Genomic DNA, 55,308 nt, shown 5'->3' with positions numbered 1-55,308 from the left:
CTCGCTCTACGGCCTGATCGTGACGCGGGAGCAATTGCCGCAGGCGGCGGCCCAGTTGATCCTGGGCCTGACGACCGACCCTTCCATGGTGCTGATCCTGTTCCTGGCGGTCTATCTGCTGGCCGGCATGCTGCTGGACCTGGGCGCCAACATCATCATCCTGGTGCCGGTGCTGTGGCCGGTGACCCAGAAGCTGGGGATCGACCCGGTCCAGTTCGGCATCGTGACGGTGATCGGCCTGGCGATCGGGCTGGTGACCCCGCCGGTGGGCGCGAGCCTGTTCGTGACCTGCGGCATCGCGAAGGCCAACCTGATCGAGGGCAGCCGGGCTGCGGCGCCCTTCATCCTGGCGCTGATCGCGGTGGTGCTGCTGATCATCTTCGTGCCGGGGATCGCGACCTGGCTGCCCTACAGCGCGAAGGGCTGAGGGGGTTTCCGGGTATTGCCACAGATGGACGCGGATGGGCTCGGATGGGTTGATCATCCGGACCATCCGCGGCCATCGCGTCCCAGGCGGCCAGGGCGCAGCGGGCGATGCCGTCGGCGCAGGTCGCGGCGCAGGTCGGGGCCGACGGCCGGCGGAGCATGATGGCGATCCCGCGATACGGCGATCCGGACGATCTCGCCGCGATGGTCGCGTGGCTGGCCGGGCCGGAGGCGCGGGGCGTCACCGGCGCCGGTTTCGCGGTGGACGGCGGCACCAACGCGTGACGGCGGGGCGGCGGTCAGGCGGTGAAGCTCTCCACGGCGGCGCCGGCGGCGAAGGCCAGGGCCGCCGCGGCCATGCCGATCGCCAGGGTCTCCAGCCCGGACCGCCACCAGGCCGACAGCGACCACAGGCTCTTGACCGACCCGATGGCGAAGAAGACGGCGGCGGTCGAGCCGGTGGCCAGCGCGACCGGCGCCGGCAGGCCGAGGACGAAGGGCAGCAGCGGGACGAACCCGCAGATCAGGAAGGCCAGGAAGGTGCTGGCCGCCGCCTTGACCGGCGAGCGCAGGGTCGCGGGCAGCCCGTACTCCTCCGCCAGCATGGTATCGACCCAGCGGCTGCGGTCGGCCGTGATGACCTGGACCGCGCTTTCCAGGATATCGCCCTCGAAGCCCTTGGTCCGGAAGATCTCCCGGATCTCCTCCAGCTCGCCTTCCGGGACAAGGTCGATGTGCCGCTCCTCCACCGCGCGGAGCCGGTCCTTGTCGTCGCGCTCCGTCTTGGTGCCGCTGTAGTTGCTGGCGGCCATGGAGAAGCCGTCCGCCAGCAGGTTCGCGGCGCCCAGGATCAGGACCGTCCGGGCCGACAGGCCGGCGCCGACGACGCCCGCAACCACGGCGAAGGTGGTCACGGCGCCGTCGATGCCGCCATAGACCCAGTCGCGCAGGTAGCTCTGTTCCGGCCGGACGGACAGCCGCCGCCGGATCGCCTCGGGGTCGTGGTCGTGCTCCATCGGATCCTGTTCCTCGCATCGTCGATGGGCCCTGGTTCTCCGGGCGCCGTTTACCGGGAATCATGCATCGGATCGGGCAGCTTGCGCCTTGATGAAGATCACGATGGATCGACGAATCACGTCCACAAGGAATACGCCCTCCGGCGTGGATCGGAATCCCTTTACCGTCGGATATATTATTTGTTTTATTTGTCCTGCAAAGCAAGAATACTGACTTCCAGACCGGAAAAATCGAATGAAACGTATCTTGTGCCCGGCTTTGTGCGCCGGGCTGCTGGGCTTGGCGAGCAGCGGGGGGGCTGCGCAGACGGGCGGCGGCGCGGACCTGTTCGCCGACTGGTCGAAGGAGGACAAGGCGCTGGCCCTCAACCTGGGCGTCGGCGCGGCGGTCCTCGGGTGGGGCTTCGCCAACTGGGACTACGGCACCGGCGGCCCGCGGTTCCAGGACGAGGGCTGGTTCGGCCGGGACACCGACGAGGGCGGGGCAGACAAGCTCGGCCATCTCTACACGACCTATCTGTTCACCCACCTGTTCGCCGGCCAATACGAGCGCTGGGATTTCGAGAGGGACGAGGCGATCCGGTGGGGCGCCCTGTCCGACCTGGGGGTGAGCACCCTGATCGAGGTGGGGGACGCCTTCAGCGACCGCTACGGGTTCTCCTACCAGGACATGGTGTTCAATACGCTGGGCGCCGCGGCGGGATATCTGCTGTGGGCCCATCCGGAGCTGTCGCGGAAGATCGACCTGCGCCTGGAGTACAACCCGTTCCTGGACGGCGACCACCAGTTCGACGTGACGACGGATTACGACCGCCTGGGCTACGTGATGGCGATCAAGGCCGACGGGTTCGATTTCATCGAGAACGAGTACCTGAAGTACCTGGAACTGCATGTCGGGTTCCGCGCCCGGAACTACGACGACTACAGCGACCGGCCCGACATCGACCTGCGCAAGCAGTTCGTCTATGTCGGGATCGGCCTTAACCTGTCGAAGCTGCTGGAACCATACCTGGACGTCCCGGTCTTCAACTATCTCCAGGTGCCCTACACCTACGTTCCCGCGACCGTCCGGATTTCCGGCCCGCCCTGAAGCGGAGCGGTCCGGTCCGGTCCAGGATGAAGCGGGTGCGCGGTTTCCCCGCGCGGCACCCCGGGGTTAGGATACGGCAAGGAACATGAAGAGGACGAAAGGGAGGAAAGCCATGCCGGCGACACCGGAACCATACCGGCTCCATGTGCCCGACGAGGCGATCGAGGATCTGCGCGAGCGGCTGGGCCGGACCCGTTTTCCCGACCAGGCGCCCGGCGAGCCCTGGGCCTTCGGGACCGACGTGGAGTGGATGCGCGGCTTCACGGCCTATTGGCGGGACGGTTTCGACTGGCGGGCGCAAGAGGCGCTGCTCAACGGGTTTCCCCAGTACAAGGTGCCGATCCACGGGATCGACCTGCACTTCCTGCATGTTCCGGGGAAGGGCGCCGGCGCGATGCCGCTGCTGCTGTCGCACGGCTGGCCCGGATCGGTGTTCGAGTTCCTGGACCTGATCCCGCGCCTGACCGACCCCGCGGCCTTCGGCGGCGATCCGGCCGACGCCTTCACCGTGGTGGCGCCGTCCCTGCCCGGCTTCGGGCTGTCGTTCGCGCCCGGCCAGAAGCGTTTCGGCGCGGAGGAGATCGCCGACTGCTTCGCCGGGCTGATGACCGGGGTGCTGGGATACGACCGGTTCGGCGCGCAGGGCGGCGACTGGGGGTCCTTCATATCGTCGCGGATCGGCTATGCCCACCGGGACCGTGTGGCGGGCATCCACCTGAACCTGCTGCCGCTGCGGCGCGATCCGTCGATGGCCGGGTCCCCCACCCCGGAGGAGCGGCGCTACCTGGAGGAGCTGAAGCTCTTCCTGAAGGAGGAGACGGGCTACCAGTGGATCCAGGGGACCCGGCCGCAGACCCTGGCGTTCGGCCTGACCGACAGCCCGGCCGGGCTGGGCGCCTGGATCGCCGAGAAGTTCCGGGCCTGGTCGGACTGCGGGGGCGACGTGCTGTCGGTGATCGACCGCGACCGCCTGCTCGCCAATATCGGCCTGTACTGGTTCACCGGGGCGATCGGGTCCTCCTTCTGGCCCTACTACGCCCGCATGCACGGCCCCTGGCCGATCCCGGAAGGCGGCACGGTCGATGTCCCGACCGGCTATTGCCAGTTCCCGACCGAGATCCTGCGCCCGCCGAGGTCCATGGCGGAACGCACCTTCACCGACATCCGGCGCTGGAGCGTGATGGAGCGCGGCGGCCATTTCGCGGCGATGGAGCAGCCCGACGCCCTGGCCGCCGAGATCCGGGCCTTCTTCCGGCCGCTGCGCGGCTGACCCCGGGGAGCGGCGGTCAGCGTTTGAAGGGGAACTCGCCCAGCGGCTGCCACGGCCCGCCCAGATAGCGCCACAGCAGCAGGCTTTCGCCGAGCATGCGGAACGGCTCGAATCCGGCTTCGAGCCGTTCCAGCAGGGCGCGCGCCTCGGCCGGGGCGGCCTTGTTCTGGATCGTGACGTGGGGCCGGAACGGCTGCCGGTCCTGCGGGGTCAGATAGGCCGTCCAGCGGGCCGCCAGCGCCGCCCGGACCTCCGCCAGGGCGGGAGCGTCGAAGCCATAGGCGACCCCCTTCCCCAGGAAGCGCAGCCCCGTCGCCCGGAGGAGGGGCCGGGAGCGGCCGGCCTGCACCTCCCGCAGTCCGGCGGCGATGCCGGCCGGATCGTCGCCGGGAAGGTGGTGGAACAGGGTGAGATGCGCCGGCAGGAAGTTCCTCTCCGGCGGGAAATGCGCCCGCCGCAGGGTGTCCAGCCGGGCGAAGGAGTCGCCGTCCATCCCGAGCGTCAGGATCAGCGGCGCCGGACCGCCCGGCGCCGTCATGGCATCCTCCCCGTCGGAATAGCCGCGGTGAGGCGTCCCATGAATTCGCCCAAGGCAATACCATGGCGAGCAATGCCTATTCCTTCGGCAAGATAACAGCATATATCAATTTTTCGGTATATGACTCGGCTATGCTCTGGCATGTCGGGGCGATTCTCTCGAAAACTTGAAGGCATTAACTGCTCGTCAATTCATTCCTTATAAATTGAAGCTATCGCAAGACAAAGAGCCCGAAAGCCATGCCCTCCCCAGCCTCACAATCCTCCTCGGCCACTCCCTTCCCCGCCGCCTCGCCGGTCGATCAGCTCCACGCCGAGTATGCGGCTGCCCGCGACCAGATCCTGCGGCAGACCAACTCGACCCATGTGAGCGAGTGCCTGGACGCCATCCGCCCGCTATGGGCCGCGTACCAGGCGAAGCTCGCGGCGCTGGCCTCTGTCGCGCAGGCCTTCGAGCCGGCCGCCGAGGAACCCGTCCTGGTCCGGCTGTCCGCCTGACAGGCGATATGGGCCGCTTTCCGGCGAAGGCCAGGCCCCTCCCCTCATCGTCTTGACCGGGCTCGACCCGGTCATCGCTTGCAGGCTTCATCGGCGCCGCCGTGCAGGAAGATTCCCGAATCAAGTCCGCGGCTGTCCGGCACGGTCGTTGCGCGCTGCTCGCAAGCCTGAGCTAGAGCTGTACCCGATCAGGTCGATCCGCCCGAGACAGCCGATCCGATGCGTTGCGCCATGGGCGCAACCTACGACCGTCGGTCTGTATCACCTCCGCCCTGCATTGAGCCGTAGGTTGCGCCCGTGGCGCAACACAGCGCGCCGAGTGGAACAGCCGGCTGCGAGAGCCGGACCGGTTCAACCTGATCGGGAACCGCTCCAAAGGCAGAAGCACTCTCTTTTCGTCATGGCCGAACTTGATCCGGCCATCTTTCGCGGGATGCATCGAAGCCTCCGTGCCTTGAGATCCGCGGGTCAAGCCTGCGGATGACGAACCGAAGGGATCGTGTCCCCAGACGTGGTGTAGGATTGGCGTCACCAATCATCCTGGTTCCCAGCAGTCTGGCCGGGTTGCTCATGCCCCTGCGGCGGGCAGCATGATGGGGCTATCATCGCCGAGTGGAGCGATAGTTTCCAGTGTCATGTAGCGGGCGCGCTGGACGGCCCATTCATCGTTCTGCTCCAGGAGAATAGCGCCGATGAGGCGAGTAATGGCGTCCTCGTTCGGAAAGATGCCGACAACGTCGGTCCGGCGCTTGATCTCGCCATTCAGGCGCTCGATCGGGTTTGTCGAGTGTATCTTGACCCGATGTTCCTTTGGGAACGTCATGTAGGCCAGCACGTCGGTTTCCGCCTCGTCCAGGAGGGCTGCCAGCTTGGGAACTTTGGCGCGGATCTGATCGGCGACTTGGCGCCACTGGACTTTGGCGGCCTCGGCGGTGTCCTGGGCGAAGGCGGTGGCGATGAACGCGGCGAAGAGGCGCTTGCCCTGCTTGCCAGCATGCGCCATGGCGTTGCGCATAAAATGCACCCGGCAGCGCTGCCATGTCGCCTGGAACACGCGCTGGACAGCGGCCTTGATGCCTTCATGGGCGTCGGAAATCACCAGCTTGACGCCGGCGAGACCGCGACGCTTGAGCTTGCGCAGGAATTCGAGCCAGAAGGTCTCGGCCTCCGATGCGCCGATGTCCATGCCCAGCACCTCGCGCCGGCCATCGGTGTTGACCGCCACCGCGACGGTCACGGCGACAGACACGATGCGTCCCTGCTGGCGCACCTTGACGTAGGTCGCATCGATCCAGAGGTAAGGCCAGTCGCCTTCGATCGGACGGTTCAGGAACGTCTTGACCCGGTCGTCGATCTCTTCGCACAGGCGGCTGACCTGGCTCTTGGAGATGCCGCTCGTGCCCATGGCTTTGACCAGATCGTCCACCCCGCGGGTCGAAACGCCCTGGATGTAGGCCTCCTGGATCACCGCCGTCAGCGCCTTCTCGGCCATCCGGCGCGGCTCCAGAAATCCTGGAAAATAGCTGCCCTTGCGCAGCTTGGGGATGCGCAGTTCCACCGTGCCGGCTCTGGTTTCCCAGTCGCGATCCCGGTAGCCATTGCGCTGTGCGAGGCGGTCAGCCGAGCGCTCACCGTGACCGGCGCCGGTCACCGCCTGAACCTCCATCTCCATCAGCCGCTGGGCGGCAAAGCCGATCATCTCACGCAGCACATCCGCATCTGTGCCCTTTTCAAGCATCGAGCGAAGCGTCATCATCTCGTCGGTCATCGTGGTCACCTTGGATCAGGTATGTGTTGTGGTGACCAGACTTTACCCGAGAACCACGATGACCGCCCGTTCCGGGGCAGGCCCTCCGGTCGGCTACGCCTCCCTGCGGGCCTGCCCCGGAACGGGCGCTCCTACACCACGCCTGGGGACTTGATCAACCGAGAAGGAGGAAACGTTCTTCCGGAACGCTCTAAGATTTGATCGGCAACGACCGCGCCAAATCGCGGCCCTTCCTATCCGGATCGACGCCCGGCTGGCGGCATGGTTCCCCCCTCGCCATTCGCCACCGAGGGACGAACCAATTTCCCGTCGACTCGGCCATGCTTCTCCTATGCACTATCGACCTGCATGACAAGACAATGAGGAACCAAAGGTTAAGTCAAAATCTTCAACGGCCGAAAAATCTCCAAATAGTTGCGCATCAAATAATACTTCGCATGCAATCGCATGTTTTTCTATTAATTTTAGTATCATTACTGTGGATCATGATAATATTTATTGCCAAGTAACGGCAGGACTTTCGTTATTACGAGTATAGGAATATGCCAAACCTTCCAGCCGGCCCAGCCATGCGCCGAACCGGGGGCAGGCTTTGCGGATCGCCGGCAGGCCAAGACGGACGGCGAGCCCCGCTCCATGGCGGACCTTCGTCCTATCCGAGTATCGCATGTGGACGGGCGCATGACGCTCGGTCCACTGCTCCAGCCGTTTCGACGGCGCCGTCCGGGGCGAGTCGTTGACCCGCTCGGGGCCGCCGGCCCTGGAAACGGCATCGGCGACCAGTGCTGCCAACTTGCCGGCCTCGAAATACAACGCGGTCACTAGCCTTGGTGCCGTTGGCGTTGCGGCCCAGGGCGCCACCTCCTCCTCGGTCAGCCGGCGGAAGCGGGAGGCATCCTCGACTCGATCGGCGACGATGATCACCGAAATAGCACGTCCGGCGGCATCCGCCGAGCGCTGATGCGGTGTGCCGGGCTCACCCCCCGTCATGAACCTCCCCGTCCACCCGCCCGGTCCCGGATCGATCCGGGACCGGGCGGGTGCGCCGCGGCCTTGGATCGCGACGGGTTCAGGCCGCCGGCAGATTCGCCGGCATGGGGAGATAGCGCCGCTCCAGCTCGGCCAGCAGGACGCTGAGCCTGTCCGCCGTCTCCTGCACGCGATCCGGCGTGGTCCAATCCGGAAGGTCTTCGCGCGGCACAGGCGGCGTCGCGCCGACCTGCACCAGGTTCACCGCTTCGGTGGGATCGTTGATCAGGTCGTAAAGCTCCCACTGGTCCGCTTTCCCGCCCGACGGGTCGAAGTAGCGGGACAGCTTGGCATCCTCGGTCCTGACGCAGCGGATGTGGTTGGGCTGGCACACCGGGCCGGACGCCAGGTTCGGCACGGGTCCCTTGCCGTCGGAGCCCAGCCGCACCGAGTCCACCACGGCCTTGAACAGCTCGTAGTTCGCATATCCGCTGGGGTTGGTCTCTTCCGCACCGGGCAGCGGTTCGGTGATCTCGTCGTCGGTGATGAAGAGCACGCCCTGGCGCGGCGTGCCGTCCGCCTCGGTCACGGTCTCGCTGTCGCCCTGCAGCAGCGGCGCCAGGTCGGCTCCGGGCAGCGGCGGCACGGGATGATGCGTCTCGGACAGCTCGCGGCCGATCTTCTCCCGCTGCGCCGGGCCGACTCCGGCGAGGCCCAGCACGGTCGGCACGATGTCGGCGTGGCTGGTCACGGCGTCCACCTGCCGCATCGAGCCGTCGCCGTCGCGGTCTTCCGGCATCAGGACGACCATGGGCACGCGCACCGCCTCTTCATAGGCGATGTGCCACTTCTCCATCATCATGCCGTGCGCGGCGCCGAGTTCGCCATGGTCGCTGGTGAAGATCACGATCGTGTTGTCCGCCTGGCCGGACTCCTCCAGGGTCTTCAGCACCCGCTCGATATGGGGATCGACGGCCGAGAAGGTCCAGCCGTAGAACTGCAGGAACCGGAGGGAAGCCTGATCCTTGTCCGGGTACAGCGCGAACGGGATCGAGAACCGCAGCGCCAGATCGACGCCCGCCTCGGTCCGGACCCCGTCGTCCCGGCCGGCCGGCGCGAGCGTGCCGTAGGCCGACACCGACGAGAGGGTCAGCCCGACCTTGTACGCGGAGTCGAAGTGGCAGTCGGGCTTGTTGTTGGCCGGCAGGTCCTCGTCCTGGGTCGGCGAAGCCGTGGCGCAGTCCTGCGGGAAGCCCAGCGGGTTCAGCGGGACCTGCATGGTGCCGTTGACCGGCGGCATCGAGAGGTCGCCCTGCGCCGGCACGGTCAGCGGCCCGAAGATCGACTGGGTCTGCGGCGCCGGCACCGTCCCCGGATCGGCGTCCGACGGCAGCGCCATCGCGATCACCGTCGGATATGTCGCGATGTCATGGGGATTGGTGAAGGAGACCACGGCGAGCCAGGGTCGGTCCGTAAGGTCCTCCGCGGGGGAATCCGACCCGTCCTCGGCCTTGGAGGCGACGTAATTGTAGTTCAGCGCCAAGCCCTTGCGGTGCAGGAAGCTGCATGCCTCGTCCGCGAAGCCGTAGTCGCGGTAGACGCCGAGATTGTTGGGGCTGGCGCCGTGGGGGTCGGGATAGCAGGTTTCCCAATTGCTGAAGCCGTAGGACTGGAGCGACGAGGACGAGTGGTGCAGATGCCATTTGCCGAAATAATGGGTCGAATAGCCCGCCCCCCGCATCCAGTCGCCCAGGGTCGGAATGCCGTCGGCCTTCAGCCAGTGGAAATCCGGCTCGTCGCCGCTCTTGAACATGCCGTCGGTCTGGGTGACTCCGGTGCGGGTGCCGTATTGCCCGGTGAACATCACGGCGCGGCTCGGAGTGCAGGCGCTCGACGCGATGGTGTGGTTGCGCAGCACCACGGCGTTCTTCCTCAGCCGGATCAGGCCGGGGAAGAACTTGGCGAAGGGGTTGGAGTCGTCCACCTCGCCCCGGAAGCCGAGGATGTCGTCGAGTTCCTCCGGAAACCCGCCCTGCGGACCGTCGAAGCAAGGATACCGGTACTGATCACACATGATCAGCAGGATGTTGGGGCGGGTGTCGGTTCGTGAGCCGGGCATGGAGAACTCCATCGGGCAAGGTCTTTGGGAGCGAAGGATATACGATCCAAGAAATAGAGTAATCATGACGTTGACTGAAATGAATTTCAAGTTGAATTTACCCTGTCAGGCCCTTCATAAACTTGAGTATCGAATTAATAATTGATTTTCCTTGGAATGGTTACCTTGGTATGTTTTTGGAATAACTCGCCCACTTGAAGTTGTTTGAGTAAAGTCGAACCATAATTCCAACCATCTCAAAAGCTAGATTTCAGCATCATCGGAGAATGGACTTCGGCGCCTTCTTCGTGCCGGAAGATCGGCTTGAACCGTTCCGGGTTCCACCCGCCGCACCGTGTTGCGCCATGGGCGCAACCTACGCTCGACGCAGGGCGGAGGTGATGCGGGCCGACGATCTTGGGGTGCGCCCATGGCGCGAGGCATCGGATCGGCTGCCCCGGCGCGCCCCACATTTTGCATGCATATGAAACTTTTAAAGATATTGGGGTATACAGTATAACGGCATCGACGTCCCGCCGAAGATAGTATTTCTAGTCCCCAAGGTGTCTTCTTGCTCTCGCCTCTTTGTCCCTGCTGCCGGAACTCCGGGTATCCGATCGGTCAAATCGATCTGGGGGAAAGTTGCAACGACGCTTTCGAAGGGCGTCGGATGTTTCCCGACACGGGCACGATGATCCGATACTCGGCCTGCCTGGCCTGCGACCATATCTGGACCACCTGCCTCGACCATTGGACTTCGGCCGACTTTCAACGGCACATCTACAATGACGATTACGCGCTCGCCGACCCGCCGTTCACGTACGACCGTCCGGCGCGCAACGCGGCGCTGATCGACGGGATGGTCGGTTCCATGAAGGAAACGGTCGATATCCTGGACTGGGGCGGCGGAAACGGCCTCATGGTGCGCCTGCTCGCCGAGCGCGGCTTCCGTCACGCGGTCTCCTGCGACCCCTTCTACGGCGACGGCAGGCCGGCCCCGGGACGGAGATTCGACCTGGTGACCTGCTTCGAGGTGATCGAGCACGTTCCCGACCAGCAATCGCTGTTCGCCGAGCTTGCCCGCCTGGTCGCCCCGCGGGGAGCCCTGCTGCTGAGCACCCTGGTGCAGCCGGACGACATCCACCGGACGGGATTGGGCTGGTGGTACGCACGCCCCCGCAACGGACATGTCCGCCTGCACAGCACGGTCAGCCTGGAACACTGCCTGGCGGTCGTGGGGATGGAACTGGTGTCGCTGTCGGCAGAGCTGCACGCCGCGTTCCGGACGGCGGACTCACCGCTCGTCCAGGCGCTGCTGGCGGCGGAGGTCCATGAGCCGTCTCTGCCCGGCTGAACCGTTCAGGAAAGCGACCGGGAGACCGGGACCGCCGCGCCGACGAGCGCCCGTTCGGGCGGCAGCTCGACCACCACCTCGGTGCCGCTGCCGGGCTCGCTCGACATCCGGACGGTGCCGCCGTGGCGCTCCACGAGCTGGCGCACCAGCGGCAGGCCCAGCCCGGTGCCCTGGGCCTGGCGGGCATGCCGGCTGTCGGACTGCTCGAACGGCTGGAAGACGCGCGCGAGGTCGTCCGGCGGGATCCCGATGCCGGTATCCGTCACGACGATGACCGTGCGGCCGTCGGCGGGCCGTTCCAGCGAGACTCCGATCAGCCCGTCGGCAGGCGTGAACTTGATGGCGTTGGACAGCAGGTTGTCCAGGACCTGCCGCAGCCTCAACCGGTCAGCGAAAACGCCGATATGGCCCAAGGCCGGCTCCAGCTCCACCCTGACCTCCGCGGCGCGGGCGGCTTCCCGCAGGTCGCGGATCGCCTCAGCCGCGACGGCGACCAGGTCGACGGCCTCCTCCCGAAGCTCCAGCTTGCCGGCCTCCAGCTTGGCGAGGTCCAGGATGTCGTTGATCAGCGACAGCAGCCTCTGGCCGGCATGGTGGATGTCGCCGATATACTCCGCCTGACGCTCGCCCAACCGCCCGAAGATGCCGGTCATGAGGGCTTCGGAGAACCCCAGGATCGCGTTCAGCGGCGTGCGCAGCTCGTGGCTGACATTGGCCAGGAAGTTGGACTTGGCCTCGCTGGAGCGCACGGCGGCGTCGCGCGCGGCCACCAGGTTGCCGGTCAGGTCCAGGAGCTGGCGGTTGGTGGCGCGCAGCGTCGTCTCCGAACGCATGTGGCGGCGCATCAGCCAGCCGAGCGCCAGCAGCAGGACGACGAAGCCGACGCCGTAGCCGAGCAGCTTGACCTGGAAGGCGCTCACCTGGGACTGCATCCGGCCGATCAGCGCGTTCTGCCGTTCGACCACGGCGAGCGACATGCGCCGGTGGACGACGATGGCCTGCCGGACCCCGTCGTCGGCGACCCGGCGGAACGCGGCCGGGTCCGACGCCAGCAGCGGCAGTGCCCGGTCGATCAGGTCGACGGCGCGGCGGACGTCGGCGACGCCTTCCTCGGACCTGATGCCCCGGGTGTGCCATTCGGAGCTGCCGGTCTCCGGCAGCGAGTTGATCCGGTTGAAGACGTTGTCCAGCCGGAGATTGATCTCGTCGACCTGCGCGGGGTCGGCCGATTCCGGCGTCACGTCGGGAGGCAACCCTCGGATGGCGACCTGGAGGCGCAGAAGATCCCCGGCAAGCTGCCCGTCGTACCAGATGTCGGCGCCGCTGGCGATCTCCACCGACCGCTGGATGGCGATCAGATCGAAGACGAGCATCGGCGAACTGCACAGCAGCAGCACGAAGGATACCGTCCAGACGATCTTGCCCAGGTCCATGAAACGCTCCCTGGCAGCCATCAGCGGGTACGGGGTCGCGGCGGCTTGCGGACGGGACCGCGACGCAGGTTCACGCCGTCCGTCATTCCACCATGATCGATTTCAGCTGCCAGACCCAGCGCGACAGGTAATCGCGCTGGCCCAGTTCCGGAAAGGCGTGCTGCGGATAGATCACCCAGACCGGGCCGCGGTCGCGCCGCGACATGTATTCGCCGTCCCGCTTGAGGGCCAGCATGACGGGCCAGGTGCGGGCGTCGGCGGCCGGGGTCGTGCTCTCGAACTCGTTGAGCGCGATCAGCCTCAGCGTGGCGGCGGCCGGATCGGCGCCGACCGCCTCGAGCAGCGACGAGAGCAGGACCCCCTCGAACACGGAGGGTTCGACGGTCCAGCTCGTCAGGGTGGTGAATCGGACCAGCCCCAGGGATTCCAGGGCCGGCAGGTCGAAGCGGATCGGTCCGTCGGCGGCGATCTTGCCACCGATCGTCAGGATGACCGGACCCTTCGGTTCCGGGAAGTCCATGCCCGCTTTCAGCGTCGGCTCGGTGACCCGCTCGTAGACGGGCGAGGGGGCCTGCGCCGCGGCCTGCCGGGGAGCCGTCGCGAGGCCGATGGCCATGAGGCAGGCACACGCCCCGGCAAGCAGGCGCTTGAGGACACGAGGATTCGGCAATGATGATGATAAAGCGAAATGCTGCGCCACGGCGAGACTGCCCATGTCCGGGGGACGAGTTGAAATACTATATGCACCGGTAGCGGTGCATCTGTTATCAAATTTGGTCATTCATTACTTAAGATCCGATGAAAAACCCGCTTAGCTTGGCATCTGATATCCGCTGCGGACCTTTGTGGTAAAGCATCGGCGTGTTCTAGTTCTAAATTCGTATGACCAATGGCGGGACGATCCCGAAGCCGTGGCCGAACAGGTCGATCCGGTGCGTCGCGCCGTGGGCACAACCTGCGATCGTCGGTCCGAACCGCTTCCGCCCTGCGTCGAGCCGATCCGGTACCGCGCCTACAGCAGGATCGTCTCGCCCTTGCGGCGGACCCGGAACCAGCGGCAGCCGTAGCGGTCGAGGTCGATGCTGACCTCGCCCTCCTTGCCCAGGTCGAAGTCGCCGTGGCCGAACAGGTCGATCAGGCTGTCCCAGCCCAGCGCGTTCTCGACCTTGAAGGTGGCGCCGCATTCCTTGCCGCCCAGGTTGTGGATGGTCAGGACGGTCCGGCCTTCCCAGTCGTAGCGGAGCGCGAACACCGCGGGATCCGTCACCGGGACGATGCTCCAGGTGCCGAAGGCGATCTCGGGAGTCTCGTTGCGGCGGCGGATCAGGCGTTCCATCCAATTGAGCAGGGAGGCATCGTCGCGCCGCTGGCCCGCGACGTTGACGCCGGCCGGCCCCCAGCGCTTGCCCGAGACGACCGGGCGGCGGAGGTCTCCGGGCTTCGCGGTCGAGAAGCCGCCGTTGATCTCGTCCGACCACTGCATGGGCGACCGGACGCTCAGGCGGCCGGGAATGTCGAGGTTCTCGGACATGCCGATCTCCTCGCCGTAGAACAGGACCGGAGCCCCGGGAAGCGCGAACATCAGGCTGTAGGCCATGTGGATCCGGGCCGGGTCGCCGTCCAGCATGGTCGGCAGCCGGCGGCGCAGGCCGCGGCCGAACAGCTGCATCTCCGGCTTGGGGCCGAATGCCCGGAAGACCTCCTGCCGCTCCGCCTCGGTCAGCTTGTCGAGGGACCATTCGTCATGGTTGCGGATGAAGTTGCCCCACTGGGCGTCGGGCGGCAGCGACGGCAGCGCCTTGAGGCCGTGGATCAGCGCGCTGGCGTCGCCCCGCGCCAGGGCCATCGCGAAGGACTGGTTGAGGTTGAAATTGATGCACATGTGCAGCTCGTCGCCGTCGCCGAAGAAGCGGCGGACCTCTTCCGGCTCCAGGTTGACCTCGCCCATCAGGAGCGCGTCGCCCCGGCGCCGGCCCAGGAAGGCGCGCAGCTCGCGCAGCCAGTCGTGGGGCGCTATGTCCATCCGCCCCTGGATGCCGATCGTCTCCAGCAGGAAGGGCACCGCGTCGACCCGGAATCCGGCCAGGCCGAGCTGGAGCCAGAAGCCGATGATCTTGCGGATCTCGTCGCGCACGGCGGGATTGGCGATGTTGAGGTCGGGCTGGTGCTTGTAGAAGCGGTGCAGGAAATACCGGCCGGCCTGCTCGTCCCACTCCCAGTTGCTGTCCTCCTTGTCGGGGAAGACCAAGCCGTCCTTGCCGTCGCCGGGAGGGATCCTGTCGCTCCAGACGTACCAGTCCCGATAGGGCGAGTTGGGATCGGACCGGGCCGATTGGAACCAGGGGTGCTCCTTGGAGGTATGGTTGACCACCAGGTCGGCGATGACGCGGATGCCGCGGTCGCGCGCGGTCCGGATGAATTCAACGAAGTCGCCCAGCGTTCCCAGCCGGGGATCGATGCCGTAATAGTCCGTGATGTCGTAGCCGTCGTCGCTGTTGGGCGTCGGGTAGAACGGCATCAGCCACAGGCAGGTGACCCCCATCCCGGCCAGATAGTCGATCCGCTGGATCAGCCCGGCGAAATCGCCGACTCCGTCCCCGTCGCTGTCCTGGAAGGTCTCCACGTCGAGGCAGTAGAAGACGGAATTCTTCCACCAGGTGTCGCTGGTCCGGGTGATCGCCATGATGGTCCCTCCTCTCCCTGGTGGCCGCCCGCGACGCGGGCATCCCCATGGAAAGGCCGGCGGCGGCGATAGGTTCCAGCCGCCCGCGCGGGGTCAGGTCAGGCCTAGCCGGCCTCCCCGGCCCTCCTCCGCCGTCGGCGCAGCAGGAACGGCACCAGGACGAGCAGCAGCGCCGTCACCAGGAGCCCCAGCGAGATCGGATGGGTGAAGAACACGGTCGGGTCGCCCTGGCTGATCGCCAGCGCCCGGCGGAACTGCTGCTCGGCCAGCGGCCCCAGGATCAGGCCCACGACGCAGGGCGCCACCGGCACGTCGAGTACGCGCATGCCGAAGCCGATCAGCCCGATCACCCACAGGATGACGAGATCGACCACGTTGTTGTTGAGCGTGTAGGCGCCCAGGGTGGCGAACACCAGGATGCCGGCATAGAGCCAGGGACGCGGGATGGTCAGCAGCTTCACCCAGATGCCGACCATGGGCAGGTTCAGCATCAGCAGCAGCACGTTGCCGATATAGAGGCTGGCGATCATGCCCCAGACCAGCTCGGGGTTGGTGTCGAACAGCAGCGGTCCCGGCTGGAGCCCGTACTGCTGGAAGGCGGCCAGCATGATCGCGGCCGTCGCCGAGGTCGGCAGGCCCAGCGCCAGCAGCGGGGCGAGGGTCCCGGCGGCCGAGGCGTTGTTGGCGGCCTCCGGTCCTGCGACCGCCTCGATGGCCCCCTTGCCGAACTCCTCCGGGTGCTTGGACAGGCGTTTTTCCGCCAGGTAGGACAGGAAGGTCGGGATCTCGCTGCCGCCGGCCGGCAGCGCGCCGATCGGGAATCCCAGGAAGGTGCCGCGCAGCCAGGGCTTCCACGACCGCCTCAGGTCTTCCCGGCTCAGCCATTTGGACCCCTTGAGGGCGTAGATCTCCTCCGTCTCGAAGCGGTAGCGGGACGCGACGTAGAGCGTTTCCCCGACCGCGAACAGCCCCACCGCGACCACCACGGTATCGATCCCGTCCAGCAGCTCGGGGATGCCGAGCGTGAAGCGCGCCTGCCCGGTCTGGAGGTCGATGCCGACCAGCCCGAGCGACAGGCCGAAGAACAGGCTGGCGAGGCCGCGCGGCAGGCTGTCGCCCAGAACGGCGGTGACGGTGACCAGCGCCAGCACCATCAGCGCGAAATACTCCGCCGGCCCGAACAGCAGGGCCATCTGAACCATCAGCGGCGCCACGAAGGTCAAGGCTATGGTGGCGATGGTCCCGGCGACGAAGGAGCCGATCGCCGCGGTGGCAAGCGCGGTGGCGCCGCGCCCCTGGCGCGCCATCTCGTGCCCGTCGATCGCGGTCACGATGCTGCCGGACTCGCCCGGGGTGTTCAGCAGGATCGCGGTGGTGGAGCCGCCGTACATGGCACCGTAATAGATCCCGGCGAACATGATGAAGGCGGAGGTCGGTTCCAGGTTGTAGGTGACCGGGAGCAGCAGGGCCACGGTCAGCGCCGGGCCGATGCCCGGCAGCACGCCGATCGCCGTGCCGACCGTCACGCCCAGGACCGACCAGAGCAGGTTGTAGGGTGTCAGCGCCACGGCGAAGCCGTGGCCGAGGGCCGCGAGGGTTTCCATCGGTGTCCGCCTATTCAGCCGCCGGCTCGGCCGGGGCAAGGAAGTCCTCGATCGCCTCGCCGGGGAGGCCGCCGGGCAGGCCGAGGTCGAGGCCGTAATTGAAGACGACGAAGGCCAGGACCGCCAGCCCCAGGCCGAGCGCCGCGTCCACCAGGATCCGGCGGCTGAGGAAGGCCCGCGCGACCAGGACGAACAGCAGCGTCGCCGCGACGATCCAGCCCGCATACTCGATCAGCAGCATCTCGACGATCAGGCCGGCCGAGACCAGCGCCACGGCGCGCCAGTCCAGCTCGATCCCGCGCTCGTGGGCGATGCGACCGGCCAAGGCCTCGCGCAGCAGGGTGGCCCCGATGGCCAGCAGCCCCGCCGCGATCAGGAAGGGGAACAGCCGGGGGCCGACCGGCGCGCTGCCTCCCACGCCCCCCAGCATCCAGGTCTCGATCCCGATGAACAGGCCGAGCGCCAGCACCGCCCCGCCCAGCACCGCCTCGCCCAGGCGCAGGCCGCGTCCCGTCGTCATGTCTTCCCCCCAGGTCTTCCGCCGTTGTGGTCCGGCTTTGCATGCATAATCCCGCCAGCTTACCGCCGAACTGGGCCGTGGTCACCATGCCGCGAGGGGACGCCCGGGCGGGAAGGAGGAGACCATACGGCGCACCGGCTTCGAATAGTTTCACTCACAAGCATTCATCCAAGTATCCGATGAAATCATAATGGGCGTCTATAATGAGTTATCGACCAGATAGAGGGTTATATTACCTGTATTACAAACTAAAATCCGCGCGTTGCTGCACATGATGATCATCTTCCACCATGGGACGGTAGAACATGTCGAAGGCAGATCCGATTTTTTTCTGGAACGATGTCTCCCTTGAAGTACACCGTCGTGATTTCACTCCCGATGAAGTACCGGCCGGGGACCACAAGTCCAAGGCGTGGATGGACAGGCAGATGACCGGGCCCGAACAGGGCGGCCCGACGCGGACCTCCCGCGCGCTGGCGATCGTCCACCTGGCCATGCACGACGCCTGGGTCGCCTACGAAACGCCCGATGCCCGTTACCATCCGGATCCCGTCCTGGCCCTGGCCGAAGCGGGTACGGACGGCGGCTATGCCGCGGTCGGCGAGGCCGCGGCCATGACCCTGACCGCGCTTTTCCCGAGGCAGAGCCCGTTCATCCATGGCAAGTGCCATGAGTGGACCAACCTGATCGCCCACCTGGACGCCGACGCCCTGAGCAAGGGGGCCGTCTTCGGCACCGCCGTGGCGATGATGCATCTGGCGAAGCGCGAGATGGACGGTTCCAAGATACCCGGGACCTACAGGGTGGCGGGAACTCCCGGAGCCCATCAGCCCGACCCGTACGCTCCCGGCCAGGGCTTCCTGACGCCGGCGTGGGGACAGGTCCAGCCGTTCACCAGCGATCAACCCGTCCAGGGGGAGGCTCCGTTCGGCCTGGATCTCGAAAAACTGGCGGGGAAGGACCTCTCGCCCATCCTGACTCATGAGGACTGGCACAAGGAGGTCGAGGAGGTCCGGATCAAGGGCGGCGCCCCGGGAACGCCCGGGCTGACCCGGACGGCCGAGGAGACCCTGATCGGCATCTTCTGGGGATATGACGGTGTTCGCAACCTGGGAACGCCGCCCAGGCTCTACAACCAGTGCATCCGGTCCATTTCCCGGCAGCTCGGCCTCGACGTTACCGAGAACGCGAGGCTGTTCGCCCAGGTCAACATGGCGATGGCCGATGCCGGGATCGCCGCCTGGAAGCTGAAATACGAGTGCAACCTGTATCGTCCCGTCATCGGCGTGCGCGAAGCCGCCGCCGGATACGGCAAGTACGGAAAGTCGTCCGACAAGACCTTCGCCTCGCCTCTCGAGATGCCGGTGCCGGACGACGTCAAGGCATGGCTCGCGGTCGAGCCGTCGGACCGATCGACCCGCTACCATACGGAGCCCGCCGACGTAAGCCGGGGAACACCGGAGCGGCACTTCGACGGCGATCCTTCCTGGCGGCCGCTCGGCGCTCCGCAGACCAACGATCCGCAGAAGTTCCACCGCAGCCCGCCCTTCCCGGCCTATCCGTCGGGGCATGCGACCTTCGGCGCGGCGTGCTTCCTGACCGCCTATCATTTCCTGGCGGCCAAGGGCATGACCGAGCAGGAACTCGCCGAGCTCTGCTTCACCTTCACGTCGGACGAGTTCAACGGCGTCAACGAGGATCCGGACGGGTCCGTCCGGCCGCGGCACACGCGGACGATGACGCTAGCCCAGGCGATCCACGAGAATGCCGTCAGCCGGATCTATCTGGGCGTCCACTGGAGGATCGACGCCATCGAAGGCGTCCGGCTGGGGCGGATCATCGCGGAGCAGGCCGCGAGCAAGCTCCGCCCGCCCAAGCCGGACGAAGCCGAGCGGGTCGCCGGATCTTCGGCGAGGACGGTCCAGGGCCTGAAGGAGTCGCTCCTTCCGGGAGAATGATGCCATGGGCATGGCCCGGATTTCCGATGGAGGTCCGGGCCATGCCGGCGGGGACGGCGCGGGTGCGGGCCGGTCAGCCTGCCCGCACCCGCGCCATCCGCTCGACCGCGTCGGGTTCGCCCAGGATCAGGGGCCGGCGCCAGTTTCGCAGGTCGGGGACACCGCCCGCGGCCGCCGCGACGGGCTCCAGCCGCTCCAGCGGGGTCCAGCCCCGTTCGTCCCGGTACCGGACCTGGCCGCCGGCGGCCAGGACCAGCGGGATGCCGCCGGCGACGTCCCAGACGTTGGGGCGCTCGAACCGGGCCACCCGCAGCAGCCCGGCCGCCACGAAGGCGCATTCGACCGCGGCGGAGCCGGTCTTGCGGATGTCCCATTCCAGCGCCGCGTCCGGCGTCGCCTCGGGCTCGCCGGCGAGGCGGCGGCGGACGGCGGGATTGGGCCTCGGGTCGAGCGCCTCCTCGTCGAAACAGAGGGGGCCGCCCGTCCTGGCATGGTAGACGCCGGGACGGAGCGCATGGCTGGTGCTGCACCAGACGGCGCCGACCACCGGCCTTCCCCGGTGAAGCACGCCGACCGACCCGGCGAACAGCGGGAATCCGTTGACGAAATTGGTCGTGCCGTCGATCGGATCGACCGCCCAGACGAAGTCGTGGTCGCGGCCCGGCCGCTCGTCCATCTCCTCGCCCAGGATGTCGTGTTCGGGGAAACGGTCGCCGAGCCGGGCGCGGATCAGCACCTCGACCTGGGAATCGACTTCGGAGACGGGGTCTTTGAGGGACTCCCCGGCCGCGGGCATGCCTTCGGCATTGCCCTTGTAGCGGACTTCGAGGGTGCGGCCGAGGGCGGCGACGATCTCGGTGCCGGCCAGCCTGGCCAGTTCCACGGCCACGCGCTCGATGTCGCGCAGCAACTCCTGCGAGGGGACCCCGTCGGGGCCGCCCATGGCCTGTTCACCGCTCATGACTTCCTCCCCCCTGGCCTGTCCGTGGCGGCACCAGGATGCGGACCTGCTCGGGCTCGACACCGATGGAGACCCGGCCGACCGCGCCCGGCGCCGGAGAGAAGTTGTCGCCGAGGCGGAGCGATTTGCCCGCCCAGACGATCTCGACCTCGCGGGCGCGGATGACGTCGAGCGGGGGCATGGCTGCGTCGGGACCGCCGTCCAGCCATTCCAGCATCTCGGCCCGGCGATCGGCCGGGATATGAACCACGTCGAGGAACCCGTCGCCAGGGTCGGCGTCGGGCGCCAGCGTCAGGTCGGGGCCGGTCTGGCCGATATTCATGACCTCGAACAGCAGGAAGTCGCCTTCCAGCGGGCGGCCGTCGACGATGGCCTCGAGATGTTCGGAACCGCCTCCGGCCACCTTTCGCCGGAACGTCTCCCGGCTCGTCCGGATCTGCTCCTCGCCCGAAACGCCCGCCTCGTCCACCTCGGCCATGGCGCGGGCCAACAGGCCGAGCCCGACGGCCTCGATGAAGCGATGGTGGCCCCACGGCCCTTTTGCGAACCCGATGTCGAAGGGCCGCGGCACCATGTTGCCCAGGGCGGCCGCGATCTCCGCCGGATCGCCGGCTATGCCGAGCGCGTCGGCGATGTTGTTGGCCGTTCCCTGGGGGACGATGGCGACCGGTATGCTCCGGTCCGGCAGGTGCGTCAGCACCCGGGTGACCGTGCCGTCGCCGCCGACCGCCACCACCAGGTCGGCGGGCCGGCACAGCGCGTCCGAGAAGTCGGTTCCATTCACCGCGCAGGAGAAGGGCTCGCACCCCGCCTGGCGGAAGATCTCCAGAAGGCCGTCCCGCGATGGTCCACCGTCGCCGGCCGACGAGCTGTGCAGAAGAAGTGTTCGCATGACCCGCAAACATGGCGTCGATGCGGCTGGTTCCGGCAGGAAATGCACAAAACCGTGTCCTTGCGTGTTCGAACAGGAAGCCTTTTCCGCTGGACGGAATCCCGTGTCAGAAAAACCCTTAATTTGAAGGTATCCAGAAACTATATGACAGTGTATCTTGTCGCAATTATCTCACAGGGGGAGTCGCAGCCGGTAACAGTTTGGTACAACACCTCCCGGCATAATGCCGACTTCCTGGGGCGTTTCTTTGGAACTACATAAAATGCCACGATCTCAACTTGCCGTAATTCCGTTCGAAGTCCGCCAGGGTCAGCTGATGGTGCTGATGGTGACCTCGCGCGAGACGCGGCGCTGGGTCGTTCCCAAGGGATGGCAGGAAAAGAAGGTTCCCGACCCCGAGCAGGCGGCGCGCGAAGCCTATGAGGAAGCGGGCGCCATCGGCCAGGTGGGCGCCAAGCCGATCGGCTCCTACCGTTACGAGAAGCGCCTGAAGAACGGCCGGTCGAAGACCCTGGACGTCGCGGTCTACCCGTTCGAGGTCGAGGAGCTGCTGGAGGAGTGGCCGGAAATGGAGGAACGCGAGCGCCGCTGGATGACCCCGGCCCAGGCCGCCCTGGCGGTCGACGAGGGATCGCTCGCGGCACTTCTGCTCGGCCTGGAGACGAACCCGCCGCGGCTGGGCGGATCCGGGCCGTCCCGGAAACCCTCCGCCGGCCGCCGGAACGGCCGCGCCTCGGCGCACCCTTTCTGACGGATCCCGCCGGAGCCGGACCGCGCTGCCCAGACGGCGCTTGAAACGGGGCGGGGGATGTATAGCATGCCGCCGCACGCAGCAGCTTCGCCCCGATGCTTCCCCGGGGCTCCGGGAGTCCGCCCTCGTGCATGATTACGTGAAGAAGATCCTCACCGCCCGCGTCTACGACGTCGCCGTCGAGAGCCCGCTGGACGCGATGCCCCGCCTGTCGCAGCGGATCGGCAACCGGGTCTTCCTGAAGCGAGAGGATCTCCAGCCTGTCTTCTCCTTCAAGATCCGCGGCGCCTACAACAAGATGAGCGGCATGGCGCGGGCCGACCTGGAGCGGGGCGTGATCTGCGCCTCGGCCGGCAACCACGCCCAGGGCGTCGCCATGGCGGCGGCGCGGCTGGGTGTCCGCGCGATGATCGTGATGCCCTGCACGACGCCGGCCATCAAGGTGCAGGCGGTCGAGCGGCGGGGCGGCCAGGTGGTGCTGCACGGCGACGGCTTCGACGAGGCCTACGCCCATGCCCGCCTGCTGGAGGCGGAGCACGGGCTGACCTTCATCCACCCCTATGACGATCCGGACGTGATCGCCGGCCAGGGAACCGTGGGGATGGAGATCCTGCGCCAGCATCCCGACCCGATCGAGGCGATCTTCGTGCCGATCGGCGGCGGCGGGCTGGCCGCCGGGGTCGCGGCCTTCGTCAAGTTCCTGCGGCCGGACGTCAAGGTGATCGGGGTCGAGCCGGACGACGCCGCCAGCATGAAGGCGGCGCTGGATGCCGGCGAGCGGGTGGTGCTCGACCAGGTCGGGCTGTTCGCCGACGGCGTCGCGGTCCGCCAGGCCGGGGCCGAGACGTTCCGGCTGTGCCGCGAGCTGCTGGACGGCATCGTCACCGTGGACGCGGACTCCATCTGCGCCGCGGTCAAGGACATCTTCGACGATACCAGGGCGATCGCCGAGCCGTCGGGCGCCGTGGCGCTGGCCGGGCTGAAGCTCTACGCGGAGCGGGAGGGCGTCTCCGACCGGGCGCTGGTCACCGTCAACAGCGGCGCCAACCTCAATTTCGACCGGCTTCGCCACATCGCCGAGCGCGCCGAGATCGGCGAGCACCGGGAGGCGCTGCTGGCGGTCACGATCCCGGAGCGGCCGGGCAGCTACCGCCGCTTCATCCAGATCCTGGGCCGCCGGTCGATCACCGAGTTCAACTACCGCTATGTGGACGATCCCGAGGCGCACATCTTCGTCGGCGTCCAGCTGACCGGAGGCGAGCGCGAGAAGCGGGAGATCATCGGCCTGCTGCGGGCCGAGGGCCTGCCGGTCCAGGACATGAGCGACAACGAGATGGCGAAGCTCCATGTCCGCCACATGGTCGGCGGGCGCGTGCCCGGCCTGCGCGACGAGCTGATCTACCGCTTCCAGTTCCCCGAGCGGCCGGGCGCCCTGCTGAAGTTCCTCGACGGGCTGGCGACGGACTGGAACATCTCGCTGTTCCACTACCGCAACCACGGCGCCGACTACGGCCGCGTGCTGGCCGGCATCCAGGTCCCCGAGGCCGACCGGGCGATCTTCCGGCAGCGGCTGGCCGAGCTGGGATACCCGTGCTGGGACGAGACCGACAATCCGGCCTACCGCTCCTTCCTGGACGGCGGCGGGCGCACGATCCGTGCCGGGAAAGATCCTTATCCGATCTAAAGTTTTCCTTGTGGCGCGCCGGGGAAATAGATATGCCGATGCGAACAATTTTCGGGATGTCCGCGGGACGGCATGTATCCGGTCGGACGAAGGGACGGAGGGGAGGTGGCGCGTATGGCGCGAACAGCCGCAGTATCCGGGGATCCGGTATCCGGGCAGAATGACCGCGAACCGGCCGGCCGGGCCGTCGCGGTAGCGCTGGACGGGGTCGGGATCAGCTTCGACCTGCCGGACGGCGGGAGTTACCAGGCGGTCGCCCCGACCCGACTGGCGGTGGCGGAAAGCGAATTCGTCGCGATCGTCGGGCCGACCGGCTGCGGCAAGTCCACGCTGCTGAACGCCGCCGCCGGGCTGCTGCGGCCGGCCTCCGGCACGGTCAGCATCCTCGGCGAGCCGCTGACCGGCCTGAACCGCCATGCCGGCTACTTGTTCCAGCAGGACAGCCTGATGCCGTGGAAGACCGCGGCCGAGAACGTGGCGATCGGGCTGGAGGTCGCCGGCATTCCCCGGACCGAGGCGCGCGACCGCGCCCGCGACTGGCTGGGCCGGGTCGGGCTGAAGGCGTTCGGCGACCGCTATCCCCACATGCTGTCGGGCGGCCAGCGCAAGCGCGTCGGCCTGGCCCAGGTCCTGATCCGCGATCCCAGGATCATCCTGATGGACGAGCCGTTCGGCCCGCTGGACGCGCAGACCCGGCTGATCATGGGCGACCTGCTGCTGGAGCTGTGGTCGGCCGACCGCAAGGCCGTGATGTTCGTGACCCACGACCTGGAGGAGGCGATCGCCCTGGCCGATCGGGTCGTGATCATGTCGGCGGGACCGGCCGCGCGGATCATCGGCGACTATCCGATCCCGCTCGACCGGCCGCGCGACATCGGCGAGATCAAGCTGGACCCGCGCTTCCTGGAGACCCACCGCGAGATCTGGCACGCGCTGAAGGAGGAAGTCCTGAAAGGCTATCGGCAGAGCGAGGGGGCATGACCATGAGCCGCGCGAAACTGCTGCCGCTCCAGATCCTGGTGGCGGTCGCCGCGATCCTGCTGTGGTACCTGGTGTCGGAGACGGCGCTGTTCGGCGACCCGAAGACCATGCGGTTCTTCTTCTCGACCCCGCTGGACGTGGCGCAGCGGGTCGGTGAGTGGATGATCGGCGGGACGATCTGGTACCACCTGGGCATCACGCTGCTGGAAGCGGCGCTGGCCTTCGTCATCGGGTCCGTCAGCGGCGTGCTGATCGGGTTCTGGTTCGCCCGGAAGCCGCTGGTGGCCGGCGTCTTCGACCCCTATGTCAAGGCCGCGAACGCGCTGCCGCGCGTCGTGCTGGCGCCGATCTTCGCGCTGTGGCTGGGGCTGGGCATCTGGTCCAAGGTGGCGCTGGGCGTCACGCTGGTCTTCTTCATCGTCTTCTTCAACGTCTACCAGGGCGTCAAGGAAGTCAGCCCGACCGTGCTGGCCAACGCGCGCATGCTGGGCATGAACGAGCGGCAGCTGCTGCGCCACGTCTACCTGCCGTCGGCGCTGAGCTGGATGTTCTCGTCGCTCCACACGTCGGTCGGCTTCGCCATGGTCGGCGCCGTCGTCGGCGAGTATCTCGGATCGTCGGCCGGGCTCGGCTACCTGATCCAGCAGGCCGAGGGCGTGTTCGACGTGACGGGAGTGTTCGCCGGCATGTTCGTGCTGATGGCCTTCGTGATCCTGATCGACTGGCTGGTGACCCGGGTGGAGAACCGCCTGCTGGTCTGGCGCCCGCAGCCGGCGGCGTCCTGAGGCAGGCCCATTGATAATTCGGAATGCAAGAGGGGAAGCATCCATGAAGTTCCTGATGAACGGCCTGAAGGCGGGTCTGTCGGGCGCGCTCGCGATAGCCGGCCTGACGCTGGCGCTGGCTGGCGCCGCCGCGGCGGCAGAACCGGAAAAGAAGGACCTGTCGCTGGCGGTCGGCGGCAAGCCGCTGCTGTATTATCTCCCGCTGACCGTCGCCGAGCGGAAGGGCTTCTTCAAGGAAGAGGGCCTGAACGTGGAGATCAACGACCTGGGCGGCGGCGCCAAGTCGCTCCAGGCGCTGATGGGCGGGTCGGTCGACGTGGTGACCGGCGCCTACGAGCACACGATCCGCATGCAGCAGAAGGGCCAGGACATCCGGGCCGTGGTCGAGCTGGGGCGCTTCCCCGGCATCGTGCTGGCGGTGCGCAAGGACCTGGCGGGCGAGATCAAGTCGCCGGCCGACTTCAAGGGCCGCAAGATCGGCGTCACGGCGCCCGGGTCGTCCACCGCGCTGACGGTGCAGTACGCCATGGTCAAGAACGGCCTCGCCGCGACCGACGGCAGCCTGATCGGCGTCGGCGGCGGGGCCAGCGCCGTGGCCGCGATGAAGCAGGGCCAGATCGACGTGATCTCGCACCTGGACCCGGTCATCGCCAAGCTGGAATCCGACGGCGACATCGCGACGCTGATCGACACCCGCACCGAGGACGGCGCGCGGGCGCTGTTCGGCGGATCGAACCCGGCCGCCGTGCTCTACGCCAAGGCCGACTTCATCGAGAGCAATCCCGAGACCATGCAGCGCCTGACCAACGCCTTCGTGAAGTCGCTGAACTGGATCGGCAAGGCGACGGCCGAGGAGATCGCCGCGGTGGTCCCGCCGGAATACCACCTGGGCGACAAGGGCCTCTACATGAAGGCGGTCGAAAGCTCCAAGGAGAGCTATTCGCTCGACGGCATCATCAAGAAGCAGGGCATGGAGAGCATGCTGGCGATGCTGAAGACCCTGGAGCCCGACTTCGCCAACGCTGACATCGACCTGGACAAGACCTTCGACCCGACCTTCGTGCAGAAGGCCCAGGCGAAGTAAGGGAAGACTCCTCGGACGAAAGGGAGCGCGGGCCTCGCGGGATCGGGCCGGCGCTCCCGGCGGTCGCATGCATCCAGGTCGAGGAATGATGAACGGGGTGCCTTGCGCATGACATATCCCGACCATCGCGTGCAGCCGCCGGGAAGCCCGGTTTTCGTCGATCGATGGGAGAGCGATGAGGATTTCGCCGTCCACCCCAAGGGTTCACAGCCGAAACGGACTCTCGTGTGCCCCGCCGGGGAGACGGCACAATACCTTATCCCGAACCACTCCTACATTTTCAAAACCACGAAGAAATCCTGGCAGGCGCAACAGGTCTGGTCGGAAGTTATCGCATACAGAATAGGCATACTCGCCGGCATCGATGTTCCACCAAGTTTCATCGCCGTGGATGAAGCAAACGGAACCACCGGTGTACTGATGGAGTTTTCTTTGGATATCCTGAGGAAGCCGAGCCGGCCAGGTTTGTCCATGCCTCCGACTACATGACCCGTATCTTGCGGGATAAAAAGCGGGGCCGACCTCACGGACTTCGGCAGAACATCAAGGTCTGCCGCCGCTTCCGCCTGCCGGAAGTGGTGACTTGGTGGGGACGAACCCTTGCATTCGATGCCCTGATCGGCAACACCGATCGCCATCCCGACAACTGGGGCTTCCTGGTCCGGCAGCGATTGGGTCAAAAGTCGGTCTGCGCCTTCGCCCCCGCGTTCGACAATGGGACGAGCCTTGGATATGAGCATCCGGAAGCCGCGCTTGCCGCTCTCCGGGTACCCGACCGCCTGTTGAGCTACATCCGCCACGGAACACATCATTGCGGCTGGGATACTGCGGAAGATGGCCCTGCATCCCATATGGATCTTTGCGCACGGTTGATCGAAGCCTATCCTGAAGCCAGAGCCGCAGTGCAAAGCGTGCTTGATTTCGAGGACGAGCAGGCCGACGGGATTTGCGAAGAGTGTACCCGTTTCAACGTCAGCATCCCGTTCACCCTTGAACGGGCGGCTTTCGTAGCGGCGCTCATCAAATCCCGGAAAGCCCAGCTTGCGGCGCTCGCGGGGGTGTAAGGTGGAAAATTGGGTTCGGATCGTATCGGAGCCGCAAAGGCTTTACCTGGCGTGGCAGGCACCCGACCACCTGGGTGATCGCTTCCGTTGGGCCGTTGGAGAATTGCGGCCTCGCGGTGACGATTTCCTGTTCCGCTATTTTCAGGACGACGCGGAGTTCGCGGCGCTTAACCAGCATCGAAGCCGCAATCAGGATCGCAGCTTCAATCATTTGATCAGCCTGGGCTACAAGGGATACCCCGCATTCGGACTAAAGCCAAGACACTACGAAACTGGTGTCAGAGATGCCTTCGTGAGTCGGATGCCTCCCCGAAACCGCCCGGATTTCTCGGAATATATGCGCCAGTTCCGTCTGGCGCCTGAATTGCCCCTGTCAGATTTCGCACTGCTCGGACTAACCGAGGCCAAGCTTCCGAGTGATGGGTTTTCCTTTGTGGATCCGCTGAACCCGGACGCCGACCAGTGCGACCTTTTGCTCGAAATAGCCGGTTACAGGTACTATCACCAAAACATTACCGCGAGTGTTGGGTCTTCCGTGGAGTTGCTCCCCGAGCCCGATAACCAATTTGATCCTCACGCCGTAAAGATAAGCTCCAAAGGTATAACAATGGGATACATCAATGGTCTTCAAGCCTCTACGTTTCTTCGGTGGTTTCAGGAGCGACGGGTCTCGGGAGTGATAGAACGCCTCAACGGCAGGACGGGAAGGCCACGCGCCTTCATTTTCGTTCGCATACGGCCAAAACAGGCTTTTGCAGCAGCCTGATCCCGGCCAAAGGCGCTGGTAGTCCGCCTCAGGGCCGCACGCCCGGCGTCTCCATCGGCAGCCCGTGCGCCCGCGCCATCAGGAACAGTTCCAGCTCCGCGTGCTCCGGGGAGCCGTAGGCGTAGGGTTCGGCGCGGACGCCGGTCATGCAGTTGCGCAGGCGCCGCTGGAGGGAGCCCATGGACTGCCATTCCAGGCGGTAGATCGGGTAGCCTGTCGGGTGGGCCTGGGGGATCACGGCGCCGCCGAGATGCCGGCCCCAATTGTCCTCGTGGCAGTCTGCGCAGGAGAAATCGAGCTGTCCCTTGGGGCCGGTGAACAGGTCGCGCCCCCTCTCGATGAAGGGGGCGAGCCGCGGATCGGCGCCGGTCTCGACCGGCAGGCCCCGGGACTGGTGGGCGACATAGGCCGACAGGGCCAGGAGGTCGGGGCTTTCCCACTCGAACGGCGCCGCCCGCTGGCGGGCTTCGCGGCACTGGAGGATGCGCCCCTCCAGCGTGACCGGGCGCCCGCTTTCCTCGTCGAAGGCGGGATAGCGGGCGGCGACGCCGCGCATGGACGCGGCGGCGTCGCCGTGGCAATCGGCGCAGGAGCGGCCGGACGCGCCGCCGGCGCGGTTCCACAGGGCCTCGCCGTCCAGGACCGAGAGCATGCCGGGATTGGACATGTCGTCCTGCTGCATCGCCCGGGTCTGCGGCCCCAGGAAGTCGAAGCCGGAAAGCCGGTCGTCGGCGCCGAGGGCAGCACCGCCCAGCAGGGCCAGCGCCAGGGCGGCCGCGAGGTGCCGTCCGGTCATTCCACCGTGATCTTGACGGTTTCCGTCTGTGTCTTGCCCCGGTCGTCGGCCCAACTCAGCGCGATCTCGCCGCTCTCCTCCGCTACCGTCGTGAAGGTCAGGAAGGGATTGGCGGTGATCGCGGGGAACAGGTCGGCGCTGAACACCTCCTCCCCGTTATAGGTGCAGGCGAAGCGGTGGATGATGTCGCGCGGGATCAGGGCGCCGTCGGAGCCGGGGCGGAAGCCGGTCTCCATGGGATGCGAGATCAGGGCCTTGATCTCGATGACCTCGCCGCGCTTGGCGGTGGGCGGGACGTTGATCAGGGTGCGGGCCATGGCTCAGCTCTCCGCGCAGGCGGGAAGGGTCACGATCACCTCGGCCTCGTCGGACCAGAAACTGCCGTCGCTGAGCTGGGCGATGGCGACGATCCTCTGGGAATCGCCCAGGCGGATGCGGGTAGCGACGCTCGCCCGGCCGGACCGGGGGGTCAGGTGGAAGGTCGCGACGTTGGGCTGGGGGTTCTTCTCGTTGAACACGGCGATGGTCCGGACGAAGTCGCCGGGCTGCATCCAGTGGGCGACATTGACGCTCAGGGGGACGGAGTTGCCGTTCTCGACCAGCGCCGGCAGGACGAGCTCGACCTTGCCCGGGTTGACCGGCGCGCCCTTCGTGAAGTCCTTTATCGCGTCCGCCAGGGCGGCCGGCGTCGCCCCGGCCGGCCGGACCAGCAGGAGCACGCCGAGCGCGGCGCCGGCGCGCAGGACGTCCCGCCGCGTGGCCCCCGTGGGATCGCCATTCGCCATGGTCAGGGTCTCCTCAATCCTTCAGTGTCGCCAGGAACGCCACGACGTCCTCGATCTGCCCGGCCGACAGGATCGGCCTGCCGCGCCACGCCTCCGCCACGCGGTCGAGTCCGTCGGCCCTGTAATAGGAGGGCATGATGGTGTCCGGATCAAGGCTGCCCGGGTCCACGATCCGCAGCCGGATCCTGCCTTCGGACAGGCGGGCGCCGACGCCGGCCAGCGACGGCGCCAGGTCGCCCGGGAAGCGCTCCTCCGGGAACGGGCCGGAATGGCACAGCAGGCACAGGCCGGTCTGGCGGCTGGTCACGATCTCCCGCCCGCGGGCGGGGTCGCCGACGGCCCCGGCCAGGGGCTCCGGGATTGAATCGCCGACGACCTCGTAGCCGGGGGACAGCGCCAGGGCGAGGGTGATCGCCCACATCATCCGAACACCTCCGCCGTGACGATGTCGAACCAGGAGTGGGCATAGGCCGCCTCCTTGGCCCGGGCTTCGTCGGGAGCGTCGAGCGGGCTGGTGCCGCCGGCGCCTTCCACGTCGGCCAGCGTGCCGGAGGACGGCGCATAGACGCCCGCGACCGAGATGCCGTAGTCGGGCGCCACCAGGCTGTAGCAGGTGTTGATCAGCTTGGGCGATGCCGGCTGGTCGTCGCGCAGCAGGGCGGCGACGGCTTCGGCGCAGGCCTTGGCCTGGGCGTTGGCGGAGAAAGCCGACTTCGGCATGGCGCCCGCGATGGCGGAATCGCCGATCACGTGGATGCCGGGCTGGAGCCGGGATTCGAAACTGACGGGATCGATCGGGCACCAGCCGGAGCGGTCCGCCACGCCGGCGGCCTCCGCGATCGCGGCTGCCTTCTGCGGCGGGATCACGTTGGCGACGTCGGCCTTCACCCGGTCGAAGTCGGTGACGAAGGTCAGGCCGTCGGGCTCCACCGCGGTGACCTGCCCGCCGCCGGACAGCGGCACGAGTTCCAGCAGGCCGGGGTAGAGCCTGGCCCAGGCCGCCTGGAACAGCCGCTGCTTGGAAAAGCCGTCCTTGGCGTCGAGCACGATCAGCTTGGAGCGCGGCTTGCGGGTCTTCAGGTAATGGGCGATCAGGCTGGCGCGCTCGTACGGTCCCGGCGGGCAGCGGTAGGGGTTGGCCGGGACCGACATGACGACCACGCCGCCATCCTCCAGGGCTTCCAGGCGGCGCGCCAGCAGGACCGTCTGCTCGCCCGCCTTCCAGGCGTGCGGCATCACCTGGGCGGCCTTCTCGTCGTAGCCGGGCAAGGCGCCGTACCGGATGTCGATGCCGGGTGACATGACGAGGCGGTCGTAGTCGAGCACCACGCCGTCGCCGAGGGTGACGCGGCGGGCCTGGGGATCGACGGCGGCGGCCCGCTGGTGGACGACGGCGACGCCGGCGCGCCGGATGCCGTCATAGCCGAACCGCTGCCGCTCGATGGGCCGCAGCCCGACGACCACCGAGTTGCTGAGCGGGCAGGCGGTGAAGGTCGGGCTGGGCTCGACCAGGGTCACGTCGAGGCCGTGGGTCTTGAGGAAACGGGCGCAGGTGCCGCCCCCGAAGCCGCCGCCGATGACGACGACCCGGGGCGGCGCCTGGGCGCGGACCGGACGAACGAGCGCCGCCGACGCCCCGGCGGCCAGCGCCTTCAGGACCGTGCGGCGGCTGGGATGGAGCGGGTCCATGGCGTCTCCGTCAGCGGCGGGAGGCGATCCAGGCGGCTATCGCCCGGATCTCCTCCTCGGTGAAGCCCTTGGATATCCGGTCCATCACCGTGGGACCGCCCTCCCCCGCCCGGTATGCCAGCATCGCCGCCGTTATCTCGTCGGCCGACTTCGACAGAATCGGCGGGATGCCCGGTGCCGCCTCGCCGCCCAGGGCATGGCACCCGGAGCAGGACGAGGCTCCGGGCGGTTCCGCAGCCGGGCTTGCGGCGGCGGCCAGGACCAGCACGCCGGACAGGACGGCGGCGCGGATCATGCCCTGCGCAGGTCCGCGTTCGCCAGGGGCACCGAGCGGATGCGCTTGCCGGTCGCCGCGAAGATCGCGTTGAGCACGGCGGGCGCCGCCACGAAGATCGTCGGCTCGCCGACGCCGCCCCAGAAGCCGCCCGACGGCATGACGACGGTCTCGACCTGCGGCATCTCCTCCATGCGCAGCATCTGGTAGGTGTCGAAATTCTCCTGTTGGACCCGGCCGTCCTTCAGCGTGATCTCGCCGTAGAGCAGGGCGGAGAGGCCGTAGACGAAGGAACCTTCGACCTGCGCCTCGATCTGCTGCGGGTTGACCGCGTGGCCGCTGTCGGTGGCCGCGACGATCCGATGGATCTTCAGGGCCCCGTCGTCGCTGACCGACACCTCGGCGCAGGCCGCCACGTAGCTGCCGTAGCCCATGTGCTGGGACAATCCGCGATGAACACCCTCCGGTGCCGGCGTGCCCCAACCCGCCTTTTCCGCGACCGCGTTCAGCACGGCCAGGTGCCGGGGATGGTTGACCAGCAGCTTGCGGCGGAACTCCAGCGGATCGGCGCCGGCGGCATGGGCCAGCTCGTCCACGAAGCATTCCAGGTAGATTGCGTTCTGGTTGTTGTTCACGCCGCGCCAGAACCCCGGCGGCACCGGAGGATTGCGCATGGCGTGGTCGACCAGCAGGTTCGGGATCGTGTAGCCCAGCACCCCTTCCGTGCCGCCCGGGTTCAGCCCCTGGAACGTGGCCTGGTCGCGCCCGCCCTGGAGCGCCTGCGGGTTGATCGCCGCCAGGATCGACTGCCCGGAGATCCGCATGTGCAGGCCGTCCAGGTTGCCGTCGGCGTCCAGCGCGCCGGTCAGCTTGCACTGGGTGATCGGGTGGTAGCGGCCGTGGAGCATGTCCTCCTCCCGCGACCAGATCAGCTTGACCGGCGTGCCGGGCATCTGCTTCGCGATCAGCACCGCCTGCCGGACATAGTCGTGGCTGGACGAGCGCCGGCCGAACCCGCCGCCGAGATGGAGCCGGTAGACCTCGCATTGCGGAATCGGCAGCCCGGCGGCGGTGGAGGCGGTGGCGAGCGCCGCCTCCGCGTTCTGGGTCGCGGTCCAGACCTCGCACTTGTCGGCGGTGAACAGCGCGGTCGCGTTCATCGGCTCCATGGTGGCGTGGTGCTGGTAAGGGTAGCTGTAGACCGCGTCGATCACCTTGTTGCCGGGCTTGGCGAGCGACGCCTTGATGTCGCCGGCCTGGTTGCCGACGAAGGCTTCCGGCGCGTCGAGCCCTTCGCGGAGCGTCGCGGCGATGGCCTCGCTGGACAGGCCGGCGTTCGGCCCCTCGTCCCACTCGACCGGCAGGGCCTCCAGCGCGGTCTTGGCGCGCCACCAGGTGTCGGCGACCACCGCCACGCCGGTATCGCCCACGGCGACCACCCGCTTGACCCCGGGCATCCCTTCGACCGCGGCGGCGTCGAAGCTCCTGACCTTGCCGCCGAACACGGGGCACTCGCGGACCGCGGCGTTCAGCATGCCCGGCAGCTTGACGTCCATCGAGTAGACCTGGGCGCCGTTCAGCTTCTCCGCCGTGTCGAGGCGCTTGAGCGGCTTGCCCGCGATCTTCCAGTCCCTGGGGTCCTTCAGCGGGACGTCGGCGGGCGGTTCCAGCCGGGCGGCGGATGCTGCCACCTTGCCGTAGGTCGTGGTCCTGCCCGACGCGGCGTGGGTGATGACGCCCTTGTCCACCGTGCAGTCGGCGGCCGGGACCTTCCACTCGTCCGCGGCGGCCTGGACCAGCATCATGCGGGCGGCGGCACCGCCCTTCCGGACATAGTCGTGGGAATCGCGGATGCCGCGGCTGCCCGCCGTCTGGAAATTGCCCCAGACCCGGTTGCGCGCGACGTTCTGGCCGGGCGTCGGATATTCGGTGGTGACCCGGGACCAGTCGCAGTCCAGCTCCTCGGCGACCAGCTGGGCCAGGCCGGTCAGCGTGCCCTGCCCCATCTCGACGCGGGCGACGCGGACCACCACGGTCTCGTCCGGCCGCACCACCACCCAGGCGTTGAGTTCGGGCGTCCCGGCCGCGGCATCGGCGGCGGACGTCGCCGCCTCCGCCCCGAACGGGATGTGGAAGCCCAGCATGAATCCGCCGGCCGCCGCGGCGGAGCCGACCAGGAAGCCGCGGCGCGACGTCTTGAGCGCGATCGTCATCTCATCCTCCCCGAATGCTTCAGCCGCGCCCGACGTCGCCGCCGCCGGCGGCGGCGAGCTTGATGGCCGCACGGATGCGGTTGTAGGTCCCGCAGCGGCAGATGTTCGTCATCTCGGCGTTGATGTCGTCGTCGCTGGGGTTCGGGTTCGATTGCAGCAGGGCCGCCGCAGCCATGATCTGGCCCGACTGGCAGTAGCCGCATTGCGGCACGTCCAGCTCCGCCCAGGCCTTCTGGAGCGGATGGCCGTTGTCGGGCGACAGCCCCTCGATGGTGACGATCTGCTGGTCGGCGCCGACGGCGCTGACCGGCGTCACGCAGGAGCGGACGGCCACGCCGTCCATGAGGACCGTGCAGGCGCCGCACTGCGCGATGCCGCAACCGAACTTGGTGCCCGTCAGGCCGACCTGCTCCCGGATGACCCAGAGAAGCGGCGTATCGGGTTCGACCTCGATATCGTGCGACGTGCCGTTGATTTTTAGCTGGACCACGTGCTTCCTCCTGTACCGCCGCCCCAGGTCATGTGCGCGGGCGGGAACCCCAATTCCATGTAATGATTTGTTCTTTTTGTTGGTTGGTCCAATCAAGATAGACCGCGCGGAAGCGACGCGCAATCGCCGACGGCATTTTGTCATGACGGCGGGCGGATGCCGGCCCGCCGGTCATCAAGCCTTTGCGATGTCCGCCTCGATCGCCCTCAGGACGTTCAGAAGATGGTCGGACGTCCCGTAGGTCCGGGCTTTGCGGATTACCCGCAAGGCGTCGGCCGGACGGCCCCGCTCCCGGTAACCCGCGGCGATCGAGGTCGGCAAGGGCCCGGAGCGCCGGCACCCTTCCGCGCTCCCGAGTCGTTTTTCGGCCCGGATGTCGTATTTCAGTGAACAAACCAAGAACTGCATGCTATGGTCCGGTCATGCACGCCTCGCTTTCCTGGCGGACGGCCACGAAGCAAGGCTACCGGGACAAGTTTCAGAGACTTTGCCATGGCTTTCAAGCGAGTTGACAAGGATACGCTCCCGCCGCGGCGCTGGGCGCTCAAGGGCTATTACGGTGACGGCAAGTCGACCTTCATCCTGGCCATGCACCAGCCGACGCTCATGATCGATGCCGACGGCCGCCGGCATGAGCTGAAGGGGAGCGAGCTTTACGAATTGAGCGAGGAACCCTCGGACCACCGCTCGGTCGAGCGTATCCAGGACATCCTCGACAAGAACATGCCGGGGTCCGGCATCCGGACCATCGCGATCGACAGCGTCACGTCGCTGATCGGCACCTCCATCGCGCGCGCGATGCTGGACAACGCGGCCGACCGCAACAAGAACAAGAACCAGGCCTGGGTCGACAAGGCGGAGCGGATGCGCCTGCTCCAGGACGCCGTCACCGCCCACGGCTCCCACGTCCTGTGGATCTGGCACCTGGAGGACGCGCAGCTGAACGGCATCGCCCAGATCCGCGAGACCCTGCCGGAGACGGAGCGCGAGCGGCTGTTCCGCTCGCTGAACGCGTCGCTCCGCATCGTCCGGGAAAAGGACCGGCGCGGCGTCCTGGTGGAGTGGTCGCGCGAAGGCCCGTCCGGCATGGTGATCTGGGACGAGGAGGGTCACTGGAAAGGCGTGCCGGAGCGGATCGAGGCCGCCATCTACGGACGCGGCGGCGGCGCGAAGCCCACGCCCCCCAAGCCCGCGGTCACGGAGACCGCCGCCGGCCCGATCCTGGAGGAGGCCCCCAGGGCCGCAGCCAAAGCGGCCGCGCAGCCGGCGGCCCCGGCGGCCGACAACGTGCTGACCTTCTACAGCCCGACCGAGGCGGTCGCCTGGGGAGTCGACCAGGGAGCCTTCCCCGACGCGGCGGCGGCCCAGGCCGCCTACGACCAGCTCAAGGGCGAGGTCGGGCCGCGCAACGCGAAGGAAATGTACGCCGCCTGGATCGACTTCGTGTCGAGTCGCAAGCAGCGGCGCCGCCGGGCGTAGCCGGGCCTTCGGAGGCCACGCCGCCGGGTGTCAGCCCGCGCTTTCCAGCATGGCGCGGATCTTCGCCAGGAGGGTGCGGGCGTTGAAGGGTTTGCCCAGCACCTGGGTGCGCGGGCCGAGGATGCTCTCGTCAAGGGCGGCGTCGTGGGCGTAGCCGGTCAGGAACAGGACCGGCAGGTCGGGCCGGCGCAGGCGGGCGATCTCGGCCACCTGGCGGCCGTTCATGCCGGGAAGCCCGACATCGGTCGCCAGCAGGTCGATCTTCCCGTCCGCCTCCAGGACGGCCAGCGCCGCCTGGGGTTCGTGCGCCTCGACCACGCGGTAGCCCTGCCGTTCCAGCGACTGGACCAGCAGCATGCGCACGAGCCCCTCGTCCTCCAGGACGAGGATCGTCTCGCCGTCCCTGGCGCGCTTCGGTTCCGGCGGGACCGGTGCCGCCGTCGCCTCGGACGGGGCCTCGGACTGGGCGGCGCCGCGATGGCGCGGCAGGTAGAGCTTGACCGTGGTGCCCCTGCCCTCCTCGGAATAGATCGCGGCATGGCCGCCGGATTGGCGGGCGAAGCCGTAGAGCTGGCTGAGCCCCAGCCCCGTGCCCTGACCGATCGCCTTGGTGGTGAAGAACGGCTCGAATGCCCGGGCAGCCACGTCGCGCGGCATGCCGGTGCCGGTATCGGTCACCGACAGGCAGACATATTCCCCGGGCTCGAGCCCGAATTCGGCCGCGATATAGCTCCCGTCCAGGTTCGCGTTCGCCGTCTCGACGACCAGCCGGCCGCCGGTGGGCATGGCGTCGCGGGCGTTGATCACCAGGTTCAGCAGGGCGTTCTCCACCTGGTTGGCGTCCGCCCAGGTCCGCCACAGCCCGCCGGCCGCCACCGTCTCGACCCGGATCGCCTCGCCGACCGACCGCCGGATCAGCTCCCGCATGTCGCCGACCAGCGCGTTGAGGTCCAGGCTGACCGGAGCGAGGGGCTGGCGCCGGGCGAAGGCCAGCAGCCGCTGCGTCAGCGTCGCCGCCCGGTCGCCGGCCTGCATCGCGAAGCGGACGGGGCCCCGCAGGTCCTCGCGGTCCGACAGCCTGTCCTGCAGCATGTCCAGGTTGCCGAGGATCACCTGGAGCAGATTGTTGAAGTCGTGGGCGACGCCGCCGGTGAGCTGACCCACGGCTTCCATCTTCTGGGATTGGCGGAGCGCCTCCTCGGTGGAGCGGAGCGCGTCCAAGGCCTCGCGCTCGGCCGTCATGTCGCGGCCGACCGCGTGGATACGGGCTTCGTCGGGCACCGCCGTCCACGAGATCAGGCGGTAGGAGCCGTCCTTGTGACGGTAGCGGTTCTCGAACCGCAGCGTCACCAGCCCCCTGGCGAGGCGGCCGGCCTCCCCCTCGGTCGCGGCGCGGTCGTCGGGGTGGACCAGGTCGAGGAACGACAGGCTCAGCAGTTCGGCTTCGGTCCAGCCCAGCAGGGTCGTCCAAGCCGGGTTGACCGCGACGATCCGCCCGTCGAAGCCGGCGACCAGCATGACGTCGGTCGAGAGGCGCCACATGCGGTCGCGGTCGCGGGTCCGCTCGGCGACCTGCTGTTCGAGCGTTCGGTTCAGCAGGCGCAACGACGCCTCCGACCGGGCGCGCTCGGCCGCGGACCAGGTCCGGTCGGCGACCTCGCGGATCAGGGCCAGTTCCTCGCCCGTCCAGGCGCGCGGCGTCCGGTCATGGATGTAGAGCACTGCCGAGAGCCGCCCTTCTTCCATCAACGGGACGTTGACCATCGCCGAGACGTCGATCGCGCGCAGCGCCTCGGCATGGCCGGCCGTCCGGGGGTCCGCGGCGACGTCCGGGATGGCCAGCAGCTCTCCCCGGTGCAGGTCGTCGATGAAATTGCCGTAAAGGCTGAAATCATGGGTGCCGGCGATGCTCGCGACATGCCCGTCCGCCCAGGCGCGCTCGATCCGGACCTTGAGCCCGCTCGCATCGATCCTGCCGTATCCGGCACGGGAGACGCCGAGGGCCGTGCCCAGGATCTCCGCCGCCGTCTGGGCGATGGCGGCGGTATCTCTGAGGTCGCGCAGCCGGTCGCCCAGCTCGACCAGGCAGGCGGCACGCTCTCGCGCGCGGACCAGGTCAGTGACGTCGTTGCCGTCGATGAAGATGCCGGCGACCGTGCCGTCGCCGCGGGTGATCGGCTGCAGGACGAAGTCGACGAAATGCTCCTTCCCGCGGGAGCCGGCCTTCCGGCCGTCGGGATCCCGCTGGAACAGCAGGCGGAGCGCCCGCCCGACATAGGGCTCGCCGCTGGCGTAGACCTGGTCGAGCAGCCGCACGATGCCCTGCTCCTCCAGTTCCGGGATGGCCTGGCGGATCGGCTTGCCGATGATCTCGCGGTCGCCGACCAGGCGGCGGTAGGAGGCGTTCGCCAGTTCGTAGACGTGGCCCGGCTCGCGCAGCACGGCCATGAAGCTGGGCGCCTGCTCGAACAGGCGTCGCAGACGCCCGCTCTCCTCCGCCCTCTGGCGGTTCAACGCGCCGACCGCCCGCGCCCGCCCGATCGCTTCCCAGGTCCGCTCGACGACGCCGACCGCCAGCTCCGCGTCAGCCTCGGTCCAGGGGCGGGGGGCCGGCTCGTGCAGATAGAGGATGGCGGCGAGACGACCGCCCTTGACCAGCGGGACCGCCAGCATCGCCCGGATGGCGATCCCGGCGGATACCGCTTCGGCCGTCCGCGGGTCGGCGGCGAGGTCGTCGATCCGGAGCGTGCGTCCGGCCCGGAGATGGTCGACCACCTCGTCGCCGAGCACGTCGAGCGGGAACGAGCGTCCCGCCAGGCTCGGCATCCTGCCGTCGGTCCAGTCGCTCTCCACCGTGAAGGCCGGCCCGTCCCGGCCGATCTCGGCGTAGCCCGCGCGCGACGCCTTGAAATGCCGGCCGAGCATCTCCGCCACCACGGCCGCGATGTCCCCGGAGGTGTCGAGGGTGCGCAGCCGCTCGGCGAGGTCGAGCTGGAGCGTCAGGCGCCGCTTCGTCATGACCTCGCCCGTCGTCTCCATGCAGGCGCACAGGAAGCCGGCGACCTCCCCCGCCTCGTCGCGCAGCGGCGAGAAGGAGAAGGTGAACCAGGCGTCCTCCAGGACGCCGTTGCGGGTCATGGAAAGGTGGAAATCCTCGAACCAGATCGCCTCGCCCGCCAGGGCCCGTTCGGTCAGCAGCCGCAGGTCGTCCCAGATCTCCGCCCACAGGCGGGAGAAGGGCTGGCCCGGCTCCGCCGGGTGCTTGGCGCCCAGTAGCGGGATGTAGCTGTCGTTATGGAAGAAGAGGAGATCCGGCCCCCACGCCACGTACATCGGGTGGCGCGAGCTGAGCATGATGCCGACCGCCGTGCTGAGCGCCGCCGGCCAGTCGCGGGGCAGCCCGAGGGGCGAGGACGTCCAGTCGTGGGCGCGCAGGCGGGCGCCCATCTCGCCGCCGCCCGACAGGAAGCGCGGCGGCTCCCCGACGGCCGCCCCGCTCATGCGGCGGTCGCGCCGGTGGTGGCCATCCGGAGAGGAGCGGGTCGGGTCGGGATCGGGAAGGTCATGGCCGCACGCATGGTCTGGGTGAACGAGACCATAGGCCCGGCCCCTTGCCCGGCACAACCCTTCATGAGGGGAAGCGGGTCGACGCGATCAGGAGTGGCGCGCCGCTTCCGCCTGGTCCTGGTATTCGCCCATCTGGTTCTCGACCTTGGCCAAGTCCTCCGGAACGGGCTCGTTCCGGGTCTTGATCAGCGACAGGAGGACGGAACCGCCGATCAGCGCCGCGGTGACGCCGAGCGCCAGCGCGGTCGGCACCTTCCAGATGTCGATCAGCATCATCTTGGTCCCGATGAACACCAGCACCAGCGACAGCCCGTATTTCAGGTAGCTGAACCGGTGGATGATGCCGGCCAGCGCGAAATAGAGCGACCGCAATCCCAGGATCGCGAAGACGTTGGAGGTGTAGACGATGAACGGGTCGCTGGTCACCGCGAAGATCGCCGGCACGCTGTCGAGCGCGAACATCAGGTCGGTCGCCTCGATCATCACCAGCACGAGCAGCATCGGCGTCGCCAGGAGCAGCCCGTTGCGCCGCACGAAGAAGGCGGTGCCCTCGTAATTGTCGGTCATGCGGACGCGGGCACGGACGAAGCGGAGGATGCGGTTGTCGTCGAGGTTCTTCTCCTCGTCGGACGACAACAGCATCTTGATGCCGGTGAACAGCAGGAACGCGCCGAACAGGTAGATCGTCCAGTGGAACTGGTGGATCAGCGCCGTTCCGGCGAAGATCAGGGCCGCCCGCATGACCAGCGCGCCCATGATGCCCCAGAACAGGACCCTGTGCTGGTATTGGGGCGGCACGGCGAAGTGGCCGAAGATCATCGCCATGACGAAGATGTTGTCGACCGACAGGCTCCATTCGATCAGGTAGCCGGTCGTGAATTCCAGCCCCTTCTGCATCCCCATGAACCAGTAGATGCCGCCGTTGAAGGCGAAGGCGAGGGAGATGTAGCAGGAACTGGCGATCAGCGCCTCGCGGACGGTGATCTGACGGGGACGGCGGTTGAAGACGCCGAGGTCGAGTGCCAGGAGTACCAGGATGAAGGCGTTGAAGCCTATCCAAATCAAGGGTGATGTTTCCATCGGCCCCTCCAGATGCGGTCACGCCCGTCGGCGCAAAAGCAGAGGAAGGGATCCGACATCATAGGTGGCGACCCACCTACCAGAGGGGCCCGGATCCGGTTTCAACAACTGCCTAGCTCCGGCTGCTGCTGCTGTCAAGGTTGCCATCCCTCCCGTGGCATGCTTGATGATGGCGCATCATGAAGCCCGAAACATTGGGGGGAAAGAAAATGGCTTCCACGGAAAAGGTCGCGCTGGTCACCGGCGCCGGGACGGGAGTCGGCAGGGCCGTGTCCCTTGCGCTGCTGGAGGCGGGGTACTCCGTCGTCCTGGCGGGCCGCCGCCGGGAACCGCTGGAGGAGACCGCGGCGCAGGGCGCCCGGTTCGGCCGGCCCACGCTGGCGGTGCCGACCGACATCGGCGACCCGGCCTCGGTCGAGGCGCTTTTCGCGAAGACCAAGGAGACGTTCGGCCGGCTCGACCTGCTGTTCAACAATGCCGGCACCGGCGCCCCGGCGATCCCGCTGGAGGAACTGACCTTCGACCAGTGGAAGATGGTGGTGGACGCCAACCTGACCGGCGCGTTCCTGTGCACCCAGGGCGCCTTCCGGCTGATGAAGGACCAGCAGCCCCGCGGCGGCCGGATCATCAACAACGGCTCGATCTCGGCCACGACGCCCCGGCCCAACTCGGCGCCCTATACCGCGACCAAGCACGCGATCACCGGCCTGACCAAGTCCACCTCTCTGGACGGCCGGAAATACGACATCGCCTGCGGCCAGATCGACATCGGCAACGCCGCGACCGACATGACCGAGCGGATGAAGGAAGGCGTGCAGCAGGCCGACGGCTCGTTCGCGCCCGAGCCGCGGATGGACCCGCGGCACGTCGCGAACGCCGTGGTCCACATGGCCAGCCTGCCGCTGGAGGCCAACGTGCTGTTCATGACCGTGATGGCGACCAAGATGCCGTTCGTCGGCCGGGGCTGAGGCTTAGGTCGAGGCCGGGGCCGGAACCGGGCATCCGGGCCGGGGTCAGTCGACCCCGGCCAGCACGACCTGGGAATCAAGGCCCATGGTGGTCAGCGTGTTGGGCGTGACCGTGCCCGTCACCTGGAGGCCGCGGTCGCGCTGGAACCGCTCCAGCGCCGCCTGCGTGCTCTCGCCCCAGATGCCGTCCGTCTCCCCGGCATAGAGGCCGACCTGCTTCAGCCGGCCCTGGATGGTGCGGACCGCGTCGGTGGAGAGCGCCTTGCCCTGGACCTCCGCCGGGAGCGCCGCCGTGCCGGCGTCGGCGTCGAGCCCCAGCAGGTCGGCCGGCCGGATGCCCATGGTGGCGAGCGTCGCCTGGTTGAGGCCGTCGGTAACCTGGAGCCCGCGGCTGCGCTGGAAGTCCTCCAGGGCCTCCTGGCTGTCGCGGCCCCAGATGCCGTCCACCGCGCCCGTATAGGCGCCCAGCTCCTTCAGGCGGCGCTGGACCTCCTTTTGCCCCTGGGGCGACAGCGGCTGGGTGTAGCCGAGCGGCCGCGAGCCGTCGGAGGAAGTCTGGGCGAAGCCGGCGGGCGCGAAAGCGGCGGATGACAAGAGCACACCCGTGAACAGCAGTCCGATCCTTGCGTAGTGCTTCATCTCCAGCGTCCCCTGTCTTCGGGTTGTTTGCGCTGCGGCATCGATCGGCCGCGAGGTTTCACCCTCTACAACAGCGCTCGGCGGAATTACTCCCGCTCGGACACGATGGGCTTGCGGAACTACATACAGGCGAACGGCACGCCGGGCCGGGGGAGCCCGCCGCCGTGCCGATGCGGCGGACTGCGCGCGTTTGCGACAACGGAGCGCGGATCCGCGTAGAAATTCAGCTTGCCAGATACATAGGAGACAAGGCATTTCCTGCTCGCCGAAACCGGCGCGCGGCTTGCTCTCGGTCGGACCCTGGAAGGGCCGCGGGTTTCCGGCAGGGGCGCGTCGAGGCACTGCTTGAACTTTCGTGGAGAGAGCCACCATGTCTTCCATCGATCGGCTTATCGCCGGGTTCAAGGCGTTCCGGGTCTCGAATTTCGAGCACCGCCCCGAACTGTTCGAGCAGCTTGTCAGCCGCGGACAGGCGCCCGAGGTGCTGATGATCGCCTGCTCGGACTCGCGGGTCGATCCGGCCCTGCTGCTCAACGCCCAGCCGGGCGAGCTGTTCGTGGTGCGCAACGTCGCCAACCTGGTCCCGCCCTACGAGCCCGACGGCCGGCACCACGGCACCAGCGCGGCGCTGGAGTTCGCCGTCCGCGACCTGAAGGTCTCGCATATCGTGGTGCTGGGCCATTCCCGTTGCGGCGGCATGGCGGCGCTCCGCAACTCGGCGCTCGGCGAACGGTCCGACCGCGAGTTCATAGCGCCTTGGGTCTCGATCGCGGAGGAGGCCTGCCACTGCGCCGATGCCGGGACCCTGGCCGGCCCGGACGGCGCGCGGCTGGTGGAACAGGCCGCTCTCAAGGTCTCGCTGGCCAACCTGATGACCTTCCCGTGGGTACGCGACCGCGTCGAGTCCGGCGAGCTTCAGCTCCACGCCTGGTGGTTCAACCTGGAGAAGGGCGAGCTCTGGGCCGTCACCGACGATGCGGAGCCGCCGGCCCCCATCGCGTGAGGGCGGCCGGCCGTTCGGGAGCCGGTTTTTAGAAACCCAGCCGCTTCAGGTCGGCGATCGAGCCGGCGGCGCCGGTGTGAAGGATGAAGACCCCGCCCGCCGCTTCCCACGGGGCGCGGGTGCCGGCGCGGTCGTCCACCAGCACATGCCCCGGACCGGCATGGCGCGCCTTGTCGCGCGTCATGCAGGTGATGACCGGAACGTCGGCGCCCAGCATGGCCGCGACCCAGCGGCGCTTCTGCTCCGGCGCCCAGTCGCCCAGGGGCAGGCCGGTCAGGATCGTCGGGCCGTGGGGCTTGCAGAACTCCCACAGGACCTGGGCGTCGTGCATCATTTCCAGCGTGCCGTAGAAATCGGGCGCCTTGGCGAGCGCCTGCCACATGCGCTTCAGCGGCAACTGGTCCGGCCGCCTGCCGGTCACGGCCTCGACCCCGCGGTCGAAATCGGCCAGCACGCCGTCGAGGTCCAGGAAAAGCTTCATGTCGGTCGTACCCAGGCTTGCGAGTGTTCCGGAGCGCCGGGAGAGCCCGCCGCACGATCAGGAACATAGGCGGCCGGACGCCGTCACGCTATCGTGGGACGGAAACTCCCGGGAGGACGTCATGCCGATCCGCACCGCCGCCAGAGCCGCCGCGATGGTCCTTGCCTCCATCCTCGCCGCCGGCGGGGCGGCGGCCCAGACCGCGCCGCCGACCGCCCCGCCGATGGGCCATGGCAGCCATCATGCGGGCCACCATGGCTCCATGGCTGCATCGCCGGCGGGCGTAACCCCGGCCATGCCGGGGCAGGACGCCTTCGGCGCGATCCAGGAGATCGTCCGGATCCTCGACGCCGATCCGGCTACCGACTGGTCCAAGGTGGACATCGAGGCCTTGCGCCGGCACCTGATCGACATGAACGAGGTCACGCTCAACGCGACGGCCGTCGCGACGCCGGTGGAGGGCGGAGCGCGCTTCGAGGTTTCCGGCCAGGGCCGCACCCTGGAAGCGATCCGCCGCATGGTCCCCGCCCACGCCCGCGAGATCGACGGCATGGACGGCTGGACGGTTCGGGCGGAACCGGCGCCGACCGGCGTCGTGCTGACCGCGACCGCCGCCGATCCCCGGCAGGCCGCGAAAATCCGAGGGCTCGGCTTCATCGGCATCATGGCCCGGGGCAACCACCACCAGGCGCATCACCTCGCGATGGCGCGGGGGGAGTTCGGGCACAGATGCCACTGACCTAAGTCGGAGCGCACTACAGTGAGAGTATTGCCGCAGTTGCATGGCCTCAACGCAAGCGGCTTCCTGCCAAGCGGAGCTAATCAGCGATTGCCCGGTCTAGCGATTTAGGAGGCACCGACATAGGACTCGACCACATCGGTCGCACCGCGGAAGTAGATCTGTCCTGCCGATTTATCGGTCCTACAAGATATATTCCTTAGTTTACGGAATCTTCCTCTTACCTATCGGGATTGCCCAGGACAGTTTCAGGGCTGCGTTAACCGGTACCTGCACATCATCATGCAGGAGCCAATTGCTGATCATGCTCTTTGGTCCGCAGATTTAGAGCGTCTAGCAAAACCTTGATGAGAGGCTGACGCCGCCTATCTGACAGGCATGGCGAAACCCCTTGTCAGCGACGAGCTGTGGGCGGTCGTGGCGCCGCTGTTGCCGTCCCGTCCGCCCCGTCCGAAAGGCGGTCGGCCGCCGGTCGATGACCGGGCGGCGCTGACCGGCATCCTGTTCGTATTGCGAAGTGGCATTCCGTGGGAGATGCTGCCGCAGGAGATGGGCTGCGGCTCGGGCATGACCTGTTGGCGGCGACTGCGCGACTGGCAGGCCTCAGGGGTCTGGGAGAGGTTGCACTACGTTCTTCTGGACCGGCTGGGCAAGGCCAACGCGATCGATTGGAGCCGGGCGGCGCTGGACAGCGCGAGCGTCCCGGCAAAAAGAAGCTATGGGGCGAGCGACGAGGTCTGAGGCACCATCGTTGCGTTGACATTGATGGAGGAGCCCCATGTCCAAGCCCGACGACTTGTCCAAACCCCTCGTCGCTCTCGACCATGATAGCACGCTGGTGTGTGTAATCGAGATGAGTGGCACATCCTGGCTGGTGGCGGCGACGGTGCAGGGCGTGGATCGGCGCCCGCTGCAGAAGCTGCCGGTCAACCCGGCGCGCCTGCTCGCGCAGGTGGAGCGCTGGCGCCGGGAGGCGGCACGGACAGGCCGAACGATCATGCGCACAGTAGTGGCGTATGAATCTGGGCGCGATGGGTTCTGGCTGGCCCGGCTGCTGCGGGATCACGCGATAGAGGTTTATGTCATTCACGCCAGCAGCGTGGCGGTGTCGCGCGAGCAGCGGCGGGCCAAAACCGACCGGCTCGACACCGAGATGCTGATGCGCGCGCTGCTCGGCTGGCTGCGCGGTGAGCCGGGGCACTGCCGGATGGTGGCGATCCCGACGATTGCCCAAGAGGACGCACGACGACCGGGACGCGAGCGCGAGGGGCTGGTCGCTGAGCGAACCCGATTGACGAACACGATCAAGGCAGAACTGGCGCTGTGGGGCATCCAGGGCTTCAAGCCGGGCCTGAGGAAGGCGGCGGAGCATCTGGAGGCCCTGCGCACGGACGAGGGCGAGCCGCTGCCGCCGAATACCCTGGCCCGGCTACACCGGCTGCTGAAGCGGCGCACCTTGATCAGCGATCAGATCAAAGCCATTGAACTGGCCACCACCCAGGCGATCGAGCGCGATCCGACCGGGCCGAACGCGATGATCCTGCTGCTGGCCCGGATCAAGGGCATCGGCCTGGAAACGGCCCAGATGCTGGTCCACGAGGTACTGTCGCGCAATCTACGCGATCGACGCGCGGTGGCTCGCTATGCTGGTCTGACCGGCACGCCGGATGAGAGCGGCTCGAAGCGCCGGGAGAAGGGGATCAGCAAGGCAGGCAACCCACGGGTGCGCTGTGGCCTGATCCAGCTGGCCTGGCGCTTCCTGATGTTCCAGCCCGACGCCGCTCTGATCCAGTGGTACCGCGAGCGGACCGCTGGCGGCAAGGGTGCCATCAAGAAGACGATGATCGTGGCGCTGGCGCGCAAGCTGTTGATCGCACTGTGGAATTATGCCGCCGCTGGGGTGATGCCGGAGGGTGTCGTCCTCAAGGAGGCGTGAGCCGACCAATCCGTCCCCGGGAGCGCGCCGGAGACTTCGAAGCATGGCCGACCGGTCAGTCCGGTGGACCTTGCCTTCCGAGGTGGGTGGTGCACCGAAGCCCCCTGTACCCTTCACGGGTCGAATGGTCAGCGGTATCATAGCGCCGTTGACTGATCGGGCCGATCCGCCGGGAGCAACCTTTTGCCCCCTGTGTCACGAACACCTGGGGGGGACGCGTGCCCCGGCGGCAGGCCGCGGCTGAGGCCCAGTGGGGAGTCAGCGCCAAGCGAGCGCCAGTACAGGGGTGGATCCAGGCTGCGGCGGCCCATTTGGATGGGAGCCCTTGAATGAGTGAGATGTTCGACTGGTATGTCGGCATCGACTGGGCGAGCGAGGTTCATCAGGTCTGCCTGGTCGATGATCGTGGCGTGGTACGCGGGGAGCGCGCGGTGCGCCACAGTGGCGAGGAACTGGCCGGTCTGGCGGCTTGGCTGATCGAGACCACGGGCGCCGCTCCGGAACGCATCGGCATTGGCATCGAACTGCCCCACGGTCCGGTCGTGGAGAGCCTGATGGAACGCGGCTTCGCGGTGCACGCCATCAATCCCAAGCAACTCGACCGCTTCCGGGACCGATTTTCAGTTTCCGGAGCCAAGGACGACCGGCGCGATGCCCGGGTGTTGGGCGACAGCCTGCGCACCGATACCCGCTGCTTCCGGCGCCTGAGGCGGGATGAGCCCAGAATGATCGAACTGCGCGAACGGCTGCGCATGACCGAGGAGTGTAAGCACGAGCGCGTTCGCCTGACCAATCGGATGCGCGAGCAGCTCTGGCGCTATTACCCGCAGATTCTGGACCTATCCGACGATCTGTCGGCGGCATGGTTGCTGGATCTTTGGGCGCTGGCGCCAACGCCGGCCAAGGCGCGCCGGGTGCGCGAGAGCACGATCGCCAAGCTGCTGAGGAAGCATCGGATTCGCCGGCTCGACGCCGCCGAAGTGGTGCGACGCCTGCGTCGTCCGGCGCTGACGGTGGCGTCCGGCACGGTCGAGGCGGCGAGCGCCCATGTCGGCGCTTTGCGCGACCGGCTGCGCCTCGTCAACCGCCAGATCTCGGCGGCCGAGCGGCGGGTCGACCAGATCCTGACCGAGTTGGCGGCCTCTCCAGAGGAACCGGAGGCGGTGCCGGGGCAGCCGCCACAGCAGAGCGACGTGACGATCCTGCGCTCCTTGCCGGGGGTTGGGAGGATCGTCTGCGCCACTCTGCTGGTCGAGGCCGGCGAGCCCCTGAAGGCGGGTGACCATCAAGCCCTGCGGGCGCTGGCCGGCGTGGCGCCGGTGACCCGGCGTAGTGGCAAGAGTTGCATCGTGCTGATGCGTCAGGCCTGTTGCCAGCGTCTGCGCGACGCAGTCTATCATTGGAGCCGTGTCGCGGTCCAATGCGACGCCACCTGCAAGGTGCGCTATCAAGCCCTGCGCAAAGCCGGCCACAGTCATGGCCGGGCGTTGCGCACGGTCGGCGACCGGCTGCTGGAAACCGCTTGCGCCATGTTGCGTGGCCGCGGCTTGTACGACCCGCAACGCGCCGGGCGGACACGCCAAGCCGCCTGAAGCAAGCCTCTGAAACTGGGCGGAGGTGATACTGTCCCTTACATCCGATGGAGGCGGCGCTTCCGGCGGAACGGCACGAGTCAAGCCCGTGCCGCCATCGGCGGTGACCCGCAGGGTCAGGCTTGACGCGTGTCGGGCCGTCGGGAACCATAATCATCGGACGTAAGGGGCACCCCCAGACACTACTCGGATCATTGACAAGCGGTGGGGAGTCCCCCTATGGGCCGCAAGCCGACAAAAAGACTGGTCCCACCCTCCCGGGAGCCTCGCATCCGATGCGCATGACGCATCATGGTCTCCGGTTGCGTGCCGGACCGAATACAAGGTTGTTGGATCGAGCAGCGGTCCACGGACGCGAGAACTCCGCCTTGGAACGGCTGACCCGCCAAACTGGACAGTCATCAGAGCCCAACCATCCAAGCGTGACACGGGTGTCGGCTGTAGCGCGACAATCTAGTGCATTGACGCCGACAAGGGATTCACACAAGGGCGGCATTGTGCGAGTCTGGGGTCATGGCCCAGACAGTCAGCGTCATCGTCAGCCCTGAGGACCGCGCGCGGTTGGCCGCCGTCATCGGGGACCGCAGCCGCCCGCTCAAACACACGCAGCGGGCCCGTATCGTGCTTCTGTCGGCGGATCGGCTGCCGGTCCTGGAAATCGCCCGGCAGACCGGGGTAATCCGCCCCTCGGTTTGGCGCTGGCAGCGTCGCTTCGCCGAGAAGGGCGTGGACGTGCTGCTGCGCGAACCCAGCCGCAAGCCGGGCAAGGCTCCGGTCCCGGAGGAGACGGTTCGGCGGATCGTCGCCCTGACCTGCGCGGAACCGCCCGGAACGGCGACCCACTGGACCGGGCGGGCGATGGCCGAGGCGGTCGGTCTGAGCCTGCGCACAATCCAGCGGATCTGGGAGGCGCATCGGCTCCAGCCCCACCGCATCCGCACCTTCAAGCGGTCCAACGATCCGGCCTTCGCCGCCAAGGTCGAGGATGTCGTCGGCCTCTACATGGACCCACCCGCCCACGCGGTGGTCATATCCATCGACGAGAAATCGCAGATCCAGGCGCTCGACCGCACCCAGCCGGGACTGCCGCTGAAGCCGGGGAAATGCGCAACCATGACCCACGACTACAAGCGCCACGGCACCACCACCCTGTTCGCGGCCCTGAACGTGCTGGACGGCACCGTGGTCGGCCGCTGCATGAGCCAGCACCGTCATCAGGAGTTCATCAAGTTCCTCAACGCCGTCGAGCGCGCCGTTCCGGCGGGCAGGATCGTCCATGCCATCCTGGACAACTACGCCACCCACAAGCACCCGAAGGTGCAGGTCTGGCTGGCCGATCACCCGCGTTGGGTTTTCCATTACACGCCCACCTCGGCGTCCTGGCTGAACGCCGTCGAGGGCTTCTTCTCGACCCTGACCAGCAAGCGCCTGAAGCGTGGCGTCTTCACCTCCGTCCCCCAACTGGAGGACGCGATCCGCCGCTTCATCAAGGAGCATAACGGCAAGGCAAAACCCTTCGTCTGGACCAAGCCCGCCGAGACCATCCTGGAAAAGCTCAGGCGCCTTCCCGCTGCATCCCTTCAATGAGTCGCTGCACTAGATGAAGAGAGCGGCGATCAGGATAAGAATGCCTAAGGTCGCGGCGTCAGGATGATTGACGCTGATCGGGCTGGATTTCAAGTGTCCTGTCGTGGAGCGTCAATCAAGTTCGCGTTGATTGACGCTCGGGACGGCGGCCGTCCAGGTCCGCGTTTTCGTTCCAGTGCGACCCTTCGACGATAGCTCTCCACGTTCATCTCGAAGATGGTGGCGTGGTGGACGAGCCGGTCGATGGCGGCCAGGGTCATGGCTTGGTTGGGGAAGATGCCGCCCCAGTCGCCGAACGGCTGGTTCGCCGTGATCAGCAATGACCGCCGCTCGTACCGGGTTCCAATCAGTTCAAACAGGACGCTTGTCTCCGCCTGGTCCTTGGCAACGTAGGCGAAGTCGTCGAGGATCAGGAGGTGATACTTGTCCAGCTTGGCGAGAGCGGACTCCAGAGCCAGATCCCGCCTGGCGATCTGAAGCTTCTGGACCAGGTCGGTGGTTCGGGCGAACAGGACGCGCCAGCCATTCTCCACCAGGGCGTAGCCGATCGCGGCCGCCAAGTGCGACTTGCCGCCGCCGGCCGGACCGAACAGGATCAGGTTGGCGCCTTTTTCCAGCCAGCTGTCGCCGGCGACGAGGGCCATCACCTGGGCCTTGCCGACCATCGGGACCGCCTCGAACTCGAAGCTCTCCAGGGTCTTGCCCGGAGGCAGCCTGGCCTCGTCGAGATGACGCTCGATCCGGCGGCGGGAGCGCTCGGCGATCTCGTGCTCGGTCAGGGCGGCCAGGAACCGGGCGGCGGGCCAGCCTTCCTTGTCGGCCCGGTCGGCGAAGTCCGGCCAGATCACCTTGATGGCCGGCAGGCGCAGGTCGCCCAGGGCCAGCGACAGGCGGGCGGTGTCGATGGGATCGGTCGCACTCATGCCGCGGCTCCATGCACGAGTTCGTCGTAGACGCTCAGCGGCACGAGATCGACGACGACACCGGTGACCGGCGCCCCGCCGAGCGACCAAAGCGCGTTCTGCAGCCCTTCGGCCAGGGCGACGAAGCTCTCGCCGCCCAGGATGACATGGGCGTGCTGCCAGCCGGAATAGGCCAGGCGGAAGTGGAAGAGACGGTGATCGAGCGGCTGCCCGGCAACGGACACGGCGGCGTCGCCCATGTCCGTGAAGTCCGACAACCCCATCTTGCCCGGCTCATGGTGCTGCCGGAAGATGACGTCCTGGTCCGGACCGTTGACGGCCCGCCAGGCCCGGATGCGGCGCTCCAGCGTTCGGCGGACCTTCTCGCTCAGGTCCGGATGCCGCCGGCGCATCTCGGCGAACACGGCGATCGAGCGCAGGCCCGGAGCGGCTTTGAGCATCGGCACCACCTCGCTGTCCCAGATCCCGGCCAGCGGATCCGGGCGGCGCCGGCCGCGGGGTAGGATCTTCTGCGAGGATGGTCGGGGGTCCTGCTCGATGCGGTAGGCGGTTGACGTGCTGAACCCGGCCTTGGCCGCAGCGACGGCGGGAATGTTGGTTTGTCGGTTTTTCATGTAAAGGCTCACTTGGCGGTCGGTGATGTGTGTGCCCGGCAAGATCGCGGTTCCTCATTGGCGTGAAGATCCTCGATCCTGGCCGCATTCACCGCTTCCGTCAGCGACGTCCTTTTCCAGGAAAGGATGTCGGTGTCGCGGTCGTGACTACGGTCGGGCTACGCCCGCCCTCCGTCACGACCGCGACATTCCATTCCGACCCTGATTGACGCTCTTCCTATCCTGATTGTCGGGCCATAATCTGGTCCGGGAACGGCCGCTGCTGCTGGCGGGGCAACCAGCCAGCGACCGGCTGTGGATCATCTGGGAAGGCCGGCCGCTGACGGCGCATTGCTGCCGTACCCAAGTCGCGCGGATCACCCGCCTTCGGCTGGGCGTCCGGCTCACGCCGCACCTGTTCCGCGACTGCGTCGCCTCGACGATTGCCGAGCACGATCCGGAACACTACGGCATCATCGCCCGCATACTCGGTCACCAGACGCTCCAGACCGCCTATGACCACTACATCCATACCGGCACCGCCCGCGCCGCCCGGTCGCACCAGGACTACATCGCCGCCCTGCGGTCGGTCGTAGCCGATCAGGGGCGTTAAACATGCGCGCCGTGTCTATGCCCGCTACTCGTCTGACCGGCAGAGCGAAGCCTCGATCGAGGACCAGGTCGAGGTCTGCCGCCGCCTGATCGAGCGTCAGGGCTGGCAGCTTGGTGTCGTCTACTCTGATCGGGCGATCAGCGGCGGCAGCGCCGTGCGTCCCGGATATCAGAAGCTGCTGCGCGATCTGCCCGGCGGACGCTTCGATGTCGTTGTGATCGAGGCGCTCGACCGCCTGGGCCGGCGCCTGTCCGACGTCGCCGCCCTGCATGACGATCTGGCATTCCGGGGCGTGCGGCTGTGGTCGGCCTCGATGGGCGAGTTGACGCCGCTGCACATCGGCATCCTTGGCACCATGGCCCAGCACTACCTTTCGGACCTACGTGACAAGACCCGACGCGGCCAACTCGGCCGGGTTCTGCAGGGCCGCATCGCCGGCAGCAACGCCTACGGCTATGACGTGATCAACGATGCTGACGGTGCCGGCGGGCGCCGAATCAACGAGGCTCAGGCCGAGGTTGTACGCCGGATCTTCCGCATGTATGCCGCGGGCGAGAGCCCGCGGACCATCGCGCGCAGGCTCAACGCCGATCGGGTTCACGGGCCGGGTGGTCGCTCCTGGCAGGACACCACGATCCGCGGCCAGGTCGAGCGCGGCACCGGCCTCCTCAACAATGAGCTTTACGCCGGGCTCTATGTGTGGAACCACTGCAGCTACGTGAAGGATCCCAGGACGGGCAAGCGGGCGGCACGGCCCAATCCGCCCGAGCAGTGGGAGAGCGTCGCGGTGCCGGACTTGCGCATCGTCGATGAAGTCTTGTGGCTGGCGGTCAAGGCGCGCCAGCAGGAGGTGGGCTTCAGGATGGCACGGGACGACAGCGGCAACGCGCTCAACCGGGCGCACCGGCGCAAATACATGCTGAGCGGGCTGCTGGAATGCGGCGTGTGCGGCGGCGGCTACACGATCATGGGCAAGGAGCGGTACGGCTGCGCCGGGCACCGCAACAAGGGCACCTGCGCCAACGACCGGACGATCAGCCGCCAGGAGATCGAGGGGCGGGTGCTGACGGCGCTCCGGCAGTCCCTGCTCGCCCCAGAGTTGTTCGAGGAGTTCGCCCGAACCTTCCAGGAAGAGGTCAACCGCCGGAACAAGGAGGCGGTCGGCCAGCGCGCCCAGGTCGAGGCAGAGCTGAAGCAGGTGGAGCGCAAGATCGATCAGATCGTGCGAGCAGTCGAGGACGGCCTGTATCAGGCGTCAATGAAGACGCGTCTGGTCGAACTGGAGCAGGAGAAGGCTCGGCTGGGAAATGTGCTGGCGGACACCGACGCCCCCTTCCCGATCAGCCTGCACCCCAACCTGCCGGCACTCTACCGGCGCAAGGTGGAGGATCTCGAGAAACTGCTGATCGATCCGGAACTGGCGGCGGAGGCGATGCAGGCAATCGCCGCATTGATCCGGCGCGTGGTGCTGACGCCGCGCGCCAATGCGCTTGGACTGGACGCCGTGCTCCTCGGCGATCTCGCCGAGATCCTGGCGCTATGCGCCGATGCCGGACCGAACGAAAGACGCCCGGCCGTGGGTACGGCCGGGCGTCAAGTGTCGGTGGTTGCGGGGGCAGGATTTGAACCTGCGACCTTCAGGTTATGAGCCTGACGAGCTACCGGGCTGCTCCACCCCGCGTCAGAGCGACGGACATGCGGGAGAATTCGTGACGGTTTGCTTGTCCTTGAAGTACACGGGCGATTGGTGGACCTGGCGGCGACCTACTCTCCCACGTCTTGAGACGCAGTACCATTGGCGCGGAGGGTTTTCACGGCCGAGTTCGGGATGGGATCGGGTGCGGGCCCCTCGCTATGACCACCAAGTCGACCAAGCGCCCGGGTGCTTCGAGGTAAGTGATGAGGATGTGTGATGCGTCTTCGACGGATGCTTGTTGTGCGGGCTTTCTGCTGCGCATGACGCGCGCAGTCGGGATCAAGCCGCTCGAGCGATTAGTAAGGCTTAGCTTCACGCGTTGCCGCGCTTCCACACGCCTCCTATCGACGGGATGGTCTATCCCGGCTCTAAGGGGAGTGCTTGTTTTGAGGGGGGTTTCCCGCTTAGATGCTTTCAGCGGTTATCCCGTCCGCACTTAGCTACCCGGCGATGCGGCTGGCGCCACAACCGGTACACCAGAGGTGCGTCCATCCCGGTCCTCTCGTACTAGGGACAGCGCCTCTCAGCACTCCGACACCCACGGCAGATAGGGACCGAACTGTCTCACGACGTTCTAAACCCAGCTCACGTACCACTTTAATCGGCGAACAGCCGAACCCTTGGGACCTGCTCCAGCCCCAGGATGTGATGAGCCGACATCGAGGTGCCAAACCTCCCCGTCGATGTGGACTCTTGGGGGAGATCAGCCTGTTATCCCCGGCGTACCTTTTATCCGTTGAGCGATGGCCCTTCCACGCGGGACCACCGGATCACTATGGCCGACTTTCGTCTCTGCTCGACTTGTCGGTCTCGCAGTCAGGCTGGCTTATGCCATTGCACTCGTCGAGCGATTTCCGACCGCTCTGAGCCAACCTTCGCGCGCCTCCGTTACTCTTTGGGAGGCGACCGCCCCAGTCAAACTCCCCGCCATGCAGGGTCCCGGCTCCCGGTTCAGGGAGCGCGGTTAGATGCCAGAGATCCCAAGGGTGGTATTTCAAGGATGGCTCCGCGCAAGCTGGCGCCTGCGGTTCATAGCCTCCCACCTATCCTACACATGGGAACCCTGGCACCACTGCAAAGCTGGAGTAAAGGTGCACGGGGTCTTTCCGTCTGACCGCGGGTACTCCGCATCTTCACGGAGAATTCAATTTCGCTGAGTTGGTGTTGGAGACAGCGGGGAAGTCGTTACGCCATTCGTGCAGGTCGGAACTTACCCGACAAGGAATTTCGCTACCTTAGGACCGTTATAGTTACGGCCGCCGTTTACCGGGGCTTCAGTTCGGAGCTTGCACCCCTCCCTTTAACCTTCCGGCACCGGGCAGGCGTCAGACCCTATACGTCGTCATGCCAGACTTCGCAGAGCCCTGTGTTTTTAGTAAACAGTCGCCACCCCCTGGTCTGTGCCCCCCGCCCCCGCTTGCGCGGGAACGGGGCCCTCTTCTCCCGAAGTTACGAGGGTAATTTGCCGAGTTCCTTCAACACCATTCTCTCAAGCGCCTGGGTATGCTCTACCTGTCCACCTGTGTCGGTTTCGGGTACGGTCTGTATGGCAGGGCTGTTTCCAGGAACCCCTCCAGCGCACGGCCAATCCGATAAGGCCGTACGCACTTCGGGATTCGTCACCTCTGCCAGGCCCTGGAATATTAACCAGGTTCCCATCGACTACGCCTTTCGGCCTCGCCTTAGGGGCCGGCTCACCCTGCGCGGATTAACCGTGCGCAGGAACCCTTGGACTTCCGGCGAGAGTGTTTCTCACACTCTTTGTCGCTACTCATGTCAGCATTCTCACTTCCGATACCTCCAGATGGCCTCGCGGACATCCTTCGCAGGCTTACGGAACGCTCCGCTACCGCGCTGGGATCGAAGATCCCGGCACCCGCAGCTTCGGTGGGTGGCTTGAGCCCCGGTACATTTTCGGCGCAGGCCGGCTTGTCTAGACCAGTGAGCTATTACGCTTTCTTTAAAGGATGGCT

The 55,308-nt window shown here is 67.3% G+C and carries 51 protein-coding genes, 1 tRNA gene, 2 rRNA genes and 3 pseudogenes (2 of these 57 cut by a window edge); 26 read left to right on the top strand and 31 right to left on the bottom strand.

Annotation, left to right across the window (positions count from 1 at the left end):
* On the top strand, positions 1 to 427 hold the 3' end of the coding sequence (locus IGS68_RS04915) for a TRAP transporter large permease (RefSeq protein ID WP_201077784.1). 848 nt of this gene lie to the left of the window's left edge; 427 of the gene's 1,275 nt are visible here — the last part of the coding sequence; its start codon lies beyond the left edge, outside the window; its stop codon occupies positions 425 to 427.
* Between the two features lie 107 nt (positions 428 to 534).
* A complete protein-coding gene (locus tag IGS68_RS04910; protein ID WP_201077782.1) occupies positions 535 to 711 on the top strand; it encodes an SDR family oxidoreductase in 177 nt (58 codons plus the stop codon).
* Between the two features lie 14 nt (positions 712 to 725).
* Here the strand turns inward: IGS68_RS04910 and IGS68_RS04905 are convergent, their stop codons facing one another.
* The gene (locus IGS68_RS04905; RefSeq protein ID WP_201077780.1) at positions 726 to 1,442 is read right to left on the bottom strand and encodes a VIT1/CCC1 transporter family protein; all 717 of its coding nucleotides are present in this window, start codon (positions 1,440 to 1,442) and stop codon (positions 726 to 728) included.
* A gap of 235 nt (positions 1,443 to 1,677) precedes the next feature.
* Between IGS68_RS04905 and IGS68_RS04900 the strand changes: the two genes are divergently transcribed.
* Positions 1,678 to 2,532, top strand: coding sequence for a DUF2279 domain-containing protein (locus IGS68_RS04900; protein ID WP_201077778.1), 855 nt, complete (start codon positions 1,678 to 1,680; stop codon positions 2,530 to 2,532).
* A 112-nt stretch (positions 2,533 to 2,644) separates the two neighbouring features.
* Positions 2,645 to 3,802, top strand: coding sequence for an epoxide hydrolase family protein (locus IGS68_RS04895; protein ID WP_201077776.1), 1,158 nt, complete (start codon positions 2,645 to 2,647; stop codon positions 3,800 to 3,802).
* 16 nt (positions 3,803 to 3,818) lie between these two features.
* Here IGS68_RS04895 and IGS68_RS04890 read toward each other — a convergent pair whose 3' ends face one another.
* A complete protein-coding gene (locus IGS68_RS04890; RefSeq protein WP_201077774.1) occupies positions 3,819 to 4,340 on the bottom strand; it encodes a 2'-5' RNA ligase family protein in 522 nt (173 codons plus the stop codon).
* A 239-nt stretch (positions 4,341 to 4,579) separates the two neighbouring features.
* Here IGS68_RS04890 and IGS68_RS04885 point away from each other — a divergent pair, with 239 nt between their 5' ends.
* Positions 4,580 to 4,837, top strand: coding sequence for a hypothetical protein (locus tag IGS68_RS04885; protein WP_201077772.1), 258 nt, complete (start codon positions 4,580 to 4,582; stop codon positions 4,835 to 4,837).
* A gap of 568 nt (positions 4,838 to 5,405) precedes the next feature.
* On the opposite strand, the gene IGS68_RS04880 is transcribed toward IGS68_RS04885, so the two are convergent.
* From IGS68_RS04880 to IGS68_RS04870, 3 genes are all read right to left on the bottom strand, one after another.
* Complete coding sequence (locus IGS68_RS04880) at positions 5,406 to 6,605, bottom strand: IS256 family transposase (protein WP_201070895.1); 1,200 nt, start codon at positions 6,603 to 6,605, stop codon at positions 5,406 to 5,408.
* Between the two features lie 495 nt (positions 6,606 to 7,100).
* Positions 7,101 to 7,595 (bottom strand): DUF4276 family protein, encoded by a 495-nt coding sequence (locus IGS68_RS04875; protein ID WP_201077770.1) that lies wholly within the window; start codon positions 7,593 to 7,595, stop codon positions 7,101 to 7,103.
* A gap of 79 nt (positions 7,596 to 7,674) precedes the next feature.
* Positions 7,675 to 9,693 (bottom strand): sulfatase-like hydrolase/transferase, encoded by a 2,019-nt coding sequence (locus tag IGS68_RS04870; RefSeq protein ID WP_247881179.1) that lies wholly within the window; start codon positions 9,691 to 9,693, stop codon positions 7,675 to 7,677.
* Between the two features lie 649 nt (positions 9,694 to 10,342).
* Between IGS68_RS04870 and IGS68_RS04865 the strand changes: the two genes are divergently transcribed.
* On the top strand, positions 10,343 to 11,026 hold the full coding sequence (locus tag IGS68_RS04865) for a class I SAM-dependent methyltransferase (RefSeq protein ID WP_201077766.1): 684 nt from the start codon (positions 10,343 to 10,345) through the stop codon (positions 11,024 to 11,026).
* Between the two features lie 5 nt (positions 11,027 to 11,031).
* Here IGS68_RS04865 and IGS68_RS04860 read toward each other — a convergent pair whose 3' ends face one another.
* The 5 genes from IGS68_RS04860 to IGS68_RS04840 form a co-directional block, all read right to left on the bottom strand.
* Positions 11,032 to 12,459, bottom strand: a complete 1,428-nt coding sequence (locus IGS68_RS04860; RefSeq protein WP_201077764.1) for a sensor histidine kinase — start codon at positions 12,457 to 12,459, stop codon at positions 11,032 to 11,034.
* Between the two features lie 82 nt (positions 12,460 to 12,541).
* Entirely contained in the window at positions 12,542 to 13,075 is a 534-nt protein-coding gene (locus IGS68_RS04855; RefSeq protein ID WP_201077762.1) for a putative pterin-binding protein, read from the bottom strand.
* A gap of 396 nt (positions 13,076 to 13,471) precedes the next feature.
* Positions 13,472 to 15,142 carry an alpha-amylase family protein gene (locus tag IGS68_RS04850; RefSeq protein WP_201077760.1) on the bottom strand — a complete coding sequence of 557 codons (1,671 nt, stop codon included), beginning with the start codon at positions 15,140 to 15,142 and terminating at the stop codon, positions 13,472 to 13,474.
* A 104-nt stretch (positions 15,143 to 15,246) separates the two neighbouring features.
* Positions 15,247 to 16,746 carry a tripartite tricarboxylate transporter permease gene (locus IGS68_RS04845; protein WP_201077759.1) on the bottom strand — a complete coding sequence of 500 codons (1,500 nt, stop codon included), beginning with the start codon at positions 16,744 to 16,746 and terminating at the stop codon, positions 15,247 to 15,249.
* 10 nt (positions 16,747 to 16,756) lie between these two features.
* Entirely contained in the window at positions 16,757 to 17,266 is a 510-nt protein-coding gene (locus tag IGS68_RS04840; RefSeq protein WP_201077757.1) for a tripartite tricarboxylate transporter TctB family protein, read from the bottom strand.
* A gap of 428 nt (positions 17,267 to 17,694) precedes the next feature.
* On the opposite strand from IGS68_RS04840, the gene IGS68_RS04835 reads away from it, so the two are divergent.
* Complete coding sequence (locus IGS68_RS04835) at positions 17,695 to 19,224, top strand: vanadium-dependent haloperoxidase (protein ID WP_201077755.1); 1,530 nt, start codon at positions 17,695 to 17,697, stop codon at positions 19,222 to 19,224.
* 73 nt (positions 19,225 to 19,297) lie between these two features.
* Here the strand turns inward: IGS68_RS04835 and IGS68_RS04830 are convergent, their stop codons facing one another.
* Both IGS68_RS04830 and IGS68_RS04825 read right to left on the bottom strand, forming a co-directional pair.
* Positions 19,298 to 20,185, bottom strand: a complete 888-nt coding sequence (locus IGS68_RS04830; RefSeq protein WP_247881178.1) for an inositol monophosphatase family protein — start codon at positions 20,183 to 20,185, stop codon at positions 19,298 to 19,300.
* Entirely contained in the window at positions 20,175 to 21,077 is a 903-nt protein-coding gene (locus IGS68_RS04825; protein WP_201077752.1) for a diacylglycerol/lipid kinase family protein, read from the bottom strand. The genes IGS68_RS04830 and IGS68_RS04825 overlap by 11 nt, the downstream gene beginning before the upstream one ends.
* Positions 21,078 to 21,339: 262 nt before the next feature.
* Between IGS68_RS04825 and IGS68_RS04820 the strand changes: the two genes are divergently transcribed.
* From IGS68_RS04820 to IGS68_RS04785, 8 genes are all read left to right on the top strand, one after another.
* Positions 21,340 to 21,828 (top strand): NUDIX hydrolase, encoded by a 489-nt coding sequence (locus IGS68_RS04820; RefSeq protein ID WP_247881177.1) that lies wholly within the window; start codon positions 21,340 to 21,342, stop codon positions 21,826 to 21,828.
* Positions 21,829 to 21,955: 127 nt separating this feature from the next.
* A complete protein-coding gene (gene ilvA / locus IGS68_RS04815) occupies positions 21,956 to 23,512 on the top strand; it encodes a threonine ammonia-lyase, biosynthetic (RefSeq protein ID WP_201077748.1) in 1,557 nt (518 codons plus the stop codon).
* Positions 23,513 to 23,626: 114 nt separating this feature from the next.
* On the top strand, positions 23,627 to 24,493 hold the full coding sequence (locus tag IGS68_RS04810) for an ABC transporter ATP-binding protein (RefSeq protein ID WP_201077746.1): 867 nt from the start codon (positions 23,627 to 23,629) through the stop codon (positions 24,491 to 24,493).
* 2 nt (positions 24,494 to 24,495) lie between these two features.
* Positions 24,496 to 25,278, top strand: coding sequence for an ABC transporter permease (locus IGS68_RS04805; protein ID WP_247881176.1), 783 nt, complete (start codon positions 24,496 to 24,498; stop codon positions 25,276 to 25,278).
* Between the two features lie 43 nt (positions 25,279 to 25,321).
* Positions 25,322 to 26,362, top strand: a complete 1,041-nt coding sequence (locus tag IGS68_RS04800; RefSeq protein WP_247881175.1) for an ABC transporter substrate-binding protein — start codon at positions 25,322 to 25,324, stop codon at positions 26,360 to 26,362.
* A 108-nt stretch (positions 26,363 to 26,470) separates the two neighbouring features.
* Complete coding sequence (locus tag IGS68_RS04795) at positions 26,471 to 26,851, top strand: hypothetical protein (RefSeq protein WP_201077741.1); 381 nt, start codon at positions 26,471 to 26,473, stop codon at positions 26,849 to 26,851.
* Entirely contained in the window at positions 26,848 to 27,426 is a 579-nt protein-coding gene (locus IGS68_RS04790; protein WP_201077739.1) for a hypothetical protein, read from the top strand. Before IGS68_RS04795 ends, IGS68_RS04790 begins: the two co-directional genes overlap by 4 nt.
* 1 nt (position 27,427) lies before the next feature.
* Positions 27,428 to 28,192 (top strand): HIRAN domain-containing protein, encoded by a 765-nt coding sequence (locus IGS68_RS04785; protein ID WP_201077737.1) that lies wholly within the window; start codon positions 27,428 to 27,430, stop codon positions 28,190 to 28,192.
* A gap of 28 nt (positions 28,193 to 28,220) precedes the next feature.
* Here IGS68_RS04785 and soxA read toward each other — a convergent pair whose 3' ends face one another.
* The 9 genes from soxA to IGS68_RS04740 all read right to left on the bottom strand — a co-directional run bounded on the left by soxA (position 28,221) and on the right by IGS68_RS04740 (position 34,760).
* Complete coding sequence (gene soxA, locus IGS68_RS04780; RefSeq protein ID WP_247881174.1) at positions 28,221 to 28,988, bottom strand: sulfur oxidation c-type cytochrome SoxA; 768 nt, start codon at positions 28,986 to 28,988, stop codon at positions 28,221 to 28,223.
* Positions 28,985 to 29,305 carry a thiosulfate oxidation carrier complex protein SoxZ gene (soxZ, locus tag IGS68_RS04775; RefSeq protein WP_201077735.1) on the bottom strand — a complete coding sequence of 107 codons (321 nt, stop codon included), beginning with the start codon at positions 29,303 to 29,305 and terminating at the stop codon, positions 28,985 to 28,987. Before soxZ ends, soxA begins: the two co-directional genes overlap by 4 nt.
* A 3-nt stretch (positions 29,306 to 29,308) precedes the next feature.
* Positions 29,309 to 29,773, bottom strand: coding sequence for a SoxY-related AACIE arm protein (locus tag IGS68_RS04770; protein WP_201077733.1), 465 nt, complete (start codon positions 29,771 to 29,773; stop codon positions 29,309 to 29,311).
* A 13-nt stretch (positions 29,774 to 29,786) separates the two neighbouring features.
* Complete coding sequence (soxX, locus tag IGS68_RS04765) at positions 29,787 to 30,197, bottom strand: sulfur oxidation c-type cytochrome SoxX (RefSeq protein WP_201077731.1); 411 nt, start codon at positions 30,195 to 30,197, stop codon at positions 29,787 to 29,789.
* The gene (locus IGS68_RS04760) at positions 30,194 to 31,462 is read right to left on the bottom strand and encodes an NAD(P)/FAD-dependent oxidoreductase (protein ID WP_201077729.1); all 1,269 of its coding nucleotides are present in this window, start codon (positions 31,460 to 31,462) and stop codon (positions 30,194 to 30,196) included. Before IGS68_RS04760 ends, soxX begins: the two co-directional genes overlap by 4 nt.
* Before the next feature lie 10 nt (positions 31,463 to 31,472).
* Entirely contained in the window at positions 31,473 to 31,757 is a 285-nt protein-coding gene (locus tag IGS68_RS04755) for a c-type cytochrome (protein ID WP_201077727.1), read from the bottom strand.
* A complete protein-coding gene (locus IGS68_RS04750; RefSeq protein ID WP_201077725.1) occupies positions 31,754 to 33,949 on the bottom strand; it encodes a xanthine dehydrogenase family protein molybdopterin-binding subunit in 2,196 nt (731 codons plus the stop codon). The genes IGS68_RS04755 and IGS68_RS04750 overlap by 4 nt, the downstream gene beginning before the upstream one ends.
* A 19-nt stretch (positions 33,950 to 33,968) precedes the next feature.
* Entirely contained in the window at positions 33,969 to 34,439 is a 471-nt protein-coding gene (locus tag IGS68_RS04745) for a (2Fe-2S)-binding protein (RefSeq protein WP_201077723.1), read from the bottom strand.
* 174 nt (positions 34,440 to 34,613) lie between these two features.
* The gene (locus tag IGS68_RS04740) at positions 34,614 to 34,760 is read right to left on the bottom strand and encodes a hypothetical protein (RefSeq protein WP_201077721.1); all 147 of its coding nucleotides are present in this window, start codon (positions 34,758 to 34,760) and stop codon (positions 34,614 to 34,616) included.
* A 171-nt stretch (positions 34,761 to 34,931) separates the two neighbouring features.
* Between IGS68_RS04740 and IGS68_RS04735 the strand changes: the two genes are divergently transcribed.
* On the top strand, positions 34,932 to 35,918 hold the full coding sequence (locus tag IGS68_RS04735; RefSeq protein WP_201077719.1) for an AAA family ATPase: 987 nt from the start codon (positions 34,932 to 34,934) through the stop codon (positions 35,916 to 35,918).
* Positions 35,919 to 35,948: 30 nt separating this feature from the next.
* Here IGS68_RS04735 and IGS68_RS04730 read toward each other — a convergent pair whose 3' ends face one another.
* Both IGS68_RS04730 and IGS68_RS04725 read right to left on the bottom strand, forming a co-directional pair.
* Entirely contained in the window at positions 35,949 to 39,419 is a 3,471-nt protein-coding gene (locus IGS68_RS04730; protein ID WP_201077717.1) for a GAF domain-containing protein, read from the bottom strand.
* Between the two features lie 153 nt (positions 39,420 to 39,572).
* Entirely contained in the window at positions 39,573 to 40,550 is a 978-nt protein-coding gene (locus IGS68_RS04725; RefSeq protein ID WP_371821884.1) for a TerC family protein, read from the bottom strand.
* A 224-nt stretch (positions 40,551 to 40,774) separates the two neighbouring features.
* Between IGS68_RS04725 and IGS68_RS04720 the strand changes: the two genes are divergently transcribed.
* Positions 40,775 to 41,533, top strand: a complete 759-nt coding sequence (locus IGS68_RS04720; protein WP_201077713.1) for an SDR family oxidoreductase — start codon at positions 40,775 to 40,777, stop codon at positions 41,531 to 41,533.
* Positions 41,534 to 41,578: 45 nt separating this feature from the next.
* Here the strand turns inward: IGS68_RS04720 and IGS68_RS04715 are convergent, their stop codons facing one another.
* Complete coding sequence (locus IGS68_RS04715; RefSeq protein WP_201077711.1) at positions 41,579 to 42,172, bottom strand: peptidoglycan-binding domain-containing protein; 594 nt, start codon at positions 42,170 to 42,172, stop codon at positions 41,579 to 41,581.
* A gap of 370 nt (positions 42,173 to 42,542) precedes the next feature.
* Between IGS68_RS04715 and IGS68_RS04710 the strand changes: the two genes are divergently transcribed.
* A complete protein-coding gene (locus IGS68_RS04710; protein WP_201077709.1) occupies positions 42,543 to 43,175 on the top strand; it encodes a carbonic anhydrase in 633 nt (210 codons plus the stop codon).
* A 28-nt stretch (positions 43,176 to 43,203) separates the two neighbouring features.
* Here the strand turns inward: IGS68_RS04710 and IGS68_RS04705 are convergent, their stop codons facing one another.
* Entirely contained in the window at positions 43,204 to 43,656 is a 453-nt protein-coding gene (locus IGS68_RS04705; protein ID WP_201077707.1) for an HAD family hydrolase, read from the bottom strand.
* Positions 43,657 to 43,777: 121 nt separating this feature from the next.
* On the opposite strand from IGS68_RS04705, the gene IGS68_RS04700 reads away from it, so the two are divergent.
* The 5 genes and pseudogenes from IGS68_RS04700 (at position 43,778) to IGS68_RS04680 (ending at position 49,510) form a co-directional block, all read left to right on the top strand.
* Entirely contained in the window at positions 43,778 to 44,395 is a 618-nt protein-coding gene (locus tag IGS68_RS04700; RefSeq protein ID WP_201077706.1) for a hypothetical protein, read from the top strand.
* Between the two features lie 378 nt (positions 44,396 to 44,773).
* A pseudogene (locus IGS68_RS04695) lies at positions 44,774 to 45,109 on the top strand (IS5 family transposase); the annotation flags it as partial.
* Positions 45,110 to 45,173: 64 nt separating this feature from the next.
* Positions 45,174 to 46,331, top strand: a complete 1,158-nt coding sequence (locus tag IGS68_RS04690) for an IS110 family RNA-guided transposase (protein ID WP_201077704.1) — start codon at positions 45,174 to 45,176, stop codon at positions 46,329 to 46,331.
* Positions 46,332 to 46,660: 329 nt separating this feature from the next.
* On the top strand, positions 46,661 to 47,923 hold the full coding sequence (locus IGS68_RS04685) for an IS110 family RNA-guided transposase (protein WP_201070323.1): 1,263 nt from the start codon (positions 46,661 to 46,663) through the stop codon (positions 47,921 to 47,923).
* A 513-nt stretch (positions 47,924 to 48,436) separates the two neighbouring features.
* Complete coding sequence (locus tag IGS68_RS04680; RefSeq protein ID WP_201077702.1) at positions 48,437 to 49,510, top strand: IS630 family transposase; 1,074 nt, start codon at positions 48,437 to 48,439, stop codon at positions 49,508 to 49,510.
* 89 nt (positions 49,511 to 49,599) lie between these two features.
* Here IGS68_RS04680 and istB read toward each other — a convergent pair whose 3' ends face one another.
* Positions 49,600 to 50,433: an IS21-like element helper ATPase IstB gene (gene istB, locus IGS68_RS04675; protein WP_201077700.1), complete on the bottom strand. Its 834-nt coding sequence runs from the start codon at positions 50,431 to 50,433 to the stop codon at positions 49,600 to 49,602.
* A 68-nt stretch (positions 50,434 to 50,501) separates the two neighbouring features.
* Positions 50,502 to 51,089 (bottom strand): annotated as a pseudogene (locus IGS68_RS04670) (IS21 family transposase); the annotation flags it as partial.
* A gap of 184 nt (positions 51,090 to 51,273) precedes the next feature.
* Between IGS68_RS04670 and IGS68_RS04665 the strand changes: the two are divergent.
* Both IGS68_RS04665 and IGS68_RS35365 read left to right on the top strand, forming a co-directional pair.
* Positions 51,274 to 51,639 (top strand): hypothetical protein, encoded by a 366-nt coding sequence (locus IGS68_RS04665; RefSeq protein WP_201077698.1) that lies wholly within the window; start codon positions 51,274 to 51,276, stop codon positions 51,637 to 51,639.
* Positions 51,626 to 52,009, top strand: a pseudogene (locus IGS68_RS35365) (recombinase family protein); the annotation flags it as partial. The gene IGS68_RS04665 and the pseudogene IGS68_RS35365, both read left to right, overlap by 14 nt.
* Positions 52,010 to 52,018: 9 nt before the next feature.
* Here IGS68_RS35365 and IGS68_RS35360 read toward each other — a convergent pair.
* On the bottom strand, positions 52,019 to 52,240 hold the full coding sequence (locus IGS68_RS35360; protein WP_247881173.1) for a hypothetical protein: 222 nt from the start codon (positions 52,238 to 52,240) through the stop codon (positions 52,019 to 52,021).
* On the opposite strand from IGS68_RS35360, the gene IGS68_RS04660 reads away from it, so the two are divergent.
* Positions 52,178 to 53,287, top strand: a complete 1,110-nt coding sequence (locus IGS68_RS04660; RefSeq protein ID WP_247881348.1) for a recombinase family protein — start codon at positions 52,178 to 52,180, stop codon at positions 53,285 to 53,287. The genes IGS68_RS35360 and IGS68_RS04660 overlap by 63 nt on opposite strands.
* Here the strand turns inward: IGS68_RS04660 and IGS68_RS04655 are convergent.
* The 3 genes from IGS68_RS04655 to IGS68_RS04645 all read right to left on the bottom strand — a co-directional run.
* Positions 53,244 to 53,320 (bottom strand) — tRNA-Met (locus IGS68_RS04655). The two genes, IGS68_RS04660 and IGS68_RS04655, sit on opposite strands and share 44 nt — an antisense overlap.
* A gap of 70 nt (positions 53,321 to 53,390) precedes the next feature.
* Positions 53,391 to 53,505 (bottom strand): 5S ribosomal RNA (gene rrf, locus IGS68_RS04650).
* Between the two features lie 105 nt (positions 53,506 to 53,610).
* Positions 53,611 to 55,308, bottom strand: a 23S ribosomal RNA gene (locus tag IGS68_RS04645); it runs 1,068 nt beyond the window's last position.

The organism is Skermanella sp. TT6 (assembly GCF_016653635.2).
GTDB classification, from domain to species: Bacteria; Pseudomonadota; Alphaproteobacteria; order Azospirillales; family Azospirillaceae; genus Skermanella; species Skermanella cutis.
This window is presented reverse-complemented; position numbering and strand designations above follow the sequence as displayed.

What these genes read in the sequence shown, in the direction of transcription:
- IGS68_RS04845 (WP_201077759.1), bottom strand. Translation starts at nt 16,746, where the DNA reads ATGGAAACCCTCGCGGCCCTCGGCCACGGCTTCGCCGTGGCGCTGACA.
- IGS68_RS04680 (WP_201077702.1), top strand. Translation starts at nt 48,437, where the DNA reads ATGGCCCAGACAGTCAGCGTCATCGTCAGCCCTGAGGACCGCGCGCGG.
- IGS68_RS04860 (WP_201077764.1), bottom strand. Translation starts at nt 12,459, where the DNA reads ATGGACCTGGGCAAGATCGTCTGGACGGTATCCTTCGTGCTGCTGCTG.
- IGS68_RS04855 (WP_201077762.1), bottom strand. Translation starts at nt 13,075, where the DNA reads ATGGCCATCGGCCTCGCGACGGCTCCCCGGCAGGCCGCGGCGCAGGCC.
- IGS68_RS04690 (WP_201077704.1), top strand. Translation starts at nt 45,174, where the DNA reads ATGTCCAAGCCCGACGACTTGTCCAAACCCCTCGTCGCTCTCGACCAT.
- IGS68_RS04685 (WP_201070323.1), top strand. Translation starts at nt 46,661, where the DNA reads ATGAGTGAGATGTTCGACTGGTATGTCGGCATCGACTGGGCGAGCGAG.
- IGS68_RS04875 (WP_201077770.1), bottom strand. Translation starts at nt 7,595, where the DNA reads ATGACGGGGGGTGAGCCCGGCACACCGCATCAGCGCTCGGCGGATGCC.
- IGS68_RS04790 (WP_201077739.1), top strand. Translation starts at nt 26,848, where the DNA reads ATGACCCGTATCTTGCGGGATAAAAAGCGGGGCCGACCTCACGGACTT.
- IGS68_RS04750 (WP_201077725.1), bottom strand. Translation starts at nt 33,949, where the DNA reads ATGACGATCGCGCTCAAGACGTCGCGCCGCGGCTTCCTGGTCGGCTCC.
- IGS68_RS04735 (WP_201077719.1), top strand. Translation starts at nt 34,932, where the DNA reads ATGGCTTTCAAGCGAGTTGACAAGGATACGCTCCCGCCGCGGCGCTGG.
- IGS68_RS04715 (WP_201077711.1), bottom strand. Translation starts at nt 42,172, where the DNA reads ATGAAGCACTACGCAAGGATCGGACTGCTGTTCACGGGTGTGCTCTTG.
- IGS68_RS04705 (WP_201077707.1), bottom strand. Translation starts at nt 43,656, where the DNA reads ATGAAGCTTTTCCTGGACCTCGACGGCGTGCTGGCCGATTTCGACCGC.
- IGS68_RS04825 (WP_201077752.1), bottom strand. Translation starts at nt 21,077, where the DNA reads ATGCGAACACTTCTTCTGCACAGCTCGTCGGCCGGCGACGGTGGACCA.
- IGS68_RS04700 (WP_201077706.1), top strand. Translation starts at nt 43,778, where the DNA reads ATGCCGATCCGCACCGCCGCCAGAGCCGCCGCGATGGTCCTTGCCTCC.
- IGS68_RS04760 (WP_201077729.1), bottom strand. Translation starts at nt 31,462, where the DNA reads ATGGACCCGCTCCATCCCAGCCGCCGCACGGTCCTGAAGGCGCTGGCC.
- IGS68_RS04850 (WP_201077760.1), bottom strand. Translation starts at nt 15,142, where the DNA reads ATGGCGATCACCCGGACCAGCGACACCTGGTGGAAGAATTCCGTCTTC.
- IGS68_RS04730 (WP_201077717.1), bottom strand. Translation starts at nt 39,419, where the DNA reads ATGAGCGGGGCGGCCGTCGGGGAGCCGCCGCGCTTCCTGTCGGGCGGC.
- IGS68_RS04890 (WP_201077774.1), bottom strand. Translation starts at nt 4,340, where the DNA reads ATGACGGCGCCGGGCGGTCCGGCGCCGCTGATCCTGACGCTCGGGATG.
- IGS68_RS04805 (WP_247881176.1), top strand. Translation starts at nt 24,496, where the DNA reads ATGAGCCGCGCGAAACTGCTGCCGCTCCAGATCCTGGTGGCGGTCGCC.
- IGS68_RS04710 (WP_201077709.1), top strand. Translation starts at nt 42,543, where the DNA reads ATGTCTTCCATCGATCGGCTTATCGCCGGGTTCAAGGCGTTCCGGGTC.
- IGS68_RS04905 (WP_201077780.1), bottom strand. Translation starts at nt 1,442, where the DNA reads ATGGAGCACGACCACGACCCCGAGGCGATCCGGCGGCGGCTGTCCGTC.
- soxX (WP_201077731.1), bottom strand. Translation starts at nt 30,197, where the DNA reads ATGATGTGGGCGATCACCCTCGCCCTGGCGCTGTCCCCCGGCTACGAG.
- soxA (WP_247881174.1), bottom strand. Translation starts at nt 28,988, where the DNA reads ATGACCGGACGGCACCTCGCGGCCGCCCTGGCGCTGGCCCTGCTGGGC.
- IGS68_RS04885 (WP_201077772.1), top strand. Translation starts at nt 4,580, where the DNA reads ATGCCCTCCCCAGCCTCACAATCCTCCTCGGCCACTCCCTTCCCCGCC.
- IGS68_RS04660 (WP_247881348.1), top strand. Translation starts at nt 52,178, where the DNA reads ATGTATGCCGCGGGCGAGAGCCCGCGGACCATCGCGCGCAGGCTCAAC.
- IGS68_RS04910 (WP_201077782.1), top strand. Translation starts at nt 535, where the DNA reads ATGCCGTCGGCGCAGGTCGCGGCGCAGGTCGGGGCCGACGGCCGGCGG.
- istB (WP_201077700.1), bottom strand. Translation starts at nt 50,433, where the DNA reads ATGAGTGCGACCGATCCCATCGACACCGCCCGCCTGTCGCTGGCCCTG.
- IGS68_RS04830 (WP_247881178.1), bottom strand. Translation starts at nt 20,185, where the DNA reads ATGAGCGGTGAACAGGCCATGGGCGGCCCCGACGGGGTCCCCTCGCAG.
- IGS68_RS04900 (WP_201077778.1), top strand. Translation starts at nt 1,678, where the DNA reads ATGAAACGTATCTTGTGCCCGGCTTTGTGCGCCGGGCTGCTGGGCTTG.
- IGS68_RS04880 (WP_201070895.1), bottom strand. Translation starts at nt 6,605, where the DNA reads ATGACCGACGAGATGATGACGCTTCGCTCGATGCTTGAAAAGGGCACA.
- IGS68_RS04820 (WP_247881177.1), top strand. Translation starts at nt 21,340, where the DNA reads ATGCCACGATCTCAACTTGCCGTAATTCCGTTCGAAGTCCGCCAGGGT.
- IGS68_RS04810 (WP_201077746.1), top strand. Translation starts at nt 23,627, where the DNA reads ATGGCGCGAACAGCCGCAGTATCCGGGGATCCGGTATCCGGGCAGAAT.
- IGS68_RS04755 (WP_201077727.1), bottom strand. Translation starts at nt 31,757, where the DNA reads ATGATCCGCGCCGCCGTCCTGTCCGGCGTGCTGGTCCTGGCCGCCGCC.
- soxZ (WP_201077735.1), bottom strand. Translation starts at nt 29,305, where the DNA reads ATGGCCCGCACCCTGATCAACGTCCCGCCCACCGCCAAGCGCGGCGAG.
- IGS68_RS04870 (WP_247881179.1), bottom strand. Translation starts at nt 9,693, where the DNA reads ATGCCCGGCTCACGAACCGACACCCGCCCCAACATCCTGCTGATCATG.
- IGS68_RS04865 (WP_201077766.1), top strand. Translation starts at nt 10,343, where the DNA reads ATGTTTCCCGACACGGGCACGATGATCCGATACTCGGCCTGCCTGGCC.
- IGS68_RS04800 (WP_247881175.1), top strand. Translation starts at nt 25,322, where the DNA reads ATGAAGTTCCTGATGAACGGCCTGAAGGCGGGTCTGTCGGGCGCGCTC.
- IGS68_RS04795 (WP_201077741.1), top strand. Translation starts at nt 26,471, where the DNA reads ATGACATATCCCGACCATCGCGTGCAGCCGCCGGGAAGCCCGGTTTTC.
- IGS68_RS04835 (WP_201077755.1), top strand. Translation starts at nt 17,695, where the DNA reads ATGACCGGGCCCGAACAGGGCGGCCCGACGCGGACCTCCCGCGCGCTG.
- IGS68_RS04770 (WP_201077733.1), bottom strand. Translation starts at nt 29,773, where the DNA reads ATGGCGAATGGCGATCCCACGGGGGCCACGCGGCGGGACGTCCTGCGC.
- IGS68_RS04840 (WP_201077757.1), bottom strand. Translation starts at nt 17,266, where the DNA reads ATGACGACGGGACGCGGCCTGCGCCTGGGCGAGGCGGTGCTGGGCGGG.
- IGS68_RS04720 (WP_201077713.1), top strand. Translation starts at nt 40,775, where the DNA reads ATGGCTTCCACGGAAAAGGTCGCGCTGGTCACCGGCGCCGGGACGGGA.
- IGS68_RS04895 (WP_201077776.1), top strand. Translation starts at nt 2,645, where the DNA reads ATGCCGGCGACACCGGAACCATACCGGCTCCATGTGCCCGACGAGGCG.